This window comes from Streptomyces aureoversilis, assembly GCF_042657885.1.
GTDB lineage: Bacteria > Actinomycetota > Actinomycetes > Streptomycetales > Streptomycetaceae > Streptomyces > Streptomyces aureoversilis.
Genome location: NZ_JBHSKJ010000008.1, coordinates 112,769 through 169,273, shown reverse-complemented (window position 1 = coordinate 169,273; position 56,505 = coordinate 112,769). Strand labels below are relative to the sequence as shown.

Sequence of the window (56,505 nt, the reverse complement as noted above, 5' to 3'; positions counted from 1 at the left end):
ATGACCTGCTGGGGAGCCGAACGACACTCAGGCAGAAATCGTCACGTCACTTGCCAAGTCGGACCGAAGGTCCGTCCGGTTGCGGCAGTTTCGGCACAGTGGCGCACATCACAGCCAGCGCCATCCCGCCCAGCAGGAAGACGTACGCGCCGATTCCGGCGCCGAAGAAGAAGTCGCCCTCGGGGCGGGACGAGGTCATCAGGAGCACCGCGACGAGCCAGCCGCCGCCGGCCACCGCACCGCCGGCGCGGGTGCCCATGGCGGTCACCGCGCCGTAGCTGAGGCCCGCGACGGCGAGCAGGGCCAGCGACAGGCCGCCGGGGAACCAGCCGCCCTGGGTGAGCGCGCCGGCGAAGCCGGTCGCGGCGCCGAGGACGAACAGGCCGGCGAAGGCGGCGATGCGCCCGGCGCTGAGGGGGGCGGTCATCCCGGTCATGCGTCCACCCCGGCGAACAGGTCGTCCTCGCGGGGGCCCGCGGCCCGGCCGCGGACGAGCTTGTAGTACTCGTCGGCGAGGATCGGCTGGCCCAGGTCGTTGGAGAGCGCGAAGAACGGGCCGTCCACGGCGATCTGGGTGGCGTGGGCACGCATCGCCGCGGCCTTGGCCTCCGCATGACCGGCGGTCGGGATCGCGGCCGTCACCTCGTCGTCGGGGACGACGCCCGGCACGTCGGCCGGGGAGGCGATGCCCGGGAAGGGGATCTCGCGGCCCGCGGCGCGCAGCCGGGCGAAGCCCTCCTCCACGACGGACAGCGGCACGCAGTTCCAGTAGACCTTCGCGATCTCGTGGGGGTCGCCGAGGTCGCGCCGGAAGGCCGGCTCGCCGGCGAGCTCCGCGGCGCGCATCGCGACGCGGTGCGCCTGGATGTGGTCGGGGTGGCCGTAGCCGCCGTTCGGGTCGTAGGTGACGAGCACCTGCGGACGCACCTCGCGAATCACCTCAACGAGGGACGCGGCGGCCTCGTCCACGTCCGCCCGCCAGAAGCATCCGGGGTGGTCGTTCTGCGGCGCGCCCATCATTCCCGAGTCCCGGTAGCGCCCGGGGCCGCCGAGGAGGCGGTGGTCGGTGACGCCGAGCTCCTTCATGGCGGCGGAGAGCTCGCCGGCGCGGAACGGCCCGAGGGCGTCCTCCCGGTCGGCGGCGAGGTGGGCCAGATCGGCCGGGATCACCTCGCCCTCTTCGCCGAGCGTGCAGGTCACGAGGGTGACGTGGGCTCCTTCGGCCGCGTACTTGGCCATGGTCGCGCCGTTGTTGATGGATTCGTCGTCCGGGTGCGCGTGCACCAGGAGGAGCCGGCGACCCGGCAGGAAGGAGCTGTCGGTCATGGGACCAGCCTACGAGTCCTGCGGGCCCGGCGGACCCCCGCCCGCGGACCCGGGGCGGCCGCCCTCAGAACTTGATGTTGCTGATCACGTCGGTGGCGCTCTTGGTCACCTGGTGGATCGTCGGTCCGAGGGACGAGCTCGCCAGATAGAAGCCCAGCAGGACGCAGACCGCTGCGTGACCGGCCTTCAGCCCGGACTTCCGGCACAGCATGAAGACGACGATCGCCAGCAGCACCACCGCCGAAATCGAGAGTGCCACGGCGGTTCACCTCCAGTAAACGCGCGGTTGGACGGATGACACACGACGGAACAAGCGACGTACAAAAACGACGAAACGCCGAACGGGCAGGCCGAACGGGGTGGAGCGGTTGTCACACGAAACTCATCGGCTATGCGTCCGTGATCATAACTTTCCAGAGCGTGACCCAGCACTGGGTGCATGGGGGCAATTCCGGGGCGCACGGCGGAATCCCGCCGCCTCGCCGTAGGCTCGGCGGCATGACCGGACAAGTCTCGTTCCCGCGACAGTACGCCCGTACGCAGCGCTTCTCGCTCGGCGCGCCGCGCTCGTTCACCGTGTCACCCGACGGCTCGCGTGTCGTCTTCATCCGCTCGCGTTCCGGCACCGATCGTTCGGGCGTGTTGTGGGTCCTCGACCCGGCCACGGGACGGGAGTTCCCCGCCGCCGACCCGGCCGTCCTGCTGGCCGGGGCCGGGGAGGAGCTGTCGGCCGAGGAGAAGGCCCGGCGCGAGCGGCTGCGCGAGGGTTCGGCGGGCGTCGTCGGCTACGCCGTGGACAGCGCGGTGGAGTTGGCCGCGTTCCCGCTGTCTGGCCGGCTGTTCGTGGCGGAGCTGCGCAGCGGCACCGCCCGTGAACTGCCCGTTCCCGGTCCGGTCGCCGACCCGCGCCCCTCCCCCGACGGCCGCCGGGTCGCCTATGTCGCGGGCGGCGCGCTGCGCGTGGTGGACGTGGAGCCGGCGCCTGGCGAGGACCCCGGCGCGAGCGCGGACCGGGCCCTGGCCGAGCCGGACGGGCCCACGGTGACCTGGGGGCTCGCGGAGTTCGTGGCGGCCGAGGAGATGGACCGCCACCGCGGCTTCTGGTGGGCCCCGGACGGGGAGTCCCTGCTGGCCGCGCGGGTGGACGACGCGCCCGTGCAGCGCTGGTGGATCGCCGACCCGGCCAACCCCGGCAGCCGGCCCGCGGAGGTGGGCTACCCGGCGGCGGGCACGCCGAACGCCGAGGTGACGCTCTCGCTGCTGGGCCTGGACGGGACCCGCACGGACGTCCGGTGGGACCGCGCGCGCCACCCGTACCTCGCGCGCGTGCACTGGTCGGCCGACGGGCCCCCGCTGCTGCTGGTGCAGAGCCGCGACCAGCGTCACCAGGCGTATCTCACCGTGGACACCGGGACGGGCGCCACAAGCGTGCTCCACGAAGAGCAGGACGCAAAGTGGCTTGAATTGTTCCCCGGTGTTCCCGCCTGGTCCCCCGACGGGCGCCTGGTGCGCATCTCGGACGAGGACGGCTCCCGGGCCCTGGTGGTCGGCGACCGCACGCTGACCGGAAGCCGGCTGCACCTGCGCGCGGTGCTCGACATCGGCGCCGACGACGTGCTCGTCTCCGCATCGGCCGGGGCCGGCGCGGAGGCGCCCGAGACCGGGGAGACGCACGTCTACCGGGTCAGCGAGCGGGGCGTGGAGCGCGTTTCGCAGGAGCGCGGCTGGCACTCGGCCGTGCGCTCGGGGGCGGTCACCGTCCTGGTGTCCGCGGTACCGGAGCGCGCCGGGGCCACCGTACGGGTCCTGCGCGACGGCGCGGAGGCGACCGGCGTGACCTCGTATGCCGAAGCGCCGGTGCTCACCTCGCGCGCACGGCTCACCGAGGCGGGCGCGCGCCGGATCCCGTGCGCCGTACTCCTCCCGACGGGCTACGCGGAAGGCGACGGGCCGCTTCCGGTCCTCATGGATCCCTACGGCGGTCCGCACGGCCCGCGCGTGGTCGCCGGGCACAACGCCCACCTGACCTCGCAGTGGTTCGCCGACCAGGGCTTCGCCGTGGTGGTCGCCGACGGCCGGGGCACCCCTCACCGCTCCCCCGCCTGGGAGAAGGCGATCCACGAGGACTTCGCCGGCGTCACCCTGGACGACCAGGTCGAGGCCCTGCAGGCGCTGGCCGCGGACTTCCCCCTGGACCTGGGCCGGGTGGGCATCCGCGGCTGGTCCTACGGCGGCTATCTCGCGGCGCTCGCCGTGCTGCGCCGCCCGGACGTCTTCCACGCGGCCGTCGCGGGCGCACCGGTGACCGACTGGCGGCTGTACGACACGCACTACACCGAGCGCTACCTCGGCCTGCCGGACGAGAAGCCGAAGGTGTACGCCCACAACTCGCTGGTCACCGACGACGGGCTGGCGGAGACGGCCGGACCGGTCCGGCCGCTGATGATCGTCCACGGGCTGGCCGACGACAACGTGGTCGCTGCGCACACCCTGCGGCTGTCCTCGGCGCTGCTGGCGGCGGGCCGGCCGCACGAGGTGCTGCCGCTGTCGGGCGTGACGCACATGACCCCGCAGGAGCAGGTCGCGGAGAACCTCCTGCTGCTCCAGGTCGACTTCCTCAAGAAGTCCCTGGGCACGGCCTGACGCTGCGCGCCCCCGCCCGCGGGGGCCGCGTGCGGCGTGCCCGCCACCCCGGCCGGGCACGCCGCGTCAAGCACGCCGCGTCGTCGATACGTCGTCGATCCGCTCAACGTTCGCTCAAGAAGCGCCGCCCGCCCCCTCTCGGTCGGCAGCCCCCTTGACTGCGCTGTGAATCCGTTGCGAAAGTCCGCTCAACCCACTGCGCGCGCCGTGCGTCCGCGGTGGGTTCGACGACGACAGTGCGGGGGATTACGCGATGACGAGTTCCTCCCCGGCCCCGGTGGCGCATCCGGAACCGGTCGGCAGATCACCCGGACAGCTGATGCGGCTGCGCTTCAAACGCGACCGTCCGGGTGTCGTCTCCGCCTACGTGGTGACGTTCTTCTTCCTGGTCGCGCTGGCGGCACCGCTGATCTCGAAGCTCTACGGCAGGAATCCGACGGAGACCTACGGGCTGAACGAGCCGGGCCTGCTCAACGAGTTCGGCTATCCGGTGAAGCCCAACGGGGGAATTTCGGCGGACTTCTGGTTCGGCATCGAGCCCACCCTCGGCCGGGACGTCCTGACCCAGCTGGTCTACGGAATCCGTACGTCCTTGCTCATCGCCGCGGCCGCCACGGTCCTGTGCGTCCTGACCGGCGTGCTCATCGGCGTGACGGCCGGCTATCTGGGCGGCCGGACCGACTATCTGCTCGGCCGCTTCATCGACTTGCTGCTGGCCTTCCCGAGCCAGCTGTCCTTCATCGCCTTCACCCCGGTCGTCTACGCGCTCTTCGTGAGCCCGGAGAAGGAGACCCCGACCTACCTGCGGGTGCTGACGCTGATTCTGGTGCTGTGGGTGCTGGGCTGGATGGGGCTGGCGCGGCTGCTGCGCGGGCAGGTGCTGAGCCTGCGGGAACGGGAGTTCGTCGAGGCGGCGCGGGTCACCGGCGCGTCGCCCTGGCGGATCATCACCAAGGAGCTGCTGCCCAACCTCTGGACGCCCATCCTGGTGCAGTCGACGCTGATGCTGCCCAGCTTCGTGACCATCGAGGCCGGGCTGTCCTTCATCGGCGTCGGCATCGTGGAGCCCACGCCGGACTGGGGCCGGATGTTCGCCAACGGCGCCCACTACTACGAGAGCGACATCACCTACATCTTCTTCCCCGGCCTCGCGATGATCGTTTTCGTGGTCGCCTTCAACCTGCTCGGGGACTCGGTCCGGGACGCCTTCGACCCGCGGACCGGACGCTGAGGACGTGCACACAGGAACCGCCGACGACGGACAGGCAGGTGCATCGACCCATGACGCCCACGACGAAGCCCGCCACGGGACTCCTCCGCTCCAGAGTCCGCCTCGCGGCCGCGGCGGCCGCCCTGGCCTCCGGCGCCCTCGTGCTCTCCGCGTGCAGCAGCGGAGGCGGCGGGGGCGGCGGTGACAGGAGCCAGGGGCCCGGCGCGGACAAGAACGCCTCCGCCAACTACTCGATCGGCACCAAGGAGGACTCCGCCGGGCCGGCGCCCGAGGTGCCCGGCGCGAAGAAGGGCGGGACGGTCGGCGTCCTGCAGCGCGACGCCTTCGTCCACCTCGACCCCGGGCAGATCTACTACAACGACATGCTCGCCAACCAGATGCTCTACAACCGCACGCTCACCTCGTACAAGGTGGACGACAAGGGCAAGGTGAAGATCGTCGGCGATCTGGCGACCGACGCGGGCACGTCGTCCGACGGCGGCAGGACCTGGAAGTTCACCCTCAAGGACGGGCTGAAGTTCGAGGACGGCTCGCCGATCACCGCCAAGGACGTGCGCTGGAGCATCGAACGGCTCTACGCCGACTTCGAGACCGACGGCCCGCAGTACATCCCCCAGTGGCTCTCCGGCGACGGCACGGCCTTCCGCAAGGCGCTGCCCGACGGCCCGTACAAGGGCGCGCACCTGCCCGCGTCGGTGCTGGACACCCCGGACGACAAGACGATCGTCTTCCACTTCCGTCAGCCGCACGCCGACACCCCCTTCGCCACCGCCATGCCGAACATCGGCGCCGTCAAGGCGGAGAAGGACACCAAGCGCAAGTACGACAACGCCCCCTTCGCCTCCGGCCCCTACAAGGTCGGCGAGTACAAGGTCGGCAAGTCGCTGACGCTCGTGCGCAACGAGCACTGGGACGCGAGGACCGACCCGATCCGCCACCAGTACGCCGACCGGTTCCAGATCAGCTTCGGCCACCAGTACGCGGACTCCACGCGGCGCTACCTCGCCGACCAGGGCGCCGACAAGAACACCCTGTCGTTCTCCAACGCCGTCGCCCCGGAGATGACCGAGAAGGTCCTCGGCCAGGCCGACACCAAGGCGCGCCGGCACGTGGAGATCCAGCCGTACGTGGACTACATCAGCTTCAACATGGACCGGCTCAAGGACGTAGGCGTCCGCAAGGCGCTCGCGTACGCGATGCCCAACGGGCAGATCCTCCAGCAGATGGGCGGCGCGACCGCCGGGGTGGTCGCCACCAACTTCCTCTCCCCCGCCATGGACGGCTACCGGCCGACCGACCCGTTCCGGAAGAAGGACAAGCCGGCCGGCGACCCGGACAAGGCCCGCGAGCTGCTCAAGGCGGCCGGCAAGGAGGGCCAGGAGATCGTCTACGCCTACGCCAACACCGACATCCAGCAGAAGGTCTCCGTGGTCGTCACCCAGGCCCTGGAACGCGCGGGCTTCAAGGTGCAGAAGAAGGAGATCGACTCCAACACCTGGCGGACCGCGATCGCCGAGGTGAAGAACAAGTTCGACATCTACCGCACCTCCTGGGGCGCGGACTGGCCCGTCGCCTCGACCGTCGTACCGCCCCTCTTCGACGGCCGGCAGATCGCCGACGGCTCCCAGAACTACGGCCACCTCGACAACCCCGCCGTCAACAAGGAGATCGACCGGATCAACGCGATCCCCGACGTGAAGCAGGCCGCGCCCGAGTGGCAGAAGCTCGCCGACAAGATCCTCACCGAGGACGTGCCGGGCGTGCCGACCTTCTACAACACCCAGTTCTCCCTGTGGGGCTCGAACCTGGGCGGAGTCCGCTACCAGCCGGTCTACGGAACCGTCGACCCGACCGGCGTCTACGTCAAGTAACGCTCCCCGGACGGCGGACCATGCTGCGCTTCCTCGCGCGCCGCTCGCTCGGCGCCCTCGTCATCATCGTGCTGATCAGCGCGATCACCTTCGCCCTGTTCTTCGCGCTGCCCTCCCAGCCGGCCCTGATGTCCTGCGGCAAGAACTGCACCCCGGACGCCATCGCCCTGATCAACAAGAACCTCGGTCTGGACGAGCCGGTGCCCGTGCAGTACTGGCACTACATGACGGGCATCTTCACCGGCCGCGACTTCACCGTCGGCCAATGCCCGGCGCCCTGCTTCGGCTACTCGTTCTCCAACCAGCAGCCGGTGTGGGGCACCATCGTGGACCGCTTCCCCACGACCCTGTCCATCACGCTCGGCGGAGCCGCCGTCTTCCTCGTCGTCGGCGTCGGCATCGGCATGATCGCCGCCGCCTTCCGGGGGACCTGGATCGACAAGTTCTTCAGCTCCCTGTCCCTCGTCGGCAACGCCCTGCAGATCTACTTCGTCGGCGTCATCGCCCTGGCCGTGCTCGTCAGCGGGCTGCACTGGATGGACAACCCGGCCTACCACCCGATCACCGAGGACCCGGTGAAGTGGTTCACCGGCATGATCATCCCCTGGCTGGTGCTGTCCATCATCTTCATCGCCAACTACAGCCGGATGACGCGCTCCCAGATGATCGAGCAGCTCGGCGAGGACCACGTGCGCGCGGCCCGCGCCAAGGGCCTGGGCCGGCGCGCCGTCTTCTTCCGCTACGCCTGGCGGGGCGCGCTCGCGCCCATCGTCACCATCTTCGGCATCGACCTCGGGTCGCTCTTCGGCGGCGCGATCATCACCGAGTTCACCTTCAGCCTGCACGGCCTGGGCCGGCTCGCGGTGTCCTCGGTGAGCGAGACCGACCTGCCGACCCTGATGGCGGTGATGCTCGTCGGCTGCACGGCAATCGTCGTCGCCAACATCGTGGTGGACGCCGCCTACGCCGTCATCGACCCGCGCGTGCGGCTCGCCTAGCCGTCAGGAGACCGCAGTTGACCCCCTTCCTCTCCGTGCGCGACCTGTACGTGCGCTTCGCCACCGAGGACGGCACCGTACGGGCCGTCGACGGCCTGTCCTTCACCCTGGAGCGCGGCCGCACGCTCGGCATCGTCGGCGAGTCCGGCTCCGGGAAGTCCGTCACCAACCTCGCCGTGCTCGGGCTGCACGACCCGCGCACCACCGAGATCCGCGGCGAGGTCCGGCTCGACGGGCAGGAGCTGACCGGGGCGCCGGAGTCCGTCCTGGAGAAGCTGCGCGGGAACAAGGTGGCGATGGTCTTCCAGGACTCGCTCACCGCCCTCTCCCCGTACTACACCGTCGGCCGGCAGATCGCCGAGCCGTACCGCAAGCACACCGGCGCCTCCCGGCGGGAGGCCCGGCTGCGGGCGGTCGAGATGCTGCGCCGGGTCGGCATCACCGACCCGGCGCTGCGCGTGGACGACTACCCCCACCAGTTCTCCGGCGGGATGCGGCAGCGCGCGATGATCGCGATGGCGCTGGTCTGCGACCCCGAGCTGCTCATCGCCGACGAGCCGACGACCGCGCTCGACGTCACCGTGCAGGCCCAGATCCTCGACCTGCTCAAGGAGCTCCAGCAGCAGACCGGCGCGGCCATCGTCCTCGTCACCCACGACCTGGGCGTCGTCGCCGGCACCGTGGACGACCTGCTGGTGATGTACGCCGGGCGGGCCGTCGAACAGGGGCCCGTGCGCGAGGTGCTGCGGGCGCCCCGGCACCCGTACACCTGGGGTCTGCTGGGCTCCATGCCCCGGCTCTCCTCCGACGTCGGGCAGCCGCTCGTCCCCATCCCCGGCACCCCGCCCAGCCTGCTGGCCCCGCCGCCCGGCTGTCCCTTCCACCCGCGCTGCGCGTACGCCGCCGACGTGGCGGAGGACCGCTGCCGCACCGAGCGGCCGTCCCTGCCGCCCGGCCGGGGAGCGGCCTGCCACCTCGGGGAGGAGCGGCAGCGCAGGGTGTTCGCGGAGCAGATCCGACCCCGGCTCGGCTGAGGAGTACCGACCATGGACGAGAAGAGCCCCCGGGTCGGCGAGCCGCTGCTCGTCGCCGAGAACCTCACCAAGCACTTCCCGGTGCGCGGCGGATTCCCCGTCCGGCGGACCGTCGGCGCCGTGCGAGCCGTCGACGGCATCGACCTGACCGTGCGCGCCGGGGAGAGCTTCGGCCTGGTCGGCGAGTCCGGCTGCGGCAAGTCGACCACCGGGCGGCTGCTCACCCGGCTGCTGGAGCCGACGGCCGGGCGGATCCGCTACCGGGGCCGCGACATCACCCACGCCGGGCGCAAGCAGCTCGCCCCCGTCCGCTCCGAGATCCAGATGATCTTCCAGGACCCGTACGCGTCGCTGAACCCGCGGCAGACGGTCGGCCGGATCGTCTCCGGGCCGATGGAGATCCACGGCATCGAGCCGCCGGGCGGGCGCGAGGCGCGCGTGCGCGAGCTGCTGGAGACCGTGGGGCTCAGCCCCGAGCACTACAACCGCTTCCCGCACGAGTTCTCCGGCGGGCAGCGGCAGCGGATCGGAGTGGCCCGGGCGCTCGCCCTGGACCCGAAGATCGTCGTCGCCGACGAGCCCGTCTCGGCGCTGGACGTCTCCATCCAGGCGCAGGTCGTCAACCTGCTGCAGTCGCTGCAGCGGGAGCTGGGGATCGCCTTCCTGTTCATCGCCCACGACCTGGCCGTGGTGCGGCACTTCTCGCAGCGCGTCGCCGTGATGTACCTCGGCAGGATCGTGGAGACCGGCTCCCGCGACGACATCTACATGCGGCCGCGCCACCCGTACACGCACGCGCTGCTGTCGGCGGTGCCGGAGGCGGCGGACGCGGAGGGCACGGAGGGCACGGCGCGGCGCGAAAGGATCCGCCTCACCGGGGACGTCCCTTCCCCGGTCGCCCCGCCGTCGGGGTGCCGATTCCGCACGCGGTGCTGGAAGGCGCGGGAGCGCTGCGCGGCGGAGGACCCGGAGCTCGCCCGCGCGGACGGCTCCGGGGAAGGGCACCTGTCGGCGTGCCACTTCCCGGAGCCGCCGACGACGGTGGCGCCGCCGGGCACCTGACGGGGCGCGGGCGCCCCCTCACCTTGCCGCAGACAGGAACTCCCGCCGCGGCGGCGACCGGCCACGACGGCGCGCACCGGCGGTGCCGAACCCGCCCGAGCCCGCCGGGCACCGCCGGACACCCCGGTGGGGGCTGAACGCCGCTGCGGCGGAGGGGTGTCACCGGTGCCTCGGCGGGAGCCGGTGATCGCGGCGGAAGGCTGTCGCCGGTGCCCCGGCGCGAGCCGGTGATCGCGGCGGAAGGTTGTCGCCGGTGCCCCGGCGCGAGCCGGTCACCGTGGTGGGAGGAGGTCGTCACCCGGTGGCACGCGTTCCTCCGCGTAGTGGCAGGCCGACGCGTGCGCCTCCGGGCCGGCGCCCTCCAGGAACCAGTCCGGGATCTCCAGCGGCGGCACGACCCGCGCGCACTTCTCCTGGGCCTTCCAGCACCGCGTGCGGAACCGGCACCCGGACGGCGGGTGGGCCGGCGAGGGCACGTCCCCGGTGAGGATGATGCGCTCGCGCCCTTCCCGCGCCCGCGGGTCCGGGACCGGCACGGCCGACAGCAGCGCCTGCGTGTACGGGTGCGTGGCGTGCTCGTAGATCTGGGTGTCCGTGCCCGCTTCGGCGAACCGCCCGAGGTACATCACCGCGACCCGGTCCGAGATGTGCCGGACCACCGACAGGTCGTGGGCGATGAAGACGTACGCCAGGTCGAACTCGGCCTGGAGCCGTTCCAGGAGGTTGACGACCTGGGCCTGGACGGAGACGTCCAGCGCCGAGACGGGCTCGTCGGCGACGATCACCTCGGGCCGCAGGGCGAGCCCCCGCGCGATGCCGATGCGCTGGCGCTGGCCGCCGGAGAACTGGTGCGGGTAGCGGTTGATGTACTCGGGGTTGAGGCCGACGACGTCGAGCAGCTCGCGGACCTTGGCGCGCCGGTCGCCCTTCGGCGCCACCTCGGGGTGGATCTCGTAGGGCTCGCCGATGATGTCGCCGACGGTCATCCGCGGGTTGAGGGAGGTGTACGGATCCTGGAAGACCATCTGGATGTTGCGCCGGACCGCCTTCAGCGCGCGCCCGGACAGCTTGGTGATGTCCTCGCCCTTGTAGAGGATCCGCCCGGACGTGGGGCGCTCCAGGTGCACGAGGAGCTTGGCGACCGTGGACTTTCCGCAGCCGGACTCGCCCACGATTCCCAGCGTCTCGCCGCGCCGCAGGTCGAAGGAGACGCCGTCGACGGCGTGCACGGCCCCGATCTGCTTCCTGAAGAGGATGCCCTGGGTGAGCGGGTAGTGCTTGACCAGGTCCCGCACCTCCAGAATGGCCTCGCCGTTACCCGGCATCTTCGAGGGTCTCCTTCCAGAAGTGACAGGCGCTGGCGCGCCCGGGGGCGACGTCGAAGAGCGGCGGCCGGTCGGTGCGGCAGACGGCCTGGGCGCGCGGGCAGCGCGGGTTGAAGGGGCAGCCGGCGGGGATGTCGGTGAGGCTGGGCGGCAGGCCCTTGATGGCGTAGAGCTCCTTGCCCTTGTGGTCGAGGCGCGGGATGGAGCCGAGCAGGCCGACGGTGTACGGGTGGGCGGGCGTGGCGTACAGCTGGTGGACGGGTGCGGTCTCGACGATCCGCCCGGCGTACATCACGGCGATCCTGTCGGCGACGTCGGCGACCACGCCCAGGTCGTGGGTGATGAGGATCAGGCCCATGTTGTACTCGCGCTGCAGCTCCGCGAGCAGGTCCATGACCTGCGCCTGGACCGTCACGTCGAGGGCCGTGGTCGGCTCGTCGGCGATGACGAGGTCCGGCTCCAGCGCCAGCGCCATGGCGATCATGATGCGCTGGCGCATGCCGCCGGAGAACTGGTGGGGGTAGTCGCCGGCGCGCTCGGCCGCGGCGGGGATGCGCACGCGCTCCATGAGCTGGACGGCCTTGTCCCGGGAGTCCTTGCGGGTCATGCCGTCGTGGACGGAGAACATCTCGCCGAGCTGGGCGCCCACGCTCATCACGGGGTTGAGGGCGGAGAGCGCGTCCTGGAAGATCATCGACAGCTTGGCGCCGCGGATCCGGCGCCGGGCCTCCCCGCCCATGGTGAGCAGGTCCCGGCCGCGGAAGAGGACCTCGCCGCCGGTGACGTGACCGGGCGGGGAGTCGAGGATGCCCATGACGGCCTGCGCGGTCACCGACTTGCCCGAGCCGGACTCCCCCAGCACGGCGAGGGTCTCCCCGGCGCGGACGCTGTAGCTGACGCCGTTGACGGCCTTGGCGACGCCGTCGCGGGTGCGGAACTCCACGTGCAGGTCGCGTACGTCCAGCAGGGGTACGGCGGCGGCCGCCTTTCCGGTGGGCTGTGTCATCCGCCCGCTCCTCAGCGCAGTTTGGGGTCGAGGGCGTCGCGGACCGCGTCGCCGAGCATGATGAACGCCAGCACCGTGATGCTCAGGGCGCCCGCGGGCCACAGCAGCATGTGGGGGGCGTTGCGGATCTGGGTGGAGGCGTTGGAGATGTCGATGCCCCAGGACACGGTGGGCGGTTTAAGGCCGACGCCCAGGAAGGACAGCGTGGCCTCCAGGGCGATGTACGTGCCGAGGGCGATGGTCGCGACGACGATGACGGGGGCGACGGCGTTCGGCGCGATGTGCCGCAGCAGCAGGCGCGAGCTGCCCGCGCCGAGGGCCCGCGCCGCCTGGACGTAGTCGTGCTGCTTGGCGGTGACGACGGAGCCGCGGGCGATGCGGGAGATCTGCGGCCAGCCGAGCAGCACGATGAAGCCGACGACGGGCCACAGCGAGCCGCTGGTGACCACGGAGAGGAAGACCAGGCCGCCCAGGATGATGGGGATGCCGAAGAAGACGTCGGCGATCCGGGAGAGCAGGGCGTCCCACCAGCCCCCGAAGAAGCCGGCGAGCCCGCCGAGCACGCTGCCGAGCAGGGCGGCGCCCGCGGTGGCGCAGATGCCGACGGTGATGGAGGCGCGGGCGCCGTGGACGGTGCGGGTGTAGACGTCGCAGCCCTGGGTGTCGAAGCCGAAGGGGTGGCCGGGCTGGGAGCCCTCCTGGGCCTTGGCGAGGTCGCACTGCAGGGGGTTCCCGCTCGCGATCAGCCCGGGCCACAGGGCGATGAGGACGAGAAAGACGATGATCAGCGCGGAGACCAGGAAGACGGGGTTGCGCCGCAGGTCGTGCCAGGCGTCCGACCACAGGCTGCGGGCCTTGCCGCTCGCGGGGGCGCCGGGGAGCGGGCCGTCCTCGAGGGTCTCCGCCTCGGTCGTGGCCAGGGACATCGCTCCTCCGCCCGCGGGGGTGACGGCCTCGTCCGGGGTGAGGCTCCCGGGCTCCTTCGGCTCGGGTTCAGGCATAGCGGATCCTCGGGTCGAGCACGGCGTAGAGGAGGTCGACGAACAGGTTCGCCAGCAGGAAGACGATGACGAGGATGGTCACGAAGCCCACGACGGTGGGCGAGTTCTGCCGCAGGATGCCCTGGTAGAGCTGGAAGCCGACGCCGTGGATGTTGAAGATCCGCTCGGTGACGATGGCGCCGCCCATCAGCGCGCCGATGTCGGTGCCGATGAAGGTGACGACGGGGATGAGGGAGTTGCGCAGCAGGTGCCGGGTGACGACGCGGCGGCGCGGCAGGCCCTTGGCGACGGCCGTGCGGACGTAGTCGGCGCGGGAGTTCTCGGCGATGGAGGTGCGCGAGAGGCGGGTGACGTAGGCGAGGGAGGTCAGGGCGAGGACGATGCCGGGCAGCAGCAGCTCGTCGAAGGGCGCCTCGGGGGACACGGACGGCGGGACGATCCCCCATTTGACCCCGAAGAGGTACTGCAGCACGTAGCCGCTGACGAAGGTCGGGATGGAGACGACGATCAGGGTCAGCAGCAGCACGGTGGTGTCGGCGGAGCGGCCGCGCCGCAGGCCGCTGAGGACGCCGAGGGTGATGCCGATGACGATCTCGAAGAGGATCGCCACGAGCGTGAGCCGGAGGGTGACGGGGAAGGCGTCGCCCATCAGTTCGGTGACCGGCTGGCCGTTGAAGGCCGTCCCGAAGTCGCCCGAGAGGATCTGGCCCATGTAGTGCCCGTACTGCTTCCACAGGGGCTCGTCGAGGTAGAGCTCCCGGCGGATGCGGGCGGCGGTCGCGGGGTCGGGCGCCTTGTCGCCGAAGAGGGCGGCCACGGGGTCGCCCAGGGCGTAGACCATGAAGAAGATCAGGAACGTGCTGCCGATGAACACCGGGACCATCTGGAGCAGCCGCCGGACCACGTACCGTCCCATGGACGCGTCAGCCCACCTTGATCTGTTCGTAGACCGGCACGCTGAACGGGTTGAGCGTGACGTCGGAGATCCGCTCGGAGTAGCCGGCGCTGCCGTTCTGGTACCAGAGCGGGATGGCGGGCATCACCCGGGCGAGGATCCGCTCCGCGTCGTGGAATTTGGTGTTGGCCGCTTCCTGGGTGCTCTCGGCGTTGGCCTCGTCGACGAGCCGGTCGAACTCCGGGTCGCTGAACTTCCCGTAGTTGGAGGAGGCGTCCGTGTAGTAGAGCGGCTGGAGGAAGTTCTGGATCAGCGGGTAGTCCATCTGCCAGCCGGAGCGGAAGGGGTTGCTGAGGCGGTGCCCGGAGATCTGGTTGCGGAAGTCCGCGAACGTGCCGACCGGGTTGACGACGCAGGCGCTGTCGTTGCCGAGGGCGTTGTTGATGCTGTTGCAGACGGCGTCCAGCCACACCCGGTGCGAGCCGGTGTCGACGTTCGAGGTGAGGGTGATCCGGCCGCCGGGCAGGCCCCCGCCGTCCCGGATGAGCCTCTTCGCCTCGGCGGCGTCGAACGTGCAGGCGTCCCCGCACAGCCCGGCCTTGTAGCCGCCCTGGCCGCCGAGGGCCGGTGAGGTCCAGTCCGTCGCCGGGGTGCGGGTCTTGTGGTAGATCTGGTCGGTGATCTGCTCGCGGTTGATCGCCATGGACAGCCCGCGGCGGACCTTCTCCATGCCGCTCTTCGACCAGTTCGCGTCGTACATGGGGAAGACGAGGGTCTGGATGATGCCGGCGGGCTGGTTGATGTAGCGGTCGCCCAGGTCGTTCTTCACGTTCTTGAGCTGGGCGCTGGGGATGTCGTCGACCAGGTCGAGGTTGCCGGCCTGCAGGTCGGTGTACGCGGTGTTGTTGTCGGTGTAGACGCGCAGCTCCACGCCGCTGTTGCGCGCCTTGTCGTCGCCCGGGTAGCCCTCCCACTTGGTGAGCCTCATCGCCGAGCCCTTGGCGTAGGAGTCGACGGTGTACGGGCCGTTGCCGACGGGCTTCTTCAGCCAGGCCGCGTGGTCGTCGAAGAAGGCCCGGGGCAGCGGGGCGTAGGCGGCGTAGCCGAGGGTGTCGGGCCACGTGGAGAACTTGGTGCTGAGCTTGACCGTGAAGGTCCGGTCGTCCTTGACGACGAGCCCGGAGAGGGTCTTGGCGGTGGCGGGCCCGCTCGGCGGGTGGACCTTGTCGTAGCCGTCGACGTACTCGAAGAAGGAGGCGTTCTTCTGCTTGTTGTCGACGAGGGCCGCGTAGTTCCAGGCGTCCACGAAGGACTTCGAGGTGACCTTCTCTCCGTTGGAGAAGGTCCAGCCGTCCTTGAGGGTGATGGTGAAATTCTGCTGGTCGGCGGTCTCGATCTGCTCGGCCAGCATGTTCTCGGCGGCGCCGCTGCGGGGGTCGTAGCGCTTGAGACCGCGGAAGATCATGGCGAGCACCTTGCCGCCCTGGACCTCGTTGGTGTTGGCCGGCTCCAGCTGGTTCTGCGGATCGCCCCAGGAGGAGCGGACGAACCCGGCCCCGCTGCCGCTGCCGCCGCACCCGGCCGCGGCGGCGACCAGCGCCGCCGAGAGTGCACAGACGGCCCACCGGGCGCGCGTGGCTCCACGCATCGAGTGCCTCCTCCAGATCCCAAGTGTCGCTTAGGCCCAGATAACACCCCATTCGGTGGTGCGATGCGCCTCTCGGCGGCTTTCCCCGGCCGAACCACACGAAAGGGCTCCCCCGGCGCGACCAGCGCGCCCCGGGAGAGCCCTTTCCGTCGTACGACCGGCACCTACGCGGCGCCGACCACCTGCTTCACCTCGGCGAAGTGGCACGCCGACTCGTGTGCCGCCGGGGTGTCCTTGCCCTCGTAGAGCTTGGGCACGGCGAGGAGCGGCAGCTCCTCGGCGCACTTGTCCTCCGCCTTCCAGCAGCGGGTGCGGAAGCGGCAGCCGGACGGCGGGTTGGCCGGGGAGGGCACGTCACCGGTGAGGATGATGCGCTCGCGGCCCTCGCGGGCCTCGGGGTCCGGCACGGGGACGGCCGACAGCAGCGCCTGGGTGTAGGGGTGCGTCGGGTGCTCGTAGATCTCGGCGTCCGTGCCGATCTCCGCCATCTTGCCCAGGTACATCACGCCGACGCGGTCGGAGATGTGCCGGACGATGGACAGGTCGTGCGCGATGAAGAGGTAGGAGAGGTTGAACTCGTCCTGGAGCCGCTCCATCAGGTTGATGACCTGCGCCTGCACCGAGACGTCCAGCGCCGAGACGGGCTCGTCGCAGATGATGATCTCGGGGTTGAGGGCCAGGCCGCGGGCGATGCCGATGCGCTGGCGCTGACCGCCGGAGAACTGGTGCGGGTAGCGGTTGATGTACTCGGGGTTGAGGCCGACGACGTCGAGCAGCTCCTGGACCCGCTTGCGCCGGTCGCCCTTGGGCGCCACCTCGGGGTGGATCTCGAAGGGCTCGCCGATGATGTCGCCGACCGTCATCCGCGGGTTGAGCGAGGTGTACGGGTCCTGGAACACCATCTGGATGTTGCGCCGGACCGCCTTCAGCGCACGCCCGGACAGCTTGGTGATGTCCTGGCCCTTGTAGAAGACCTCGCCGGAGGTGGCCGTCTCCAGCGTCATCAGCAGCTTGGCGACCGTGGACTTGCCGCAGCCGGACTCGCCGACGATGCCCAGCGTCTCGCCCTCGTAGAGGTCGAAGGAGATCCCGTCGACGGCCTTGACCGCACCGACCTGCTTCTTGAACAGCAGCCCCTGCGTCAGCGGGAAGTGCTTGACGAGGTTGCGGACCTGGAGGATCGGCTCCCGCTGACCGGCCTTCCCGGCCTCCTTGGTCATGTCAGCCATGGATCGTCTCCTTCCAGAAGTGGCACGCGCTGCCGCGGCCGTCGAGCTCGGTGCCGTCCTGCTCCGTCACCGGAAGCAGGGCGGGGATGTCCTCCCTGCAGACGTCCTGGGCCTTGGGGCAGCGCGGGTTGAAGGCGCAGCCGGTGGGGATCCGCAGGAGGTTGGGCGGCAGGCCCTTGATCGCGTACAGCTCCTGGCCCTTGTGGTCCAGGCGCGGGATCGAGTCCAGCAGGCCGCGGGTGTACGGGTGCGCGGTGCGCTTGTAGAGCTCGTGCACGGGCGCGGTCTCCACGATGCGGCCCGCGTACATCACGGCGATCTTGTCGGCGACGTCCGCCACCACGCCCAGGTCGTGGGTGATCAGGATCAGGCCCATGTTGTACTCGCGCTGCAGCTCCGCGAGCAGGTCCATGACCTGCGCCTGGACCGTCACGTCGAGGGCCGTGGTCGGCTCGTCGGCGATGATCAGGTCCGGCTCCAGGGCCATCGCCATCGCGATCATGATGCGCTGGCGCATGCCGCCCGAGAACTGGTGCGGGTAGTCGCCCACGCGCTGCTTGGCGGCCGGGATGCGCACCCGGTCCATCAGCTCGATCGCCTTGGCCTTGGCGTCCTTCTTCGACATGCCCTGGTGCACCCGGAACATCTCGCCGAGCTGGTTGCCGACGGAGAAGACGGGGTTGAGGGCGGACAGCGCGTCCTGGAAGATCATCGCCATCTTCGGGCCGCGCAGCTTGCGCCGCTCGCTCTCCGGCAGCTTCAGGATGTCCTGGCCGTGGAAGAGGATCTCACCGCCGGCCACGCGGCCGGGGGGCGAGTCCAGGATGCCCATGATGGCCTGGGCGGTGACGGACTTGCCGGAGCCCGACTCGCCGAGGACGGCGAGGGTCTCGCCGGCGTCGACGCTGTAGCTGACACCGTTGACGGCCTTGGCGACGCCGTCGCGGGTCTTGAACTCGACGTGCAGGTCGCGCACTTCGAGCAGGGGCGCGGACTTCTTGGCGTCCTTGGCGTCCTTGCCGCCCTGCGGCGCGGCGCCGGGTGCCCCGGAGTTCTTTTCGGTCGTGGTCATCGGGACGTTCTCCTCAACGCAGCTTCGGGTCGAGGGCGTCGCGCAGCCCGTCACCGACAAAGACAAATCCGAGCACCGTCAGCACGATCGCGGAGCTGGGGTACACCCACAGGAAGTCGCTGACGCCGAGGGAGTCCTTGCCGGCGGAGATCATGTTGCCCCACTCCGGCACCTCGGGGCTCACGCCGATGCCGAGGAAGGACAGCGAGGCCTCGGCCACGACGGCGGTGCCGACGCTGAAGGACACGTACGACATCACGGCCGCGATGGAGTTGGGCATGATGTGCCGCAGGATGATGCGGGTGGTGCTCGCGCCCAGCGCCTTGGCCGCCGTCACGTAGTCCATCTCGCGCACGGACAGGATGCTGGAGCGCAGCAGGCGGGCGACCGTGGCCCAGCTGAAGACGGCCAGCGAGATGATGACGGGCAGCACGCCCCGGCCCATCACCAGGATGATCACGATCGCGCCGATGAGCAGCGGGAACGCGAAGAAGACGTCGGCGGTGCGCATGATGACGCTGTCGACGGCCTTGCCGAAGTAGCCGGACAGGGCGCCGAGGATGCAGCCGATCACACAGGCCAGGAAGATCGAGGCCAGACCGACGATGACGGCGATGCGGCTGCCGTAGATGATGCGGGAGAACTGGTCGCGGCCCAGGGCGTCCGTGCCGAACCAGTGGTCCCCGCTGGGCTCGGCCAGCGTGTTGGTGAGGTTCTGCGCGTACGGGTCGTGGGTCGCGATGAGGGGCGCCGCGGCGGCGACGATGAAGAGCAGCGCGACCAGGACGAGGCCGACCACGGCGAGCTTGTTGGCCATGAAGCGGTGGCGGATCTCGCCCCACTGGGTGATGCGGGCCGGTGCGGGCTCGGCGGTGTTGTTCGCGGCGGCGGTCTGTGCGGTCGCGGCGCCCGGCCCCTGGTCGCTCTTGGTGAGCTCAGTCATGGGTGACTCCTAGAACGGGGTATGACCTGGCGGTCAGCTGAGGCGGATCCGCGGGTCGAGCACCGCGTACAGCAGATCGACCAGCAGGTTGAGCAGGACGAAGACGGCGACGCCGTAGGTGACCACACCGACGATGATCGGGTTGTTCCCCTGCTGGATCGCGGTGACCAGCGCATAGCCCATGCCGTCCCAGTTGAAGATCGCCTCGGTGATCAGCGCACCGCCGAGCAGACCGCCGAAGGAGATGCCGATGTAGGTCACCACGGGGATGATCGAGTTGCGCATGACGTGCTTGAGGAGCACCGTGCGGCGCGGAAGGCCCTTGGCGATGGCCGTCTTGACGTAGTCCGCGCGCAGCACCTCGAGCATGGTGCCGCGCATCAGCCGGGCCACGAGCGCCGCGTCGATGATGGCCAGCGTGAACGCCGGCATGATCATCGAGTTGAACGACCCGTCCGAAATCAGCGGGAACCAGCCGAGGTTCACGGCGAACTGGCTCTGCAGGATCATGCCGATGACGAAGCTGGGGAAGCCGATGGCCAAGGTCGTGAGAAGTGTGACCAGTACATCCCAGAACGAATATCTGAACAGGGCCGCAATCAGGCCCGCGAGGACGCCGAGCACCACGTCGATGATGATCGCCGCCACGGCCAGCTTGGCCGTGTTGCCCAGCTTGGGGCCGAGCACATCGGTCACCTGGCGCCGCTGGGTGTAGTCCTCGCCGAGGTCACCCTTGACCAGATTGGTCACGTAGTTGCCGTACTGCACGGCAAGGGGCTTGTCCAGACCGTAGCGCTCGCGCAGTTGCTCGACGACGGCGGGGTCACGCGCCTTGTCGCCACCGAGCGAGCCGACCGGGTCTCCGGGAAGGACGAACAGGCAGGCGAAGAGGATGAGGGTCGCACCGAAGAGGACGATCACCATCTGCCCGATCCGCCGGATCACATATTTGCCCACGATGTCTCCTTGACTTACTGCCGCCGTGGGGCGTTCGCCGTCGCCTCCCGGTACGGGAAGGGTGGGGAGGCGGCCGCGCACGGCCCGGCCGCGCGGGCCGGGACATGCGGAGGCGAAGGCCGTGGAGCCTCAAGTCGTTGCTCGGGGCTCCACGGTCTTCACGGGACTGGCTGGAGGGTGACGGTTACTTGACGCCGATCTCGGCGAGGTTCGGGTCCTCGAAGAAGTCCAGCTTGATGTTGGAGAACTTCTTGCTGTTCACCAGGCGGTACTGGGTGCGCTTCCAGGTCGGGATGACGCCCTGGTCCTCGTCGATGGCCAGCTTCTCGGCCTCGTTGTAGATCTTGGCGCGCTCGGCCGCGTCCTTGGTCTGACGGGCCTTCACCAGCAGCTCGTCGAACTTCGGGTTGCTGTAGCGGCCGCGGTTGTCGCCCAGCGCCTTGCCGTTGGCGTCCGGGTTGATGCCGCTGGTGGACAGCAGGGGCGAGAAGAAGTTGTCGGCGGTCGGGTAGTCGGCGGTCCACGCCTGGCGCCAGATGCCGATGGTGCCCTTGTCCTGCTGCCGCGCCAGGGCCTCCTTGAAGGGCAGACCGTTGAGCTTGACCTTCAGGCCGAGCACGTCCTCGATCTGCTTGGCGACGGCCTGGACCCACTCCTCGTGCCCGGCACCGGTGTTGTAGCCGAAGTCCAGGGTGTCGCCCGGCTTGAGGCCGGCCTTCTCCGCGTACTCCTTGGCCTTGCCCTTGTCCTGCTTGACGCAGGAGGTGCACACGTCGGCCTTGTAGACGTCCTTGAAGGACGGGGGCAGCAGGGCGGTGGCCGGCTCCTGGAGACCCTGGAAGACACCCTTGGCGATCTCCGCGCGGTCGATCGCGTAGGAGACGGCCTTACGGGCGTCGGCCGACTTCATCGGACCCGACTCGTTGAACGGGGAGATGTAGTTGACGCCGCTGACGTCAGCCTTGAGCCACTGGCCCTGGGGGTCGTACTTGGCCTTGGCGCCCGGCATCTGCGGCACCGGCATGCGGGCCCAGTCGAACTGGCCCGACTCGAAGCCCTTGTACTCCAGGGTCACGCCGTTGGCCGGGTTGAGGATCGACAGCTCGACCTTGTCCAGCTTGGCCTTGGTCAGACCGTAGTCGTCGTTGCGGACGAGGGTGATCTTCTTGTTGTGCTCCCACGAACCGGACATCTTGAAGGGGCCGTTGCCGATGGGGGCGTCGTTGAACGACTTGTTGTCACCGGCGCCGGCGACCTTCGGGACCGGGCTGAAGGCCGGGTGGGCGGTCTTCTTGTCGAACTCGAAGTCCGGTGCGGAAAGCTTGACCTTGAGGGTGTAGTCGCCCTCGGCGCTCAGGCCGGAGAACTTGTCGCTCGAACCGCCGTTGAGCTCCTTGTAGCCGGCGATGCCGTTCATGTGGTAGGCCACGTCGGAGGCGGACGCCTTGGCGGTGACACGGGTCCAGCCGCGGATGAACGCCTCGGCGTTCACGGCCTCGCCGTTGGAGAACTTGGTGTCCTTCTTGATCTGGAAGGTCCACTCGTCACCGGCGTCGTTCGGCTTCGCGGACTCCGCCAGCTTCGCGTTGAGGGTGCCGTCGACGTTCACGTCGTAGAGACCCACGAACAGCTGACGGGCCACCAGCGTGCCCTCGGACTCCTGGGCGTTGACCGGGTCGATCGACTTCGGCTCGGTGATACCGAGACGGAAGACCGCTCCCTTTCCGCCGCTGTCCTTGCTGTCACTGCCACCACAAGCAGTCGCCGCCATGGCCACGACTATCGCGCCGACGACCCACTTGGCGCTCTTGGCACCGCGCATGGGTATGCCTCCTCAAGAGTCCACTTTTCACTACGAGAGAGGCGCCGGCCCCACGCTGACACCCCTGACAGCGGAGACGGAACCGGCACCTCGAGTGTGCTCGTGAGTCGGCGCTCCCCACAGCGCGTGACCCATTGACCCGAGCTCAATGAACCCAACTATTAAGTACGTCCGCCTTGTAAACCACACTTAAAGGGTCTCGCTTTGGTCACATCGAGCACCCCCAGAGGTTCGAAAAGCGGACAAAGCCAGCACAGACAGACACCCGCGAAACGGACTGTTAACACAACTTCCGGCGCCTGCTGGCCGGTATTCGGACAACTTTTCCATCCGGGCATCAACACGGACTGTCCGATTCCGCGTACCCGGACATGCCGGAGGCCCGGCTCCACCGCAGTGAACTGCGGGTGGAACCGGGCCTCTCGGAAATCCGGTCTCCTGGCGGAGCGTCAGGAGTGCGGGACCACTAGCGCTTGGCGCGGGAAGCCGTGCGGCCGCGCTCCTTCTGGTCCAGGACGACCTTGCGGATGCGGACCGCCTCCGGGGTGACCTCGACGCACTCGTCGTCGCGGCAGAACTCCAGGGACTGCTCCAGCGACAGCTTGCGCGGCGGGACGATCGCCTCGAAGGAGTCGGCGGAGGAGGAGCGCATGTTGGTGAGCTTCTTCTCCTTGGTGATGTTGACGTCCATGTCGTCGGCGCGCGAGTTCTCGCCGACGATCATGCCCTCGTACACCTCGGTGCCCGGGTCGGTGAAGAGCACGCCGCGCTCCTGGAGGTTCGTCATCGCGAAGGCGGTGACGGCACCGGCGCGGTCGGCGACCAGGGAGCCGTTGTTACGGGTCTTCAGCTCGCCGAACCACGGCTCGTGGCCCTCGTGGATCGAGTGGGCGATACCGGTGCCGCGGGTGTTCGTCAGGAACTCCGTGCGGAAGCCGATCAGACCGCGGGACGGGACGACGAACTCCATGCGGACCCAGCCGGAGCCGTGGTTCGACATGTTGTCCATGCGGCCCTTGCGGGTGCCCATGAGCTGGGTGACGGCGCCCATGTGCTCCTCGGGCACGTCGACCGTGAGGCGCTCGACGGGCTCGTGGACCTTGCCGTCGACCTCCTTGGTGACGACCTGGGGCTTGCCGATGGTCATCTCGAAGCCCTCGCGGCGCATCTGCTCGACCAGGATGGCCAGCGCCAGCTCACCGCGGCCCTGCACCTCCCAGGCGTCGGGGCGCTCGGTGTCCAGGACGCGCAGCGAGACGTTACCGACCAGCTCGCGGTCCAGACGGTCCTTGACCTGGCGGGCGGTGACCTTGCGGTCCTTGACGGCGGACTTGGCGTCCGCGCCCTTGCCCGTGCCGCCGCGGCCGACCAGCGGCGAGGTGTTGGTGCCGATGGTCATGGAGATCGCGGGCTCGTCGACCGTGATCAGGGGCAGCGCGACCGGGTTCTCCGGGTCGGCCAGGGTCTCGCCGATCATGATGTCCGGGATACCGGCGACCGCGCAGATGTCACCGGGGCCGGCGACCTCGGCGGGCTTGCGGGTGAGCGCCTCGGTCATCATCAGCTCGGTGATGCGGACGTTGGAGATCGAGCCGTCGCGCTTGATCCACGCGACCGACTGACCCTTGCGCAGCTCGCCCTGCTCGACGCGGAGCAGCGCGATGCGGCCGAGGAAGTTGTCGGCGTCGAGGTTGGTGACGTGGGCCTGGAGCGGCGCGTCCTCCTCGTACGCCGGGGCCGGGACGTGCTCCAGGATCGTGGAGAAGAACGGCTCCAGGTTGGTGCTGTCCGCGGGGACGGTGCCGTCCTCCGGCTTGGTCAGCGAGGCGATGCCGTCACGGCCGCAGGCGTAGACGATCGGGAACTCGATCTGGTCCTCGTCCGCGTCCAGGTCGAGGAAGAGGTCGTAGGTCTCGTTGACGACCTCGTCGATGCGGGAGTCCGGGCGGTCCGTCTTGTTGATGCAGAGGATGACCGGCTTCCGCTGCTGGAGCGCCTTGCGGAGCACGAAGCGGGTCTGCGGCAGCGGGCCCTCGGAGGCGTCCACCAGCAGCACGACAGCGTCCACCATCGACAGGCCGCGCTCGACCTCGCCACCGAAGTCGGCGTGGCCGGGGGTGTCGATGATGTTGATGGTGATCGGCTCGCCGCCGTCCTTGGGGTGGTACTTCACCGCCGTGTTCTTGGCGAGGATCGTGATGCCCTTCTCACGCTCCAGGTCGTTCGAGTCCATGACTCGGTCGTCGACGGAGTCGAGCTGGTGCGCGGCGAAGGCGCCGGCCTGCTTGAGCATGGCGTCGACGATGGTCGTCTTGCCGTGGTCGACGTGGGCGACGATGGCGACGTTACGGATGTCGTGGCGGGTGGGCATACTTGCGGCGCTTCTCCCGGAATCGTGGATGGCGGCGCGTACGGTCCGGCACGCGCGCCCGCCGGGCAAATCACGCCGCGGCCACTTCCATGGTACGGGCCCGCGCCGACTTCGGCCGCCCCAGGCTTCCGGCGGGGCCTCTGACCTGGGGTTTTGCCCCCTTATTCACAGCGCAGGGGGCTGCAACCGGCCCGGGCGAGGAGGTCCCGCCGCGACGGCGCGCAGCCCCCGACGGGGAATCCGGCGGTGCCGGACAGCCCTCGGCAGGCTCGGCACCGCCGGATTCCACCGCGGAAGCCGGTCGCCGTTGCGGCGGAGAAGAGCACCGGCGCTCGCCGGAAGGAAGACCGCCGCCACGGCGGGAACCCCGGCGGCGAGGGTCGGGCGCAGATACCCGGGCATGCTCAGCCTGCGGCCAGGCGGCCGCGGGTCGCTCCGCCGCCGAACGTCGCCGGAAGGAGGCCCGCCAGGACGATGCCGCCCAGGAGCGCGCCGCCCAGGGCCCGGGCCGGGGGCGGGGTGCCGGGGTCGTAGCGGGTGCCGTAGGTGCCCACGTCGTGTTCGGCCAGGGCGCGGGCCTGGCGGGCGAGGGAGTCCGCGTGGCCCGTCTCCGAGCGGACGGTGCGCAGGTCGCCGGCGGTGCGGGCGAGGGCAAGGTGGCGTTCGGCCTCGGCGAGGCGGGTGCGGGCCCGGCAGCCGATCGCACCCCGGTGGGTGGTGACGAAGTCGCGGGCGGCGGCCACCTCGCCCCGTACCCGGCGCAGGGCCCGCTCGGCCCGGGCCCGCGCCCGGTCCTCGTGCCCGGCGTCCAGGGCGGCCGCCGTCTCCTCCACGTGCCGCAGCAGGGCCCGCGGGTCGTACCGCCCGCTCTCGACCTCGCGGCGGGCGCAGGCGAGGGCGCGGGCCTGGGGGCTGCCGCGCGGGGCGCGCGCCTCGGCTTCCGCGAGGGCGGCGGGGAGCCGCCCGGTGGCGCCGGCCAGCTCGTGGGCGCGGCGCAGGGCGGCGAGGGTCAGGACGCGGGCCTGGGACAGGGCGGCCTCGCCTGCGCGCAGGGAGATCGCCGCGCCGTCGGTGTCGTCGGCCGCGAGGGCGCGCCGGGCCTCGGTGAGGGCGGCCGCGGCGAAGGACAGCCGGTCCCGGGCCTCTCCGGGGTGGCGGGCCACGGCGGCCAGGGCGGCCGGGGTGCAGTGCCCGGCGAGGGCGGCGAGGGCCGCCTCGGCGGTGGCGACGCGGGGGGCGAGGGACTGCGCGTCGGCCTCGGCGCGGGCCAGGATGCCGGCCGCGTTGGCCCTGAGGCCGCGCAGCCGGTCGAAGGACTCGGACTCGGCGTCCAGGCGCCGGTTCGCGCTGGTGCAGTGCGAGCAGATCTCGTCCAGGGTCCGGCGGCGGATGTCCTCGTCCTCGTAGGGCGCGTCGTCGAGGGCCTGCCGCAGCCGGAAGGCGTCGGCGAGCTCCTCCTTGGCGTAGGCCACGGCCTCGGCGAACGGCCGGGTGGCCTCCTCGCCCAACTGGGCGGCGGCGAAGCGGAGTTCCTCGGCGCTGGTACGGACCGCGTCGTCGGTCCCGACGAGGGCGCGGGCGGCCTCCGCGTCGAGCTCGGGCAGCGGTGTCAGCGGCTGGGCGAGGCGGGCGAGGCCGGGCGGGGTGGCGGTCGCGGGGGCGTACGGCCGCCCCTGCTCCGCGCGGCGTCTTCGGGAGGTGCGCCGGGCGCACAGGTACAGCCCCAGGAGGCACAGCCCGGCGCCCATGGCGACGGGGAGCCAGACCCTGCGGTGCCCGGGGACGAGGCCTTCGCCGCCGGGGTCCTTGCTGCCGGGGGAGATGGCGGGCGGCCGCACCGGTTCGCCCCGGAGGACGGCCCGGTAGCCGTCGGCGGCGCCGATGGCCGCCCCGGCCCAGTCGTGCTGGGCGACGGCGGGCGCGATGGCGGTGTCGGCGACGGCCTTGAGCTGGTCGGCGCGGAAGCCGGAGCGCTTGTCGGCGGAGACGGCGTACTGCTGGCCGTGGGTGGCGACGGCGAGCAGCACCTCGTGCTCGCCGAGGCCGTTGCGGTCGGCGGTGGCGTCCGCCCAGGCGCGCGCCGAGCGGCCGGAGAAGTCGCGGACGTAGGTGACGTAGAGCTGGACGCGATGGGTGGTGCGCAGCCGTTCGATCGCGGTGGTCACCTGTGCGCGGCGCCGGCCGAGCGCGCCGACGGTGTCGGTGATGCGGCCGCCGGCGTCCAGGTCGAGGGGGGTGTCGGCGCGGGTGGCGGGGGCCGCGAGCAGCAGGGCGCACAGCACGAGGAGGGCGCCGGCGACGGCCCGTCCCGGCGCCCCCTTCCCGTACCGCCTCGAAAGCCCCGTCACACTTGGGAGCGTATGGCGGCAATGCCCGTTCCGCTACTGGGAGCAAGGAGCTGAATACGGAGCGTGTGCACGCTCCCGCGTGCGCCCGGCTCACGCCCGGCGGGCGGGCCGCACCGGGCGAGCGGGGGTCACACCCGGCGGCGGATCTTGCTCCCGAGCCAGACCAGCGGGTCGTACTTCCGGTCGACGGCGCGCTCCTTCAGCGGGATCAGCGCATTGTCGGTGATCTTGATGTGCTCGGGGCAGACCTCCGTGCAGCACTTGGTGATGTTGCAGTAGCCGAGCCCGTGCTCCTCCTGCGCGGAGCGCTTGCGGTCCAGGCCCGCATCGGCGGCCCCGTCCAGCGGGTGCATGTCCAGCTCGGCGACGCGCATCAGGAAGCGGGGGCCGGCGAAGACCGGCTTGTTCTCCTCGTGATCACGCACCACGTGGCAGGTGTTCTGGCACAGGAAGCACTCGATGCACTTGCGGAACTCCTGGGAGCGCTCCACGTCCTCCTGCTGCATCCGGTACTCCCCGGGCCCGAGCCCGGCCGGCGGGACGAAGGAGGGGACCTCGCGCGCCTTGGTGTAGTTGAAGGACACGTCCGTCACCAGGTCCCGCACCACGGGGAACGCCCGCATCGGGGTGATCACGACGGGCTCGTCCGGGTCGAGCAGCGACATCCGCGTCATGCACATCAGCCGCGGCCGCCCGTTGATCTCCGCGCTGCACGAACCGCACTTGCCCGCCTTGCAGTTCCAGCGCACGGCGAGATCGGCGGCCTCGGTGGCCTGGAGCCGGTGGATGATGTCGAGGACGACCTCGCCCTCGTTGACGGTCACGGTGTAGTCGACGAGGGAACCGCCGTCCGCGTCGCCCCGCCACACCTTGAAGTGGGCCTCGTAACTCAAGAGGTCAGCTCCTCGTCCGTCAGGTACTTCACCAGCTCCTCCTTGTCGAAGAGCGCGAGCAGGTCGTCACGGATGGGCGGCATGGCGCGCCGCTCCAGGCGCACCCGGCCCAGCAGCGGATCCGCGCCCGGCTCCGTGCTGTCCCCGTTCAGCCGGCACACGAGGTTCAGCCGGCGCCAGCGCCGGTCCATCGCCGGGTGGTCGTCGCGGGTGTGGCCGCCGCGGCTCTCGGTGCGCTCCAGCGCCGCCCGGGCCACGCACTCGCTGACCAGCAGCATGTTCCGCAGGTCGAGCGCGAGGTGCCAGCCGGGGTTGAACTGGCGGTGGCCCTCGACGCCGGCCCGCCGGGAGCGGGCCCGCAGCTCGGTCAGCCGGCGCAGCGCCTCCTCCATCTCCGGGCCCTTGCGGATGATGCCGACCAGGTCGTTCATGGCCTGCTGGAGCTCCTGGTGCAGGGCGTAGGGGTTCTCGGCCGGCCCCGGGGGGGCCGCCGGGTCCTCGCCCTCCGCGCTGAACGGGCGCAGGGCCTCCGCCTCCGCCGCCTCGATGTCGGCGTCGGAGACCACGGGCCGCCCGGCGCCGGGGAAGGAGGCGGCGTGCTCGGCCGCGTACAGGCCCGCCCGCCGGCCGAAGACCAGCAGGTCGGACAGGGAGTTGCCGCCCAGCCGGTTGGAGCCGTGCATGCCGCCGGCGACCTCGCCCGCGGCGAACAGGCCGGGCACGCCCACCGCCGCCGCCGTGTCGGGGTCGACGTCCACCCCGCCCATCACGTAGTGGCAGGTGGGGCCGACCTCCATCGGCTCGGCCGTGATGTCGACGTCCGCCAGCTCCTTGAACTGGTGGTGCATGGAGGGCAGTTTGCGCTTGATGTCCTCGGCGGGCAGCCGGGTGGAGACGTCGAGGAACACTCCGCCGTGCGGGGAGCCGCGCCCCGCCTTGACCTCGGAGTTGATGGCGCGCGCCACCTCGTCGCGCGGGAGCAGCTCGGGCGGGCGGCGGTTGTTGTCGGGATCCTGGTACCAGCGGTCGCCCTCGGCCTCGGACTCGGCGTACTTCTCCTTGAAGACGTCCGGGACGTAGTCGAACATGAACCGCTTGCCGTCGCTGTTGCGCAGCACCCCGCCGTCGCCGCGGACCGACTCGGTGACGAGGATGCCCTTGACGGACGGCGGCCAGACCATGCCGGTCGGGTGGAACTGCACGAACTCCATGTTGATCAGGGACGCCCCGGCGAGCAGCGCGAGCGCGTGCCCGTCCCCGGTGTACTCCCAGGAGTTGGACGTCACCTTGAAGGACTTGCCGATCCCGCCGGTCGCCAGCACGACGGCCGGGGACTCCATGGCGAAGAACCGGCCGGACTCGCGGTCGTAGCCGAACACGCCCGCGATGCGGTCGCCGTCCTTGAGCAGGCGGGTGACCGTGCACTCCTGGAAGACCTTCAGCCGGGCCTCGTAGTCGCCGAACTCGCGGTGGTCCTCCTGCTGCAGCGAGACGACCTTCTGCTGGAGGGTGCGGATCAGCTCCAGGCCCGTGCGGTCGCCGACGTGCGCCAGCCGCGGGTACTCGTGGCCGCCGAAGTTCCGCTGCGAGATCCTCCCGTCCCGGGTGCGGTCGAAGACGGCGCCCCAGGTCTCCAGCTCCCAGACCCGGTCGGGGGCCTCGCGGGCGTGCAGCTCGGCCATCCGCCAGTGGTTGAGGAACTTGCCGCCGCGCAGGGTGTCGCGGAAGTGGACCTGCCAGTTGTCGCCCTCGTTGACGTTGCCCATGCTGGCGGCGATGCCGCCCTCCGCCATCACGGTGTGGGCCTTGCCGAAGAGCGACTTGCAGATCACGGCACAGCGCATGCCCCGCTCGCGGGCCTCGATGGCGGCGCGCAGCCCGGCGCCCCCGGCACCGACCACGACCACGTCCCAGGCTTGTCGGGCCGTACGCGACATCAGAAAGCACCTCTCCCTTGTGCTGTGAACGTGAACGTGTGCCGTCGGGGTCCGGATCGTCCGCCGGGCCGCCTAGAAGAAGCGCGGGTCGTCGAAGACGCCACTGGCCACCAGGTAGACGTAGAAGTCGGCGACCGCCACGCTGACCAGCGAGGCCCAGGCGAGCTGCATGTGGCGGGCGTTGAGCGCGCTGACCCAGCCCCACATGCGATAGCGCACGGGGTGCTTGGAGAAGGTGCGGATCCGGCCGCCGACGATGTGCCGGCACGAGTGGCAGGAGAGGGTGTACGCCCAGATCAGAACGATGTTGGCGAGAAGGACGAGGGTGCCGAGGCCCATGTGGCCCCACTCGCCCCGCGCATTGCGGAAGCCGAGCGCCGCGTCGTAGGTGAGGATGCCCGCGACGATCACCGCGAAGTAGAAGAAGTAGCGGTGGATGTTCTGCAGGACCAGCGGGAAGCGCGTCTCGCCGGTGTACTTGCGGTGCGGCTCGGCGACGGCGCAGGCCGGCGGCGAGGCCCAGAAGCCGCGGTAGTACGCCTTGCGGTAGTAGTAGCAGGTCAGCCGGAAGCCGAGCGGGAAGATCAGGATCAGCAGGGCCGGCGACAGGCTCCACCAGGAGCCGAAGACCTCCCAGTCCGCGCCGTCCTTCATCGGGACGCAGTTCTCCGCGATGCAGGGCGAGTAGAACGGGGAGACGTAGGGCGCCGCGTAGTAGTCGTCGCCCGCGAAGGCCCGCCAGGTCGAGTAGACGACGAAGGCGAACAGCCCGGCCGCGGTGGCGGCGGGCTGCAGCCACCAGCGGTCGGCGCGCAGGTGGCGGGCGGGGATCGTGGCGCGCGAGGGGTGATGGACCCCGCCTTGGGCGGGCACCCCGGCGGAGGTCGCGGATCGGGGGTCGGTACCAGTGGCCAAGAGGGACTCCGGGGAGGAGCGGAAGGGGGTGGGTCGGTTGCTGCCGCGCTGCCCGGCCCCGTCAGGGGGCGTGCCGGTCCCGGGCGCCGAGCCCCTCCTCGTCCGCGTCCTTCCACAAGGACGCGTCGTACGGGGCGTCGGGGACCGGCACCGGCTCGGGGCGCGGCCGCTCCGCGGGGTGGACGTCGCGCAGAAGGGTGACGCTCTCGCGCAGGTGGGCGGCGTCCGTGCGCACCCGGCGCAGTTCGAGGTCCTGGCTGCCCAGGTGCTTCTCCAGCCGCGCGAGCGCCCGGCCGAGATCGTCCAGGCAGCGCTGGACCGCGGTCACTTCGTCTTGCAGGGACATGTCTGACCCTCACTTCCGCTGTCGGCGGTTGCGGGTGGCGACGGTGATGCGACTGAGAGTGTCGCGCGTCACACCCCTCCGGGGGAAGATAGCGATCGCGCCTTCGCCGGAACGGGTGCGGCGCGCGCCGGAGGACAGCAGAAACGTTCGTTCATGGTGCGTCCACCCGTGGGCGGGGGCTGCGGAATCGTTCGTCCACGCGGGTGGCGTACACCCGGGCGGCGCCGTGTCGGCGCGCAGCCGGACCGACTGTCGCATTCAGTGGTGAGCAGTAGATGCGATCAACGGCGCATTACGCCGAAGGAGCCCGGCGACCGAGTCCGGCGGAGGTGGCACCACCCATGGCCTTTAACCGATCTCTGCGGTCCCGTGCGCGCCGCTGTGCCACCCTGCTCACCGCCGGGATCCTGCTCGCCGGCTGCGGCCTCGACCACGACGGCGACGGCGTCGTCACCCCGCAGGACATCGCGACCGCGCCGCGGGCCAAGGTCGCCGACGGCGGCACCCTCACCTGGGCGGTCGACACCCTGCCCAGCACCCTCAACACCTTCCAGACGGACGCCGACGCCACCACGCAGCGGGTCGCCGCGGCCGTCCTGCCCGCCCTGTTCACCACCGACGGGCGCGGCCGCCCCCAGCGCAACGCCGACTACCTCCGCTCGGCCGAGGTCGTCCAGCGCGAGCCCCACCAGGTCGTCGTCTACAAGCTCAACCCGAAGGCCGTCTGGAGCGACGGCAAGGCCCTCACCGCCGCCGACTTCGAGGCCCAGTGGAAGGCCCTGCGCGGCAAGGACAGCGCCTACTGGACGGCCCGCAACGCCGGCTACGACCGCATCGACCGGGTCGAGCGGGGCGCCGACGCGCAGGAGGTCAAGGTCACCTTCGCCCGCAGCTGCGCCGACTGGCCCGCCCTGTTCACCCCGCTCTACCCGAAGGCCGTCATGAGCAGCGCGGACGGCTTCAACGACGGCGCCCGCAAGGAACTCGAGCTCTCCTCCGGGCCCTTCCGGGTCGCCGGGCGCGACGACAAGCAGGGCACCCTCACCCTCGCCCGCGACCCCAAGTGGTGGGGCGACGCGGCCAAGTTGGACCGGCTCGTGCTGCGGGCGGTGCCGCGCGCCGAGCGGGCCGAGGCGCTGGCGGCCGGCAAGCTCGACCTCGCCGACGTGAGCGCCGCGGACGCCCGCCGCATCACGGACGCGAACAAGCCGGCGAAGCAGGACAAGGGTGACAAGCCGCCGGCCGCCGCGGCCCCGCGCTCGCCCGCCCTGCGCGGCGTCGTCGTCCGCAAGTCCCTGGAGCCCGGGTACACCCAGCTCGCCCTCAACGGCGCGAGCGGCCCGCTCGCCGACGAGCGCGTCCGCCGGGCCGTGGCCCGCGCCATCGACCGCCGGGCCCTCGCCAAATCCGTCCTGGGCCCGCTGGGCCTGCCCGCCGAGCCGCTCGGCAGCCACCTCTTCCTCGCCGGCCAGGAGGGCTACGAGGACAACAGCGACGCCATCGGCGGCCCCGACCCCAAGGCCGCCCAGGCCCTGCTCGCGGACGCCGGCTGGGAGCAGGGCCGCGCCGACGGCCGCAGGACGGCGGCGGGGGCGGACGGAGCCGACGACCGCTCCCGTACGCCCGGCAGGACCGTCGAACTGCGGCCCGGCCCGCAGGCCGGGCCCGACCCCGCCGACGAGGACGACCCGGAGGGCACCGTCGACGACCCCGCGGACACGGCCGACCTCGAGGACGGCGGCGACGAGGGCACCTGGCCCGACGACAAGCGCACCGCCCGCGACGGCGGGGGCAAGGCGGCCGCCGCCCCGGTCCGTATGAAGAACGGCAAGAAGCTCACCCTCCGCTTCGTCGTGCCGGTGAGCGCCGGGACCGAGTCCCTGCGGTCCGTCGCCGACCACATCGCCCGGCGGCTCGACGCGGTCGGCATCGCCACCGAGATGACCAAGGTCGGGGACGTCGGCTTCTTCAAGGACCACATCGCCGCCGGCAGCTACGACCTCGCCCTCTACTCCTGGCCCGCCACCGCCTTCCCCGCGACCGACGCCCGCCCGCTCTACGCCAAGCCGCAGCCCGGCGCGGACGGCTCCCTGGTGGTGGAGCAGAACTACACCCGGGTCGGCACCGACCGCATCGACCAGCTCTTCGACCAGGCCTCCACCGAACTCGACGCGGAAGCCTCCCGGGACCTCGCCGGCCGCGCGGACGCCCGCATCTGGGCCCTGGCGGGCTCGATCCCCCTCTACCAGCGCCCCCAGCTGGTGGGCGCCCGCAAGACGGTCGTCAACGCGGGCGCGTTCGGACTGGGGACGCCGCGGTACCAGGACATCGGCTTCCGGAAGTGAGGGTTCGGGTGGACGGCCCCTGGGTGGGGCCACGTCAGAGCAGGTGATCGGCCTTCCCGGCCTTGATGTCACGGATGAGCGTGCGCAGGGCGTCGCGGGTGTCGGTGATGGGGTGGTCCTCGGCGCCGCTGACGGCGATGTAGGCGTTGCCGTCGGCGTCGGTGCCTATGCGGAAACATGCGTTCCCGTCGCCGCAGAACGGGTCTTCCCAGTTGACGTGGCGCATGGGTGCCTCCCTTTGAATAGGAGCCGCGCCGTCGGGGCGCGGGTCAGAACAGGCTGGCAGCAGGGGGAGGAGTTGGGCACTCGGCTCAGCGCGGGACGGTGGGTGGTTGCTCATCCGGCTGCGGGTTGGGGGGGCGGGGCCCGTTGGAGCCCAGAAATCAACCGGCCTGGCCCGTAGGACGGTGGATGAATGCCCCAGGCTGGCACCTGCAGGTATCTGTAGCCCCAGCAGTGCCCCCGAGCCTCACAGGCCCCCGACCTGGCCCGGAACGACGGCGGGTGGTGGCCCTGGCGGCGGATAACTGGCCGCTGCCAGCCTGTCTTGACGCCCGCCCCCACCACCCGCAACCCGACCCGAGAGCCGAGCCCGTCAGAGCAGGTGGTCGGCCTTGCCCGCCTTGATGTCGCGGATCAGTGCGCTGAGCGCCGCGCGGGTGTCGGTGACGTAGCGGTACTCGGCTCTGTTGACAGCGATGTAGGCGTTGCCCGCGGAGTCGGTGCCTATTCGGAAGCAGTTGTTGCCAGTGCCGCAGAACGGCTCTTCCCAGTTGATGTGCGTCACGCTCGGCTCCCCTAGAGATCGGACATGATGCCGCTAATGAAGTCGCGCGACTCACCTGCGTCAAGGGCGGCCTGTTCCATCCACGCCAGATACCCCCGATACCGGGCAAGTTGGGACTCCGCCGAGACGAAGGCCGGACCGCTGGCCGAGTCGAGCTGGACGGTGTCGAGCCGGGAAACGGGCCCCTCTGCATACAGCGTTGCGTGACCCGCGCCAGGGAATGCTCCTGTCTCCACAGGCACCACTCGCAGCAGGAGGTTCTTGCGCTCGGACATGAGGAGTAGGTGCTTGAGTTGCTGCCGCATCACTTCTCTGCCGCCGAAGTGCATGCGGAGCGCTGCCTCGTGGATATACCCCGCATAGTCGAGCGGCTTGTCCCGTTCGAAGACCTGCTGACGTTGCATCCGATGCGCCACGTGGAGCTCGACCTCCAGCCGGGGAAGACGTGGAAGCACTCCCTCAAAGATCGTGCGCGCGTAGTCCTCGGTCTGCAGGAGCCCGGGGATGTGCATCATCTGCGAGGTTCGCACCCGGGTCGCATGCCACTCCAACTCCGCGATGTCCAGCAGCCCTGCCGGGATGGATCCTCGGAAGCGTTCCCACCAGCCACGCCCCCTGTCGGTGGCCATGGCAATGAGCGCCTCGATATAGCCCTCATCATCGCAAGCGTAGTTGCAGGCCAGGGTCCTCAGGCGTTCCGGTGAGATGGTGCGCACACCGGATTCGATGTTGGAGATCTTCCCGCGATCGAGCCCGAGCAGCCCGGCAGCGTAGTCGGTCGAAATACCTGCAGCTGTACGCATCTTGCGCAGCTCGAAACCCAGCCGCTTCTGTCGCTCTGTCGGCGTAGTCCTCGGTGGCATAGCCCCTTCCTACCGCCTTGCTGTGCGGAACCTCCGCGTCAGTGGCCACATCCACCCTTCCGGGTTAATGACCACATGAAAAGTGGCGCGGCGCCACCTCTGTGTCTACGTTCAGTGTCGCCGCCAGCACACGGCGCAGCCGGAAGAGCATCGAAACGGGCCTATGTACGTCTGCCCTGAGACAGGCCACCGGCTCAGCGCACGCATCCGCCCCACCCCACCCGGGAGTCGCCTCATGCTGCCCACCGCCGACACCCTCTGCCCCCTCATCACCCCCACCCCGCCCATTCCCTCCACCCTCGCCTCAACCCACCGCCCCGCCTACATCCCCCGCTCCGCCGACCCCTCCGCCCTCGCGTACAGCTTCACCGTTCCCGGTGATCCCCGGTCCGCCGCCGTCGTCCGGGCGACCATCCGCAGCGTCCTGCGTACCCACGGGCTCACGGCCATGGAAGAAGCCGTCCTCTCCGTGGCCGGAGAGCTCGTCGCCTGCGCGACACGGTTCGCGCCCGGGCAGGACCTCTACCACTCCCTGCGCTGGCAGGAGGGCGCGCTCAGGATCGTCAACTGGGACGCCCACCACGCCCACTCCGACACCCGCCAGGCCGCCCACTGCACCGCATGCCGCAAGCGCACCCTGCTGCTGCTCGCCGCTGTCGTGCACGAGTGCCGGGGGACGTGGGGCATCAGCAAGCCCGGGTCCACCACCGAGGGGACCCGGGTCTGGGCCAGCCTGCCGCTCGGCGGCGGGGCTTGACCCCCGGACCCCGGCCCCGCCTCAGTACAGACTCATCAACGCCTCCACCGCATCCGGCGCCGGGAACTCCCCGTCCGGCAGGGCGAGCTCGAACCAGACCGTCTTGCCGTGGGGGGTGCGGCGGCTGCCCCAGGCCGCGCTGAGCAGGCCGACGAGCTGCAGGCCCCGGCCGCCCTCGTCGGTGTCGCGGGCGCGCCGGCGGCGGGGCTGGACCAGGCCGCCGTCCCAGACCTCGCACACCAGGGTGCGGTCCAGGAGGAGCCGGAGCCGGATCTCGCCCTCGCCGTAGCGGAGGGCGTTGGTGACGAGCTCGCTGACGAGGAGCTCGGTCGTGTCGACGAGGCTCTCCAGGCCCCACAGGGGGAGCTGCTCGCGGGCGAGCTCGCGGGCGCGGGCGACCGAGCGCGGTTCGGCGGGCAGTGTCCAGTCGCCGACGTGCTCGGCCGGCAGGCCGCGCAGGCGGGCCATGAGGAGGGCGATGTCGTCCTCGCCGTGGTGGGTGTCGAGCGCGCCGAGGACGTGCTCGCAGACCTCTTCGAGGGGGCGGGCGGGGCCGGTGAGGGCCTCCTGGAAGGCCTCCAGGCCCTCGTCCAGGGCGTGCTCGCGGGATTCGACGAGGCCGTCGGTGTAGAGGGCGAGCAGCGCGCCGTCCGGCAGGTCGACGACGGTTTCCTCGAAGAGCTCGCCGCCGACGCCGAGCGGCATGCCGGGCGGGACGTCGAGCAGCTCGGCGTGGCGTCCGGCCTGGACGAGGACGGGCGGCAGGTGGCCGGCGTTGGCGATGGTGCAGCGCCGGGTGACGGGGTCGTAGACGGCGTAGACGCAGGTGGCGAGGTAGACCTCGGAGAGGTCGGCGGCGCGCACCCCGCCCCGTACGCCGCGGGTGGAGGACTGCTTGCCGCCGGGGCGGCCGAGCCCGTGGGCGATCTCGTCGAGGGCGGAGAGCACCTCGGCGGGTTCGAGGTCGAGCATGGCCAGGGTGCGGACGGCGGTGCGCAGCTCGCCCATGGCGACGGCGGCGCGCAGGCCGCGGCCCATGACGTCGCCGACGACGAGGGCGGTGCGGTGCCCGGGCAGCTCGATGACGTCGAACCAGTCGCCGCCGACCTCGGTGGCCGCGTTGGCGGGCAGGTAGCGGCAGGCGATCTCCAGGCCGGCGGCCTCGGGGTCGCCGGGGGGCAGGAGGCTGCGCTGGAGGATGACGGCGCGCTCGTGTTCGCGCCGGTAGAGGCGGGCGTTGTCGATGCAGACGGCGGCGCGGGCGGCCAGCTCGACGGCGAGGGCGGTGTCGCGTTCGCCGAAGGGTTCGCTGCCCTTCGTGCGGGAGAACTGCGCGAGCCCGACCACGGTGTCGCGGGCGACCATCGGCACGGCGAGCGTGGACTGCACGACGGCGCCGAGCTCGGGGCCGTCCTCGCCCTCCCGGCGCGGGATGAACTGCACCTGCGCGGTGCGCAGCGCGGCGGCGCACGGCGAGTGGAAGGGGTAGCGGTGCACCTCGCCGACCTGGACGGGCTTCTCGCCGCCGGCCAGGGGCGCGCCGGAGACCGCGCTGGCGTAGGCGACGCGGCGCAGCTCGGCGCTGCCGTCGGCGAGCCCGGGCGGGGCCTCGTCGCCGGCGAGCAGGCCCTGGTAGAGGTCGACGGAGGCGAGGTCGCAGAACTGGGGGACGGCGACGTCCAGCAGTTCGCGGGCGGTGGTCTCCAGGTCCAGGGAGTTGCCGATGCGGGCGCCGGCCTCGTTGAGCAGGGCCAGGTTGCGGCGGACGCCGGCGGCTTCGCGCTCGGCGCGGCGGCGCCGGGTGACGTCGGTGGCGAGCGCGGCGACGCCGATGGGCCGCCCGCTGCCGCTGTGCAGCCGGTAGAGCGAGACCGACCAGCGGCGGCGCTCGCTGTGCCCGGGAACGGGCCCGACGAGCTGGATGTCCGACACCGGCTTTCCGGTGTCGAGGACTTGGCGCAGGGCGGCGGTGAGCCGCTCGGCCTCGCCGCGGGGCAGGAAGTCGTGCGGGGTGCGCCCGCGGTGCCAGTCGGCGGGCCGGCCGAAGGCCTGCGCGAAGCTCTCGTTGACGCGCAGCAGCGTCAGATCGGTGCCGAAGAAGAAGAATCCCAGCGGAGATTGGCCGAAAACGGCTTCGGAGGCCGCGATGTCGGTCTCTATTCCGCGCAGGGCCCGGACGTCGACGGCGACGCAGAGCGCGGCGCGCTCCCCGCGCTCGTTCTGCGTGGGCATCACGTAGATCTCGGCGAGGCCGGACTGCCCGTCGGCGGTCCTGCCGGTGGCGGACGCTCCGTCACCGGCCCCCGGCCCGCCGCCCGCTCCGGGCTGCCGGCCGCCGCGCTGATACGGGATCAGGCCCGTCCACTCGCGCCCGTCGAGGCCGCCCTCGCCGAGGAAGGGGGCGGACGGGTGCGGGCGGCCGTGCCCGTCGGCCGGGGTCAGCACCTCCAGCGGGTCCTTGCCGACGGCGTGCCGTGCCGCTATTCCGAAGAGCTCGGCCGCGCGCTCGCTCCACTGCTCGATCCGCCCGTCGGGCCCGAGGGAGAAGGAGGCGACGCGGATGTAGTCGTAGAGGGATCCGGGCGGGTTGTTCTGCCACATCTCCGTGGCGCGCGATCCCTGCGCCGTGGCGCGCGATCCCTGCGCCGTACCACCCGCCGCACCCGCTGGCTTTTCGCTCACGTGCCCGTCCCCTCCGGCTCATGTGCTCGCACCGGCATCAGAAGCCCGAGTATCCAGCACAGGGGCCTCTCGGAGCACGGACTTCACGATCACAGCACGGTCTCAACCCGCTACGAGTCCTTTCCCCGGTCAGTGGCCGGGCAGGCCCAGTTCGAACCACACTGTCTTGCCCGTGTTCCCCCGTCGCGTTCCCCAGCGGCGGGAGGCGCATGCCACGAGCTGCAGCCCGCGTCCTCCCTCGTCGTCGGGGTCGGCCACGCGCTCGCGGGGCGGGTCGGGGAGGGGGTCGGAGACCTCCACCAGAAGGGTGGGACCCGCGTGGGAGTACATCCGTACTCCGATCGGTCCGCTCGCGTACCGCAGGGAGTTGGTGACGAGCTCGCTGACCAGCAGCACCGTCACGTCGGTGACGCCTTCCATGCCCCAGTCCTGCAGGGTGTCGCGGACGAGGGTGCGTGCCTTCCGGACGGCGCCGGGCTCGGCAGGGAAGCTCCATTCGGCGAAGCCGGGTGTCGACGCCAAGGTCCCCGCGCTGTCGTTCACGCCGACCACTTCCCAGACCGCTGCGGCCCCGCCGGGTTTACCCGGTTCGGGGTGAATAATCAGCACATACCCGGTATGAGGGGCCGACTATCTTCTTCTGCGGTCCGAGGTCGCCGCACGTGCGGCAGATGGCGTAGCCGGCTGCGCGCGGCTCGTCCGTGTGCGCGGGGGCGGGCGCGAAAAGGCCCGCTCAGGGCGCCGTGCGCCGCAGCAGCCCCGCGACGAGCGCCACGGCGGGGCGGTCCTGGTCGAGCCAGTCGACCTCGTCCAGCTCGTCGGGGGCGAGCCAGCGCAGCTCGTCGTGGTCCTGGAGGGGGCGGGCCTCGCCCGCGAGCAGCCTGGCCGTCCAGACGTGCAGCACGTACGGCGGGCGCAGCGGCCACTCCCCCGCGACGCGCTCCAGCGGCTCGGCCTCCACGCCGAGCTCCTCGCGCAGCTCCCGGACGAGCGCCTGCTCGGCGCTCTCGCCGGGCTCCAGCTTGCCGCCGGGCAGCTCCCAGCGGCCGGCGAGCTCGGGCGGAGCGCTCCGCCTCGCGGCGAGCAGGCGCCCTCCGTCGAACAGGGCTGCGCCCACCACCACGCGTACGGTCGTCATGGGCCCCCAGCGTACGGACCGTGCGGCCGGCCATGGCCTGCGGGCCCGGTGCGTACGGATCCCGCCGGGCCCTCCGTCGCAGCCGCGTGCCGTTGCGGCGGGCGGCATGTCCACGGACGGGAACGGACGGCCCCCGGGCCCGCTACGACGCGGCCCGTCCCACCCGCTCGACTATGTAGAGCCGGCGGCGGCCGCCGTCGCCGTCCAGCCGGCCGACGACCTTCTCGGCCTCGGTCCGCGTGGCGTACCGCCCGACGCGGTAGCGGTTGCCGTTCTCGTCCTGGCGGATGACCAGCCATGGCAGGACCGGTCCGCTGTCCGTCATCGCCCCTGCCCTTCCGCCGCGGTGAGCGCCCGCGCACGCCCCTTGGCCATTCCCGGAGAAACCGCAGTACGCATATGCCCGAGCGTACGCCCGACCTTTACGCAGCGGATACGGTTTTTTACGAAGAGGCACGCATTCGGCCACCGGCGCCCGGGGCACGGATGCGAGAAGGGGCGGCCGACGACCCTCGCGGGCCCTCGGCCGCCCCTGCGCGGCACTGGAGATCTACCGGACTACGACTTCGCCATGGAGGGCTCGGAGCGCTCCTCCGGGTCGCCGGAGGCCTCGGCGGCCTCGGCGGCGGCCATCTCCTTCTCGGTCTCGACGAGCGTCGGGTTGCGCCAGGCGCTGCGGACGCCCCAGAAGTAGAACGCGAGGGCGATCAGGGCGACGACCACGATGTCCCAGCCCTGGGCCAGGTAGCCCTTGCCGCCGAACTCGGTGCCGCCGGCCCACGAGACGAAGGCCATGACGAGCAGGTAGGCGACCATCCAGGCGCCGGCCTTCAGGTGCGGCTTGAGCTCGGCCCACGGCTTGCGCAGCTCGTACCAGGCCCAGATCGGCAGACCGATGGCCATGATGAAGATGACCTTGCCGGTCAGCGGCCAGCGGGCCCAGTACATGACCAGGGAGCCGAAGATCATCGCGATGGGCGCGATGACCGGCATGGCCTTGAGCTTGACCGGGCGCTTCATGCCGGGCGCGATGCGGCGCAGCGACATCACGGCGACGGGGCCGGTGATGTACGAGATGACGGTGGCGACACCGACGATCTCGGCGATCGAGCCCCAGCCGCGGAAGACGGCGAGGAAGACGAAGGAGATCGCCAGGTTGAGCAGCAGGGCCGGCTTGGGCACACCGGTCTTGGGGTCGACCTTGCCGAAGATCTTCGGCAGGTGGCCGTTCTCCTGGACGCCGTTGATCATGCGGGAGGTGGTGGCCGCGTAGATCATGCCGGTGCCGGAGGGCGAGACGAAGGCGTCCGCGTAGAGCAGCAGCGCGAGCCAGTTCAGGCCCCAGGCCACGGACAGGTCCGCGAGCGGGGACTTGTAGGCCAGGGAGTTCCAGCCGCCGGAGAGGTCCGCCGCGGGGACGGCCATCAGGAAGGCGACCTGCAGGGCCAGGTAGATCACCAGGGCGATCAGGATGGAGCCGATGACGGCCTTCGGCAGCGACTTGCCGGGGTTACGGGCCTCGGCGGCCATGTTGAGCGGCGACTGGAAGCCGTTGAAGGCCCAGACGATGCCCGCGACGGCGACGGCGCTGAAGACGGCGCTCCAGCCGTTCGGGGCGAAGCCGCCGTGGTCGGTGACGTTGCTGGTGTCGAAGTGCGCGAAGATCAGCGCGCCGGCGGTGAGCGCGGGCACGACGACCTTGAACACGGTGATCGCGTTGTTCGTCTTGGCGAACAGGGTGATCGCGAACCAGTTCAGGAAGAAGTAGAAGACCAGCAGCACGCTCGCGAGCGCGATGCCGGTGCCCGTGAGCTCCTTGCCGTCGTAGAGGTTCTTGGCCCAGCCGAAGTCCCACGAGCTCATGTACTGGATCGAGGCGGTCGCCTCGCCCGGGATCACCGAGACGATGGCGATCCAGTTCGCCCACGCGGCCATGTACCCGGCCAGCGAGCCGTGCGAGTACTGGCCGTAGCGCACCATGCCGCCGGCCTTGGGGAACATCGAGCCGAGCTCGGTGTAGGTGAGGGCGATGGTCAGCGCCACGATGGCGCCGATGACCCAGGCGAAGATGGCAGCCGGGCCGGCCAGTACGGCGGCACGCTCGGCGCCGAAAAGCCAGCCGGAGCCGATGATCGACCCGAGACCGACGGCCGTCAGGGCCGTCGTGCCCAGGGTCCGGCGGTAATTCGAGTGGGAACCCTGTTCGGTACTCAAGCTCCGGATCTCCTTTTCTCTCTACTCCCCCACGCAGGACACAAACCGCGCCATCGTACGAGCGTTTTGGACGACCGGATTCCGCGAAACGCCCCTGACCTGGGCGTATGTGAGTTTTGCAACAGAAAAAATGACCCGATTACATCGGGTCGAAGCCGGACAAACCGTGCACTACTTACCCGCGAGTAAAGAGCGCTCGGCGGGGCCCGGGCATGCCGAAGACGGCGCCGGTACAGGGAGTTCACCCCGGCGCCGCCTTCAGGTCACCGCTACTTCACCGGAAGGTGGTAGGCGACGCGGTAGCGGTCGGCCAGGGTGACGATCTCGGCCGTCTCCACCGGGCAGCCGCCCGCGAAGTACGTGCGCGTGACGACCACGACGCAGTGGCCGGGGACGCCGCCGAGCGCCAGGACCTCCTCCGCGAGCCCGGGCCGGGCGCCGACCTCCTCCGCGACGTTGTCCACGACGAGGTCGATGGCGGCCATCCGCTCGACCACGCCGCGGCCCGCCAGCGGGCCCTCCTCGGGGAGCATCACCGGCGTCCGCCCGGTGACGGACAGGGGCTCCCAGGAGGTGGAGAGCATGACGGGCTCGCCCTGCGCCCGGAAGACGTAGTCGGTGCGCATGGTGCGGTCGCCCGTGGCGATGCGCAGGCGGCGGGCCACGGCGGCGTCGGCCGGGACCTGCTCGCTGCGCGACTCCCAGGTGCCCTTGACCCGGCTGTCCGCCTGCTCCTGGCGGAAGGGCGTCGACTCGCCGGCCGGGCGGTACCCCGTGCGGACGAGGGTGCGCGGAACGGGCTGCTCGCGCACATAGGTGCCGGAACCGGAGCGGCCCTCCACCAGGCCCTCCGCCATCAGGACCTTGCGGGCCTCCAGGGCCACGGTGTCCGAGACGCCGTACTGCTCCCGGATGCGCGCCTGGGACGGCAGCCGGGTATGCGGCGGCAACTCACCGGCGACGATCTTCTGACGCAGATCGCCGGCCACTCGAAGGTACGCGGGCTGGTCACCGAAGGCCACGGCCACTCCCAACAGGTTGACAGTCCGCAACAGCTTGGCAACCCTCGGTTGCTGTCCGCAACTCAAGGCCATTGATTCACTAGATGTAGTGAATTGCAGCTCAGGGACGCTTAGTTGGCGACAGCACCCACGCATGCGGTGAGAGCCACCCCCGGCACATCCGCAAATATGCACCGGCCGATGCATACCCAGTCCCCGCGCCGCAAACACGCTCCGTTACGGAAGAGGGTGACGGCGAGTCCGCCGCGGCCCTGGCCGGGGGTCGTCGGCCCCTCCGGCCCGAGACGCGGGCCGCTACCGTGAAGCCATGACCGCACTGCCCGACTGGATGCGCCCACCGCGCTTGGAAGGCTGGTTCGCGGAGGATCTGGACCGCCTCCCCGAGGCACCGCGCCACACCGAGCTGATCGATGGAGCACTTGTCTTCATGATGTCGCCGCAGAGGTGGTGGCACGGCCACCTCGTCACCATGCTCACCGTCGCCCTCATGGAGCAGGCCCCCGCGGGCACCGGAGTCGGCCGCGAGATGACCATCAAGCTCGATCAGCGCAACCGGCCTGAGCCTGACCTGCTGGTCACGACGGCCGACTTCAACGGTGACCGGACCTGGTTCGTCCCCGACGAGGTTCCACTCGTCATCGAGGTCGTCTCCCCCGAGTCCGCCCACCGCGACCGCACGGTGAAGCTCCGCAAGTACGCCGAGGCGGGCATCCCCCACTACTGGTGCATCGAGGACGAGGACGGCGCACCCGTCGTCCACGTCTACGAGCTCGACGAGCCGACCCGCGCCTACGCGCCCGCCGGCATCTTCCGGGGCTCGCTCAGGCGCCCGGTGCCCTTCGAGATCAGCCTCGACCTGGACAAGCTGACACCACCCCGAAGCGGCTGAACGCGGAAGGGCCGGGCTCGACGGAGCCCGGCCCTTCCTGCATTGGTCGTCAGACGTTGAAGCGGAACTCCACCACGTCGCCGTCGGCCATCACGTACTCCTTGCCCTCCATGCGGGCCTTGCCGGCCGCGCGGGCGTCGGCCACGGAGCCGGCCGCGACCAGGTCCTCGAAGGAGATGACCTCGGCCTTGATGAAGCCCTTCTGGAAGTCGGTGTGGATGACACCGGCCGCCTCGGGGGCCGTGGCGCCCTTCTTGATCGTCCAGGCGCGGGTCTCCTTGGGACCGGCGGTCAGGTAGGTCTGCAGGCCCAGGGTGTCGAAGCCGACGCGGCCCAGGGTGGCGAGACCGGGCTCGTCCTGGCCCATGGACTGCAGCAGCTCCAGCGCCTCCTCGTCGTCCAGCTCGATGAGCTCGGACTCGATCTTGGCGTTGAGGAAGATGGCCTCGGCCGGGGCGACCAGCGCGCGCTGCTCGTTCTTGAAGTCCTCGTCGACCAGCTCGTCCTCGTCCACGTTGAAGACGTAGAGGAAGGGCTTGGTGGTGAGCAGGTGCAGCTCGTGCAGCAGGTCACCGCGCTCGGTGCCCTTGGTGATGCCCGCGGAGAACAGGGTCTGGCCCGACTCCAGGATCGTCTTCGCCTCCTCGACGGCGGCGAGGACGGCGACCTTCTCCTTCTGGAGGCGCGACTCCTTGGTCAGGCGCGGGACCGCCTTCTCGACCGACTGCAGGTCGGCGAGGATCAGCTCGGTGTTGATCGTCTCGATGTCGTCCTTGGGCGAGACCTTGCCGTCGACGTGGACGACGTTCTCGTCCTTGAAGGCGCGGATGACCTGGCAGATCGCGTCGGACTCACGGATGTTCGCGAGGAACTTGTTGCCCAGGCCCTCGCCCTCGGAGGCGCCGCGGACGATGCCCGCGATGTCGACGAAGTCGACCGTGGCGGGGAGGATCTTCTGCGAGCCGAAGATCTCGGCCAGCTTCTGCAGCCGGGCGTCGGGGACGCCGACGACGCCCACGTTGGGCTCGATGGTGGCGAACGGGTAGTTGGCCGCCAGCACGTCGTTCTTGGTCAGGGCGTTGAACAGGGTCGACTTGCCGACATTGGGCAGACCGACGATTCCGATCGTGAGCGACACGTGGCGACTTCCCGTAGGTTCCAAAGGGTCCGCGGCCCACTGGCGGGCCGGTCATGGCCCACTGCCGGGCCGGTCATCCAGTCTACGGGTCCACTCGTCCGGCGGGCCCGTACGGACTATCAGTCGAACGTATGGCCAAGGTGGCTCAAACCGCGTGTCCAACGCCGGATTCCTCCCGCTTGTCGACCTAGTTTGGTCGGGTGGAGCAACCCAGCACGCGCACGCCCCAGGGCAAGGCCCGCCGCGTCCCACCCGTGCCGCGGCCCGCGGCGCCCGTGGGGCAGGGCCGGGCCGCCACCGTCCGCCGGCCCCGCAGCGGGCCGTCCACGCAGCAGCTGCGGGCCCTGGGGCGGCTGCCGGCGCCCCGGCTGACCGGCCTCGGCAGCGGCGTGCTCACCACCGCGTGGATGCTCGGCATCGGCTGGCTGGACTCCCTGGCGGGCGGCTCCTCCGCCTTCTACGGGCTCTTCTTCCTGCTGGCGGGCACCGTGTGCGCCCTGTGGGTGCGGCCGGCCGACCTGGTCACCGCGCCCGTCACCGCCCCCATCGCCTTCGCCGTGGGCGCCGTGCCCCTGGCCGGCGGGGGCGACGGGGCGGGCGCCAAGGTCATGGGCCTGGTCACGCTGCTGTCGCTGAACGCGGGCTGGCTCTACGCGGGCACCCTGCTGACCGCCCTGATCACGCTGGTGCGCCGGATCGTGCTGATCAGGCGGCGGAGGCGGGCACGGCTGCGCCGGTCGCAGCGGCAGCAGCCATCGCGGCCCCCACGATCCCCGCGTTGTTCTCCAGCTCAGCAGGCACGATCTCGGCGCTGACGCCCTCGATCAGCGGCAGGAACTTGGCCGCCTTGCGGCTCACGCCGCCGCCGATGACGAACAGCTCGGGCGAGAACAGCATCTCCACGTGGGCCAGGTAGCGCTCCACGCGCCGGGCCCAGTGGTTCCACTTCAGGCCCTCTTCCTCCTTGGCCCGGGTCGAGGCGCGCGTCTCCGCGTCGTGGCCCTGCAGCTCCAGGTGGCCCAGCTCGGTGTTGGCGACGAGCTTGCCGTCGGTGAAGACGGCGCTGCCGATGCCCGTGCCGAAGGTGAGCACGATGACGGTGCCGCGGCGGCCGCGGCCCGCCCCGAAGTGCATTTCGGCCAGGCCCGCGGCGTCGGCGTCGTTCAGCACGGTCACCGGCGTGCCGAGCCGCTCGCCGAGCAGGCCCGCGGCGTCCCGGCCGATCCAGTCCTTGGCGACGTTGGCGGCCGTGCGCGTGGTGCCGCCGACGACCACGCCAGGGAACGTGGCCCCCACCGGCCCGGCGGGCGTGCCGAAGTGCTCCATGACCTGCCGGACGCAGTCCGCGACGGCGTCCGGGGTCGCGGGGTGCGGAGTGAGCACCTTGAAGCGCTCCTGGGTGAGCTCGCCCCGCAGCACGTCGACCGGAGCGCCCTTGATGCCCGATCCGCCGATGTCCACGCCGAATACGTTCATGGCCACCACGCTACGGCGTGGCGGCCATGAGTGCAGGGTCCCTGCGCGGTCCGGGGGTCCTCAGGCCTGGTCGCCGCCGGCCAGCCCCGCCGCCTCCGAGCGCAGGTCGCGGCGGAGCTCCTTCGGCAGGGAGAAGGTGATGCTCTCCTGGGCGGCGGTGATCGTCTCGACGTCGCCGTAGCCGCGCTCGGCCAGCCAGTCCAGGACGCCCTCGACGAGGATCTCCGGGACGGAGGCGCCCGAGGTCACGCCGACCGTGGAGACGCCTTCCAGCCAGGCCTCGTCGATCTCGTCGGCGTAGTCCACCAGGTGGGCGTCCTTGGCTCCGGCGCCAAGGGCGACCTCGACCAGGCGGACGGAGTTGGAGGAGTTCTTCGAGCCGACGACGATCACGAGGTCGGCGTCGGCGCCCATCTGCTTGACCGCGGTCTGCCGGTTCTGCGTGGCGTAGCAGATGTCGTCGCTCGGCGGGGAGAGGAGGTTGGGGAAGCGGCCCTTGAGGGCGTCGACCGTCTCCATGGTCTCGTCGACCGAGAGGGTGGTCTGGGAGAGCCAGACGACCCGGTCCGGGTCGCGGACCTCGACGTTCGCCACGTCGCCGGGGCCGTCGACCAGGGTGATGTGGTCGGGCGCCTCGCCGCTGGTGCCGATGACCTCCTCGTGGCCCTCGTGGCCGATGAGGAGGATGTCGTAGTCGTCGTTGGCGAAGCGGACGGCTTCCTTGTGGACCTTGGTGACCAGCGGGCAGGTGGCGTCGATCGTGGCGAGCTTGCCGCGCCGTGCCTCCTCGTGGACGACCGGGGCGACGCCGTGCGCGGAGAAGATGACGATGTTGCCCTCGGGCACCTCCTCCGTCTCGTCGACGAAGATCGCGCCCTTCTTCTCCAGGGTCTTCACCACGTACTTGTTGTGGACGATCTCATGACGCACGTAGACGGGGGCGCCGTACTGCTCCAGGGCCTTCTCGACGGCGATCACGGCGCGGTCCACGCCCGCGCAGTAGCCACGGGGGGCGGCGAGGAGGACCTTGCGGGCGGTGGGTGCAGTCATGCCGTCCATCGTAAGGGCCCGCGGTGCCGACCGGCGGCGGGCCGCCCGGTGGGGCACGATGACGGAAGCCGCGATTCCGTCCGCTCTAGGGGCAGCCCATGACCGCACCCGTGACCGCACCCCCCGGCGGCACCGACGGAAAGCTTCACCGCACCCTCACCTTCCGGGACCTGATCGTCTACGGGTTGCTGTTCATCGCCCCCATGGCGCCGGTGGGCATCTTCGGCACGCTGGACGCGAAGTCGCGCGGGGCGGTGGCGCTCGTCTACGCCGTCGCGACCGTCGCGATGGCCTTCACCGCCTTCTCGTACGCCCAGATGGTCCGCGTCGCCCCGCAGGCCGGCTCGGTCTACACGTACGCGCGCGTGGGGCTCGGCGAGGGCCCGGGGTTCGTCGCCGGCTGGATGGCGCTGCTGGACTACCTCCTGATCCCCGCGGTGGCCTACCTCTTCTCGGGGATCGCCCTGCACGCTCTGGTGCCGTCGGTGTCGCAGTGGGTGTGGACGGCCGTCGCGGTCGTGGTGACGACCGCCCTGAACCTGGCGGGCGTGCGGACGGCCGCCGTCGTCGGCTTCCTGGTGCTCGCCATGGAGATCGCGGTCCTGCTGGTCTTCGTGGCGTGCGCGGTGTTCGCCCTCGCGGAGCACGGGGCCCGGCGCGGCTGGCTGTCGCCGCTGACCGGGGAGGGCAACTTCGCCATGGGCGCGGTGGTCGCCGCGGTGTCCGTGGCGGTGCTGTCGTACCTGGGCTTCGACGCGATCGCGGCGTTCGCGGAGGAGGCCGCGGGGGGCTCGGAGCGCGTCGCCCGGGCGGTGATGACGTGCCTGGCGGTGGCGGGCGTGCTGTTCATGGTCCAGACGTACCTGGCGGCGCTGCTCGCCCCGATGTCGGCGGCGGAGCTGGCGGCGGACCCGGCCGCGCAGGGCTCGGCGTTCTACGACACGGTGGACTCGGCGACCGGCACGTGGCTGCACGACCTGGTGGCGGTCAGCAAGGCCGTCGGGGCGGCGTTCGCGGCGCTGGCGGGGCAGGCCGCGGCGGGGCGGCTGCTGTTCGCGATGGCACGGGACAGGAGGCTGCCGGGCCTGCTGTCGAAGGTGGACCCGGCCTCGGGCGTGCCCCGGATCGCGTTGCTGGGCACGGCGGTGGTCAACCTCGTGGCGGCGGTGTGGGCGGCGCGGCGCGACGACGGCCTGGACCGCCTGGTGTCGGTGGTGAACGTGGGTGCGCTGGTGGCCTTCGCGCTGCTGCACCTGTCGGTGATCGGCTGGTTCGCGGTCCGCAGGCGGGGCCGCGAGCTGCGGCCCGTACGGCACGTGGTGATGCCCCTGCTGGGGCTGGCCGTGGTGATCGCGGTGATCGTCGAGGCGTCGGCCACGGCGCAGGTCGTGGGCGGGCTGTGGCTGGTGGCGGGGCTGGGGGTGCTGGGGGCGCAAGCGCTCCGCGGGGGTCCGGCGTAGGGACGGTGCGGCGAGGCGCGGTACAGCCACCCTGCGGCGCGGTACGGCACCGCCGGGTAGCGCCGCGGTGGTCACTCGCCGCGGCGGCGGCCTTGAGGGGCGAGGCCCCCAAGGAAATGCCCGCCGCCGCGGCGAGCGACCACGACGGCGAGGGTCCGGCGGAATGCCCGTAGGGCGTGACCGTACGTGCCTGGCCCCCGGCCGGTGAGAGGCCACTACGCTCACCCCATGGCCCTCAACACGTCCCCCGACGCCCCGATCCCGGTGGGGCAGGTGTCCCGGCTCATCGGCGGCTGGATCGACCGTCTCGGCGCGGTGTGGGTCGAGGGGCAGATCACCCAGCTCTCCCGCCGCCCGGGCGCCGGCGTCGTCTTCCTGACGCTGCGCGACCCGGCGCACGACATCTCGCTGTCCGTCACCTGCTACCGCGCGGTCTTCGACAAGGTCGCCGACATCGTCTCGGAGGGCGCGCGCGTCGTCGTGCACGCCAAGCCCGAGTGGTACGCCCCGCGCGGTCAGCTCTCGCTGCGGGCGGCGGAGATCCGGCCGGTGGGCGTCGGGGAGCTGCTGGCGCGGCTGGAGCAGCTGAAGAAGTCGCTGGCGGCCGAGGGGCTGTTCGCGGCGGAGCGCAAGCGGCCGCTGCCGTTCCTGCCGCAGCTGATCGGCCTGGTCTGCGGCCGTGCCTCGGCCGCAGAGCGGGACGTCCTGGAGAACGCCCGGCACCGCTGGCCCGCCGTCCGCTTCGAGATCCGCAACGTGCCCGTCCAGGGCGTGCACGCGGTGCCGCGCGTCATCGAGGCCGTCGAGGAGCTCGACAAGGCCCCGGATGTGGACGTGATCATCGTGGCGCGCGGCGGCGGCAGCGTGGAGGACCTGCTGCCGTTCTCCGACGAGCGCCTGGTGCGCACGGTGGCCGCCTGCCGCACGCCGGTGGTCTCCGCGATCGGCCACGAGCCCGACTCCCCCCTGCTGGACCTGGTCGCGGACCTGCGCGCGTCCACGCCGACGGACGCGGCGAAACGCGTGGTGCCCGACGTCGGCGAGGAGCTGGTGCGGGTCCGGCAGCTGCGCGAGCGCGCCCTGCGCTGCGTCACCGCGCACCTGGACCGCGAGGAGCGCGGCCTGGCGTCGGTGCGGGCCCGCCCGTGCATGCAGCACCCGCAGCGGATGGTGGAGGAGCGCGAGGACCGGGTCGACGCCCTGACCGCCCGGGCGCGCCGGACGCTCGGCCACCTGCTGGACCGCGCGGACTCGGAGCTGTCGCACACGCACGCGCGCGTGGTCGCGCTGTCCCCGGCGGCGACGCTGCGCCGGGGCTACGCCGTGCTGCAGCACGCGGACGGCTCGGTGGTGCGGGACGCAGCGGAGGTGACGGCGGAGGAGGAGCTGCGGGCCCGGGTCGCGGAGGGCGAGTTCACGGTGCGGCCCGTTGCGGGGTCCGCTGTCGTACCTCCCGCATAGGCTGGTGGCCATGGCGACGACAACGGATGCGCTGGGGTACGAGCAGGCTCGCGACGAGCTGATCGAGGTCGTGCGCCGCCTGGAGGCGGGCGGCACGACGCTGGAGGAGTCGCTGGCCCTGTGGGAGCGCGGCGAGGAGCTGTCGAAGGTGTGCCGACGCTGGCTGGAGGGCGCGCGGGCGCGGCTGGACGCGGCGCTGGCCTCCGAGGAGGAGGCCGGGGCGGCGGAGGGTGCCGCGGAGGGTGCCGAAGAGGCGTCCTGACGCCCGGCTACCCCCTCTGACCAGCCAATACATCAGCAAGGGCGGGTGAACCCCGCCACATCCCCACCCCTTTAGTTGAAGTTTCATCTACTTGTCGTACAGTGGATCCCGTAAGCCCTCCCCCCGGGATCTTCCGTACGCAAGAAGGTGCACCCCCATGTCCCTCGCCCTCGACGCCGCCGCCCAGGACCTGCTCTTCCGTGAGGCGCACACCGCCAACACCTTCTCCGGCGAGCCGGTGACCGACGAGCAGATCCAGGCCGTCTACGACCTGGTCAAGTACGCCCCGACGGCGTTCAACCAGTCGCCCCTGCGCATCGTGCTGATCCGCTCCGAGGAGGCCCGCGAGCGCCTCGCGCCCCTGATGGCCGAGGGCAACCGCGAGAAGACCCGCAACGCCCCGCTCGTCGCGATTCTCGCCACGGACAACGAGTTCCACGAGGAGCTGCCGGAGCTGTTCCCGCACTTCCCGCAGGCCAAGGACGTCTTCTTCGCCGAGCGCCCGGTGCGCGAGCAGTCCGCCGCGCTCAACGGCTCGCTGCAGGCCGGCTACTTCATCCTCGGCATCCGCGCGGCGGGCCTGGCCGCCGGCCCGATGACGGGCTTCGACTTCGCGGGCGTCCAGAAGGAGTTCCTGGACGGCGACCACACCCCGCTGATGATCGTCAACATCGGCAAGCCGGGCGAGGGCGCCTCGTACCCCCGCTCGCCGCGCCTGCCCTACGAGCAGGTCGTCACGACGGTCTGATCCGTCCGGACAACCTTGACAATCCGAACAGCCTGAACAGCCTGAACAGCCTGAACAGCGGGGACGGTCCCGGACCGTCCCCGCTGCGGCACCCGGCCGTCGCGCTCCCTCAGCCCTTCTTGGACTTGAGCGCGGCGGCCATTTCCGCGAGCCGCTCCGCGGACGCGGTACCGGTGACCACCGTGGTCACCCCGCGCTCCTCGCGCACGAGCGCGTTGTACTTCTCGCCCTCGTAGTGCCGCCACGTGGCATCGCCCACGCGCTGCGTCCTGTCCGTCTTCACCGCGCGCTGGCTCGCACCGTCGATGAAGGCACGGGCCGGGCCGTCGCTCTGCTCGACGGCCACGTACTGCGTGTCCGGGTCGAGGAAGCCCAGGTGCCAGACCGAGCCCTCCTTGCCGCCCGTCCCGCCCGCCCGGTACGAGACGGAGGTGGCGCGCCAGTCCTTGTCCAGCCCGGCCGGGGCCGCGACGGGGTACGGCGCGGCGCGCCGCGCCGTGTCGAGCTCGACGCGGTAGTCGACGGTCGGCACCGCGTCGCTCGCCTTGCCTTCGTCGTGCGGGATGAACACGTAGCTGACAAAAGCGACGGGAATGATCACCGCCATCGCGAGCACCATGTTGCGCACGGTCTGCGCCTTGGGATTCCTACCTGCCACGCCCCCCATCGTCCCCTATGCCCCGGGAGATCTTGACGGCGGCCCCGGGGGCGCGCCGGAGCCCGGTCCGCGCCTCCTCCGGAAGACCTTGACGCCGCTCATGCGTGGGGCCCTCTGCTCACTCTCGCAGTAAACAGATAAAGTCATCAGCACCCTCACCTTCTGCCCCTTTCGGGGGAGAGGGGTCCCTGCGGCCGTCGCCGTAAAGAAAGGTTGCGCTCCGATGACCGAGCATCATCTGCCGTCCCCGCTCGAGGTCAGCCCCGAGGCCCCCGACCGCAACCTCGCCCTGGAGCTCGTCCGGGTCACCGAGGCCGGTGCCATGGCATCGGGCCGCTGGGTCGGCCGGGGTGACAAGAACGGCGCGGACGGCGCCGCGGTCAAGGCCATGCGTGCCCTGATCGGCACCGTGTCCATGAACGGTGTCGTCGTCATCGGCGAGGGGGAGAAGGACAACGCCCCCATGCTCTACAACGGCGAGCGCGTCGGCGACGGAACCGGCGCCGAGTGCGACGTGGCCGTCGACCCGGTGGACGGCACGACCCTCACCGCCAAGGGCATGGCCAACGCCGTCTCCGTGATGGCCGTCGCCGACCGCGGCACCATGTTCGACCCGTCCGCGGTGTTCTACATGGACAAGCTGGTCACCGGCCCGGAGGCCGCCGACTTCGTCGACATCGACGCCCCCGTCGCCGTCAACATCCGCCGCATCGCCAAGGCCAAGCACTCCTCCCCCGAGGACGTCACGGTCGTCGTCCTGGACCGCCCCCGTCACGACGGGCTCGTCAAGGAGATCCGCGAGGCCGGCGCCCGGATCAAGTTCATCTCCGACGGCGACGTGGCCGGCGCCATCATGGCCGCCCGCGAGGGCACCGGCGTGGACCTGCTGCTGGGCATCGGCGGCACGCCGGAGGGCATCATCGCGGCCTGCGCGATGAAGTGCCTCGGCGGCACCATCCAGGCCAAGCTGTGGCCCAAGGACGCCGAGGAGCGACAGCGCGCCCTCGACGCGGGCCACGACCTCGACCGCGTCCTGCACACGAACGACCTGGTCAGCGGCGAGAACGTGTTCTTCGTGGCCACCGGCATCACCGACGGCGAGCTGCTGCGCGGCGTCCGCTACCGCGCGGAGACGGCGACCACGCAGTCGCTGGTCATGCGCTCCAAGTCGGGCACGATCCGGCAGATCGACTCCACGCACCGGCTCTCGAAGCTGCGCGCGTACAGCACGGTGGACTTCGAGCGCCCCAGCTGATCGCCCTGCGGGCACACCTGCCCCCAAACGCCGGACGGGCTGCGATTTCGGCCGAGCCCAGCCGAAATCAAGCCCGTCCGGCGCTTCTGCCGTCCCGTGCGCTCAGCCCGCGGCGGCGACCCGCGTCGTGCGCGCCAGCTCGGCCTCGCGCCGCCGCCGGCGCGCCAGCACCACCCGGCGCTCGGCCGCGGTGAGACCGCCCCACACCCCGTAGGGCTCCGGCTGCAGCAAGGCGTGCTCGCGGCACTCGACCATCACCGGGCAACGGGCGCAGACGCGCTTGGCGGCCTCTTCGCGCGACAGACGGGCAGCCGTCGGTTCCTTGGATGGTGCGAAGAAGAGCCCGGCTTCATCCCGGCGGCACACCGCCTCCGAATGCCAGGGGCCGGCCTGATCCCGCGCGGACGGAATCCGCGGGGACGGTACGGCGGCTTCCTGCAGGGGCTGATGCGGTAGCAGCACGGTCTACTCCTGACGACGGCTTTTACTTGGCCGGTTGAGTCACCCTTGCCCGCCTCCACTGCGCACGGCCATTCGCACCGGCAGCCGTACGAGAGACGATGCACCAAGCTTTACCCGCTGTGCGCGTGCTTATTCACACCGTTGCCATGAGCGGAACGCGGTAACCCGCAGTAAGTTCGCGGTGATAGGGCGCGCGGGGCGCCATCAGCGGCCCGCGCGAAGGTTCTTGAGCCGCTTGCCGCGCTTCGGCCGGGCGTCCACACCACCGAAGACCGCGCAGCCGGTGACGGAGACGACCGGCGCGTCGGGGTCGGCCGCTTCCACGGTCCTGATGTCGAAACCGCCGAAGATGCCGGTGCCGGTGGAGCGCAGGGTGACGTTCTCCGGGACCGTGATGTCGACGCTGCCGAAGAACGAGGTCGCGTTGATGACGATCTCCCGCTGCTCGAAGAACGCCTCGGTCAGATCGATCTCCACGGCGCCGAACAGCGCGAACGCGTTCGTCCGCGGGCTCGCCCGCCGGCGCCCCTTGCGGCTCGCGGCGCCGAAGACGGCGACGAGGTTCTCGGCGGGGCCCGCGCCGGGGGTGTGCGCCGGGGCCGGGTGCGGGCGCGCGGGGGCCTGCGGCCGGGCCCGGCCGTCCACCGGCAGGTCACGGACCAGCGGTTCCAGCTCGCCCAGGGTCCTGGCCCGGTAGGCGGCGCCGACCCGCTCGGCGTGCTCCTCCGCGGTGATCCGGCCGTCGCCCAGGGCGTCGCGCAGGACGCCGGCGGTCCGGTCGCGGTCGGCGTCGGAGGCGCGCAGGCCGGGCTCCGGCACGGCGGGCAGGGGCTGCCGGGGGCTCTTCTCGAACGAGGGCGACGATGGCTCTTCCACGGCAAGCAGGGTAGCCACAACGCGATAGATCGCGATAGAGGGCGGGCCCGACCCGGGGATTCCCGCTGGTCGGAGCGGGTGAGCCTTACCTCACAAGACCGCTCCCCCGCGCGCGCCCTAGGCTGGTACGCGCTGTCGAGGACGCCAGCCACCACTGCCTGCCGAGTGAGGAATCCGCCGCAATGCCTGCCTCTGAGTTCGCCTATACGGACCTCCTGCCCCTGGGCGAGGACAACACTCCGTACCGCCTGGTCACCTCCGAGGGCGTGTCGACCTTCGAGGCCGACGGCCGCACCTTCCTCAAGGTCGAGCCGGAGGCGCTGCGCAAGCTGGCCGCCGAGGCGATGCACGACATCTCGCACTACCTGCGCCCGGCCCACCTCGCGCAGCTGCGGAAGATCCTCGACGACCCCGAGGCCTCCCCGAACGACCGCTTCGTCGCCCTGGACCTGCTGAAGAACGCCAACATCGCGGCCGCCGGCGTGCTCCCGATGTGCCAGGACACCGGCACGGCGATCGTCATGGGCAAGCGCGGCCAGAACGTGCTGACCGAGGGCGGCGACGAGAAGGCCCTCTCGCACGGCATCTTCGACGCCTACACCGAGCTCAACCTGCGCTACTCGCAGATGGCCCCGCTGACCATGTGGGACGAGAAGAACACCGGCTCCAACCTGCCCGCGCAGATCGAGCTGTACGCGACCGACGGCGGCGCCTACAAGTTCCTCTTCATGGCCAAGGGCGGCGGCTCGGCCAACAAGTCCTTCCTCTTCCAGGAGACGAAGGCCGTGCTCAACGAGGCGAGCATGATGAAGTTCCTGGAGGAGAAGATCCGCTCGCTCGGCACGGCCGCCTGCCCGCCGTACCACCTGGCGATCGTCGTCGGCGGCACCTCCGCCGAGTACGCGCTCAAGACCGCCAAGTACGCCTCCGCGCACTACCTCGACGAGCTGCCGGAGGAGGGCTCCCCGCTCGGCCACGGCTTCCGCGACAAGGATCTGGAGGACAAGGTCTTCGAGCTCACGCAGAAGATCGGCATCGGCGCCCAGTTCGGCGGCAAGTACTTCTGCCACGACGTGCGCGTCGTCCGCCTCCCGCGCCACGGCGCGTCCTGCCCGGTGGCCATCGCCGTCTCCTGCTCCGCCGACCGCCAGGCGCTCGCGAAGATCACGCCCGAGGGCGTCTTCCTGGAGCAGCTGGAGACCGACCCGGCGCGCTTCCTCCCGGAGACCACGGACGAGCATCTGGAGTCGGAGGGCGATGTCGTCCGCATCGACCTCAACCGGCCCATGGACGAGATCCTCGCCGAGCTGACCAAGTACCCCGTCAAGACCCGCCTCTCGCTGACCGGACCGCTCGTCGTGGCCCGCGACATCGCACATGCGAAGATCAAGGAGCGGCTGGACGCGGGCGAGGAGATGCCCCAGTACCTCAAGGACCACCCGGTCTACTACGCCGGCCCGGCCAAGACCCCCGAGGGCTACGCCTCCGGCTCCTTCGGCCCGACGACGGCCGGCCGCATGGACTCCTACGTCGAGCAGTTCCAGGCCGCGGGCGGCTCCAAGGTGATGCTCGCCAAGGGCAACCGCAGCAAGCAGGTCACCGACGCGTGCGGCAGCCACGGCGGCTTCTACCTCGGCTCGATCGGCGGCCCGGCGGCCCGCCTCGCACAGGACTGCATCAAGAAGGTGGAGGTCCTGGAGTACGAGGAGCTGGGCATGGAGGCCGTCTGGAAGATCGAGGTCGAGGACTTCCCGGCGTTCATCGTCGTGGACGACAAGGGCAACGACTTCTTCGTCGACCCGGCCCCGGCGCCGACGTTCACGAGCATCCCGATGCGTACGAAGTAGTCCCGCAAGCCGGCTTGTGGGCAGTCGTTCCGCTGGGGCGGAACGGGTGGGCACAAGCCGGCCCACGGCGGGTCGGCCGCTACGCGAACCGCTGTGACCTCGACCCGTCACACGCCTGCAGCCGGACCGGCTCCTTGGCCCCGGCCAGGGCGAGGCAGAGCCCGCCGGCCGCAGCCGGCCGCACGGTCGAACCGTCCCGCACGAACTGCTGGTTCGCCCCGCCATGGCAGTTCCACAGCACC

Annotated in this window: 51 protein-coding genes (1 of these 51 running past the window's edge); 16 read left to right on the top strand and 35 right to left on the bottom strand. The window is 71.1% G+C overall.

Annotation, left to right across the window (positions count from 1 at the left end; all coding sequences use genetic code 11):
- Positions 1-46: 46 nt before the first annotated feature.
- From ACFPP6_RS16155 to ACFPP6_RS16145, 3 genes are all read right to left on the bottom strand, one after another.
- Positions 47-436 carry a DUF6113 family protein gene (locus ACFPP6_RS16155; RefSeq protein ID WP_382042194.1) on the bottom strand — a complete coding sequence of 130 codons (390 nt, stop codon included), beginning with the start codon at positions 434-436 and terminating at the stop codon, positions 47-49.
- On the bottom strand, positions 433-1,326 hold the full coding sequence (gene mshB, locus ACFPP6_RS16150) for an N-acetyl-1-D-myo-inositol-2-amino-2-deoxy-alpha-D-glucopyranoside deacetylase (RefSeq protein ID WP_382042191.1): 894 nt from the start codon (positions 1,324-1,326) through the stop codon (positions 433-435). The genes ACFPP6_RS16155 and mshB overlap by 4 nt, the downstream gene beginning before the upstream one ends.
- A gap of 64 nt (positions 1,327-1,390) precedes the next feature.
- Positions 1,391-1,585, bottom strand: coding sequence for a hypothetical protein (locus ACFPP6_RS16145; protein ID WP_030366139.1), 195 nt, complete (start codon positions 1,583-1,585; stop codon positions 1,391-1,393).
- 239 nt (positions 1,586-1,824) lie between these two features.
- Here ACFPP6_RS16145 and ACFPP6_RS16140 point away from each other — a divergent pair, with 239 nt between their 5' ends.
- From ACFPP6_RS16140 to ACFPP6_RS16115, 6 genes are all read left to right on the top strand, one after another.
- Positions 1,825-3,969, top strand: coding sequence for a S9 family peptidase (locus ACFPP6_RS16140; protein WP_382042188.1), 2,145 nt, complete (start codon positions 1,825-1,827; stop codon positions 3,967-3,969).
- A gap of 253 nt (positions 3,970-4,222) precedes the next feature.
- The gene (locus ACFPP6_RS16135; protein WP_382042185.1) at positions 4,223-5,200 is read left to right on the top strand and encodes an ABC transporter permease; all 978 of its coding nucleotides are present in this window, start codon (positions 4,223-4,225) and stop codon (positions 5,198-5,200) included.
- Between the two features lie 50 nt (positions 5,201-5,250).
- Positions 5,251-7,071: an ABC transporter substrate-binding protein gene (locus ACFPP6_RS16130; RefSeq protein ID WP_382042182.1), complete on the top strand. Its 1,821-nt coding sequence runs from the start codon at positions 5,251-5,253 to the stop codon at positions 7,069-7,071.
- Positions 7,072-7,091: 20 nt separating this feature from the next.
- Complete coding sequence (locus ACFPP6_RS16125) at positions 7,092-8,069, top strand: ABC transporter permease (protein WP_382042179.1); 978 nt, start codon at positions 7,092-7,094, stop codon at positions 8,067-8,069.
- A gap of 17 nt (positions 8,070-8,086) precedes the next feature.
- Positions 8,087-9,103 (top strand): ABC transporter ATP-binding protein, encoded by a 1,017-nt coding sequence (locus ACFPP6_RS16120; RefSeq protein WP_382042176.1) that lies wholly within the window; start codon positions 8,087-8,089, stop codon positions 9,101-9,103.
- Between the two features lie 12 nt (positions 9,104-9,115).
- A complete protein-coding gene (locus tag ACFPP6_RS16115) occupies positions 9,116-10,165 on the top strand; it encodes an ABC transporter ATP-binding protein (protein ID WP_382042173.1) in 1,050 nt (349 codons plus the stop codon).
- A 272-nt stretch (positions 10,166-10,437) separates the two neighbouring features.
- Here ACFPP6_RS16115 and ACFPP6_RS16110 read toward each other — a convergent pair whose 3' ends face one another.
- The 16 genes from ACFPP6_RS16110 to ACFPP6_RS16035 all read right to left on the bottom strand — a co-directional run bounded on the left by ACFPP6_RS16110 (position 10,438) and on the right by ACFPP6_RS16035 (position 30,873).
- The gene (locus tag ACFPP6_RS16110; protein ID WP_382042170.1) at positions 10,438-11,490 is read right to left on the bottom strand and encodes an ABC transporter ATP-binding protein; all 1,053 of its coding nucleotides are present in this window, start codon (positions 11,488-11,490) and stop codon (positions 10,438-10,440) included.
- Positions 11,480-12,496, bottom strand: coding sequence for an ABC transporter ATP-binding protein (locus ACFPP6_RS16105; RefSeq protein ID WP_382042167.1), 1,017 nt, complete (start codon positions 12,494-12,496; stop codon positions 11,480-11,482). The genes ACFPP6_RS16110 and ACFPP6_RS16105 overlap by 11 nt, the downstream gene beginning before the upstream one ends.
- Positions 12,497-12,507: 11 nt before the next feature.
- Positions 12,508-13,497, bottom strand: a complete 990-nt coding sequence (locus tag ACFPP6_RS16100; RefSeq protein ID WP_382042164.1) for an ABC transporter permease — start codon at positions 13,495-13,497, stop codon at positions 12,508-12,510.
- Positions 13,490-14,413 carry an ABC transporter permease gene (locus ACFPP6_RS16095; protein ID WP_382042161.1) on the bottom strand — a complete coding sequence of 308 codons (924 nt, stop codon included), beginning with the start codon at positions 14,411-14,413 and terminating at the stop codon, positions 13,490-13,492. The genes ACFPP6_RS16100 and ACFPP6_RS16095 overlap by 8 nt, the downstream gene beginning before the upstream one ends.
- 7 nt (positions 14,414-14,420) lie before the next feature.
- Positions 14,421-16,040 carry a peptide ABC transporter substrate-binding protein gene (locus ACFPP6_RS16090; RefSeq protein WP_382042158.1) on the bottom strand — a complete coding sequence of 540 codons (1,620 nt, stop codon included), beginning with the start codon at positions 16,038-16,040 and terminating at the stop codon, positions 14,421-14,423.
- Positions 16,041-16,204: 164 nt separating this feature from the next.
- Positions 16,205-17,269: an ABC transporter ATP-binding protein gene (locus ACFPP6_RS16085; RefSeq protein ID WP_382042155.1), complete on the bottom strand. Its 1,065-nt coding sequence runs from the start codon at positions 17,267-17,269 to the stop codon at positions 16,205-16,207.
- The gene (locus tag ACFPP6_RS16080) at positions 17,262-18,341 is read right to left on the bottom strand and encodes an ABC transporter ATP-binding protein (RefSeq protein WP_382042152.1); all 1,080 of its coding nucleotides are present in this window, start codon (positions 18,339-18,341) and stop codon (positions 17,262-17,264) included. Before ACFPP6_RS16080 ends, ACFPP6_RS16085 begins: the two co-directional genes overlap by 8 nt.
- Positions 18,342-18,354: 13 nt before the next feature.
- Positions 18,355-19,284 carry an ABC transporter permease gene (locus tag ACFPP6_RS16075; protein ID WP_382042149.1) on the bottom strand — a complete coding sequence of 310 codons (930 nt, stop codon included), beginning with the start codon at positions 19,282-19,284 and terminating at the stop codon, positions 18,355-18,357.
- Positions 19,285-19,317: 33 nt separating this feature from the next.
- A complete protein-coding gene (locus tag ACFPP6_RS16070; protein ID WP_382042146.1) occupies positions 19,318-20,241 on the bottom strand; it encodes an ABC transporter permease in 924 nt (307 codons plus the stop codon).
- A gap of 184 nt (positions 20,242-20,425) precedes the next feature.
- Positions 20,426-22,063, bottom strand: a complete 1,638-nt coding sequence (locus tag ACFPP6_RS16065) for a peptide ABC transporter substrate-binding protein (protein ID WP_382042143.1) — start codon at positions 22,061-22,063, stop codon at positions 20,426-20,428.
- Positions 22,064-22,529: 466 nt separating this feature from the next.
- The gene (gene typA / locus ACFPP6_RS16060) at positions 22,530-24,434 is read right to left on the bottom strand and encodes a translational GTPase TypA (RefSeq protein WP_168095184.1); all 1,905 of its coding nucleotides are present in this window, start codon (positions 24,432-24,434) and stop codon (positions 22,530-22,532) included.
- A gap of 404 nt (positions 24,435-24,838) precedes the next feature.
- Positions 24,839-26,782 carry a TPM domain-containing protein gene (locus ACFPP6_RS16055; RefSeq protein ID WP_382042140.1) on the bottom strand — a complete coding sequence of 648 codons (1,944 nt, stop codon included), beginning with the start codon at positions 26,780-26,782 and terminating at the stop codon, positions 24,839-24,841.
- A 128-nt stretch (positions 26,783-26,910) separates the two neighbouring features.
- Positions 26,911-27,675 (bottom strand): succinate dehydrogenase/fumarate reductase iron-sulfur subunit, encoded by a 765-nt coding sequence (locus ACFPP6_RS16050; RefSeq protein ID WP_382042137.1) that lies wholly within the window; start codon positions 27,673-27,675, stop codon positions 26,911-26,913.
- Positions 27,672-29,612 (bottom strand): fumarate reductase/succinate dehydrogenase flavoprotein subunit, encoded by a 1,941-nt coding sequence (locus tag ACFPP6_RS16045; RefSeq protein WP_382042134.1) that lies wholly within the window; start codon positions 29,610-29,612, stop codon positions 27,672-27,674. The genes ACFPP6_RS16050 and ACFPP6_RS16045 overlap by 4 nt, the downstream gene beginning before the upstream one ends.
- A 72-nt stretch (positions 29,613-29,684) precedes the next feature.
- Positions 29,685-30,527, bottom strand: a complete 843-nt coding sequence (locus tag ACFPP6_RS16040) for a hypothetical protein (RefSeq protein ID WP_382042131.1) — start codon at positions 30,525-30,527, stop codon at positions 29,685-29,687.
- Positions 30,528-30,588: 61 nt separating this feature from the next.
- Positions 30,589-30,873, bottom strand: coding sequence for a hypothetical protein (locus ACFPP6_RS16035; protein WP_168093499.1), 285 nt, complete (start codon positions 30,871-30,873; stop codon positions 30,589-30,591).
- Positions 30,874-31,214: 341 nt separating this feature from the next.
- Between ACFPP6_RS16035 and ACFPP6_RS16030 the strand changes: the two genes are divergently transcribed.
- Entirely contained in the window at positions 31,215-33,218 is a 2,004-nt protein-coding gene (locus ACFPP6_RS16030) for an ABC transporter family substrate-binding protein (protein WP_382042128.1), read from the top strand.
- Between the two features lie 34 nt (positions 33,219-33,252).
- Here ACFPP6_RS16030 and ACFPP6_RS16025 read toward each other — a convergent pair whose 3' ends face one another.
- From ACFPP6_RS16025 to ACFPP6_RS16015, 3 genes are all read right to left on the bottom strand, one after another.
- Positions 33,253-33,444, bottom strand: a complete 192-nt coding sequence (locus ACFPP6_RS16025) for a hypothetical protein (protein ID WP_382042125.1) — start codon at positions 33,442-33,444, stop codon at positions 33,253-33,255.
- 369 nt (positions 33,445-33,813) lie between these two features.
- Positions 33,814-34,005 (bottom strand): hypothetical protein, encoded by a 192-nt coding sequence (locus ACFPP6_RS16020; protein ID WP_382042122.1) that lies wholly within the window; start codon positions 34,003-34,005, stop codon positions 33,814-33,816.
- Positions 34,006-34,016: 11 nt separating this feature from the next.
- On the bottom strand, positions 34,017-34,868 hold the full coding sequence (locus ACFPP6_RS16015) for a helix-turn-helix domain-containing protein (protein WP_382042119.1): 852 nt from the start codon (positions 34,866-34,868) through the stop codon (positions 34,017-34,019).
- A gap of 235 nt (positions 34,869-35,103) precedes the next feature.
- On the opposite strand from ACFPP6_RS16015, the gene ACFPP6_RS16010 reads away from it, so the two are divergent.
- Complete coding sequence (locus tag ACFPP6_RS16010; RefSeq protein WP_382042116.1) at positions 35,104-35,625, top strand: ATP-binding protein; 522 nt, start codon at positions 35,104-35,106, stop codon at positions 35,623-35,625.
- Positions 35,626-35,646: 21 nt separating this feature from the next.
- On the opposite strand, the gene ACFPP6_RS16005 is transcribed toward ACFPP6_RS16010, so the two are convergent.
- From ACFPP6_RS16005 to ACFPP6_RS15980, 6 genes are all read right to left on the bottom strand, one after another.
- Entirely contained in the window at positions 35,647-38,226 is a 2,580-nt protein-coding gene (locus ACFPP6_RS16005; RefSeq protein WP_382042593.1) for a SpoIIE family protein phosphatase, read from the bottom strand.
- Positions 38,227-38,436: 210 nt separating this feature from the next.
- Positions 38,437-38,859 carry an ATP-binding protein gene (locus tag ACFPP6_RS16000; RefSeq protein ID WP_382042590.1) on the bottom strand — a complete coding sequence of 141 codons (423 nt, stop codon included), beginning with the start codon at positions 38,857-38,859 and terminating at the stop codon, positions 38,437-38,439.
- 181 nt (positions 38,860-39,040) lie between these two features.
- Complete coding sequence (locus ACFPP6_RS15995; RefSeq protein WP_382042113.1) at positions 39,041-39,445, bottom strand: (deoxy)nucleoside triphosphate pyrophosphohydrolase; 405 nt, start codon at positions 39,443-39,445, stop codon at positions 39,041-39,043.
- 142 nt (positions 39,446-39,587) lie between these two features.
- Complete coding sequence (locus ACFPP6_RS15990; RefSeq protein ID WP_058046052.1) at positions 39,588-39,770, bottom strand: hypothetical protein; 183 nt, start codon at positions 39,768-39,770, stop codon at positions 39,588-39,590.
- Between the two features lie 233 nt (positions 39,771-40,003).
- A complete protein-coding gene (locus ACFPP6_RS15985; protein WP_382042110.1) occupies positions 40,004-41,659 on the bottom strand; it encodes an APC family permease in 1,656 nt (551 codons plus the stop codon).
- 269 nt (positions 41,660-41,928) lie between these two features.
- Positions 41,929-42,681, bottom strand: a complete 753-nt coding sequence (locus ACFPP6_RS15980; RefSeq protein ID WP_382042107.1) for a GntR family transcriptional regulator — start codon at positions 42,679-42,681, stop codon at positions 41,929-41,931.
- 307 nt (positions 42,682-42,988) lie between these two features.
- Between ACFPP6_RS15980 and ACFPP6_RS15975 the strand changes: the two genes are divergently transcribed.
- Complete coding sequence (locus tag ACFPP6_RS15975) at positions 42,989-43,570, top strand: Uma2 family endonuclease (protein WP_382042103.1); 582 nt, start codon at positions 42,989-42,991, stop codon at positions 43,568-43,570.
- 49 nt (positions 43,571-43,619) lie between these two features.
- Here the strand turns inward: ACFPP6_RS15975 and ychF are convergent, their stop codons facing one another.
- Positions 43,620-44,708: a redox-regulated ATPase YchF gene (gene ychF / locus ACFPP6_RS15970; protein WP_382042100.1), complete on the bottom strand. Its 1,089-nt coding sequence runs from the start codon at positions 44,706-44,708 to the stop codon at positions 43,620-43,622.
- 200 nt (positions 44,709-44,908) lie between these two features.
- Here ychF and ACFPP6_RS15965 point away from each other — a divergent pair, with 200 nt between their 5' ends.
- Complete coding sequence (locus tag ACFPP6_RS15965; RefSeq protein ID WP_382042096.1) at positions 44,909-45,523, top strand: DUF6542 domain-containing protein; 615 nt, start codon at positions 44,909-44,911, stop codon at positions 45,521-45,523.
- Here the strand turns inward: ACFPP6_RS15965 and ppgK are convergent.
- Positions 45,414-46,184 (bottom strand): polyphosphate--glucose phosphotransferase, encoded by a 771-nt coding sequence (gene ppgK, locus ACFPP6_RS15960; protein WP_382042093.1) that lies wholly within the window; start codon positions 46,182-46,184, stop codon positions 45,414-45,416. The genes ACFPP6_RS15965 and ppgK overlap by 110 nt on opposite strands.
- A 60-nt stretch (positions 46,185-46,244) precedes the next feature.
- Positions 46,245-47,243 (bottom strand): 4-hydroxy-3-methylbut-2-enyl diphosphate reductase, encoded by a 999-nt coding sequence (locus tag ACFPP6_RS15955; protein ID WP_382042090.1) that lies wholly within the window; start codon positions 47,241-47,243, stop codon positions 46,245-46,247.
- Positions 47,244-47,332: 89 nt separating this feature from the next.
- Between ACFPP6_RS15955 and ACFPP6_RS15950 the strand changes: the two genes are divergently transcribed.
- The 4 genes from ACFPP6_RS15950 to ACFPP6_RS15935 all read left to right on the top strand — a co-directional run bounded on the left by ACFPP6_RS15950 (position 47,333) and on the right by ACFPP6_RS15935 (position 51,165).
- Positions 47,333-48,694, top strand: a complete 1,362-nt coding sequence (locus tag ACFPP6_RS15950; protein WP_382042087.1) for an APC family permease — start codon at positions 47,333-47,335, stop codon at positions 48,692-48,694.
- 228 nt (positions 48,695-48,922) lie between these two features.
- Positions 48,923-50,155 carry an exodeoxyribonuclease VII large subunit gene (gene xseA, locus ACFPP6_RS15945; protein WP_382042084.1) on the top strand — a complete coding sequence of 411 codons (1,233 nt, stop codon included), beginning with the start codon at positions 48,923-48,925 and terminating at the stop codon, positions 50,153-50,155.
- 10 nt (positions 50,156-50,165) lie between these two features.
- The gene (locus ACFPP6_RS15940; protein ID WP_382042081.1) at positions 50,166-50,417 is read left to right on the top strand and encodes an exodeoxyribonuclease VII small subunit; all 252 of its coding nucleotides are present in this window, start codon (positions 50,166-50,168) and stop codon (positions 50,415-50,417) included.
- 157 nt (positions 50,418-50,574) lie between these two features.
- The gene (locus ACFPP6_RS15935) at positions 50,575-51,165 is read left to right on the top strand and encodes a malonic semialdehyde reductase (RefSeq protein WP_382042078.1); all 591 of its coding nucleotides are present in this window, start codon (positions 50,575-50,577) and stop codon (positions 51,163-51,165) included.
- Between the two features lie 109 nt (positions 51,166-51,274).
- Here ACFPP6_RS15935 and ACFPP6_RS15930 read toward each other — a convergent pair whose 3' ends face one another.
- Positions 51,275-51,823 (bottom strand): DUF4245 domain-containing protein, encoded by a 549-nt coding sequence (locus ACFPP6_RS15930; protein ID WP_382042075.1) that lies wholly within the window; start codon positions 51,821-51,823, stop codon positions 51,275-51,277.
- Positions 51,824-52,046: 223 nt separating this feature from the next.
- Between ACFPP6_RS15930 and glpX the strand changes: the two genes are divergently transcribed.
- Entirely contained in the window at positions 52,047-53,078 is a 1,032-nt protein-coding gene (glpX, locus tag ACFPP6_RS15925; RefSeq protein ID WP_382042072.1) for a class II fructose-bisphosphatase, read from the top strand.
- A gap of 102 nt (positions 53,079-53,180) precedes the next feature.
- Here the strand turns inward: glpX and ACFPP6_RS15920 are convergent, their stop codons facing one another.
- Complete coding sequence (locus ACFPP6_RS15920) at positions 53,181-53,540, bottom strand: WhiB family transcriptional regulator (RefSeq protein WP_058046041.1); 360 nt, start codon at positions 53,538-53,540, stop codon at positions 53,181-53,183.
- 204 nt (positions 53,541-53,744) lie between these two features.
- Entirely contained in the window at positions 53,745-54,425 is a 681-nt protein-coding gene (locus tag ACFPP6_RS15915; protein WP_382042587.1) for a DUF1707 SHOCT-like domain-containing protein, read from the bottom strand.
- 173 nt (positions 54,426-54,598) lie between these two features.
- Here ACFPP6_RS15915 and ACFPP6_RS15910 point away from each other — a divergent pair, with 173 nt between their 5' ends.
- A complete protein-coding gene (locus ACFPP6_RS15910) occupies positions 54,599-56,263 on the top strand; it encodes a fumarate hydratase (protein ID WP_382042067.1) in 1,665 nt (554 codons plus the stop codon).
- A 79-nt stretch (positions 56,264-56,342) separates the two neighbouring features.
- Here the strand turns inward: ACFPP6_RS15910 and ACFPP6_RS15905 are convergent, their stop codons facing one another.
- Positions 56,343-56,505, bottom strand: the 3' end of a protein-coding gene (locus ACFPP6_RS15905) for a ricin-type beta-trefoil lectin domain protein (RefSeq protein ID WP_382042064.1). Its footprint extends 1,364 nt past the window's final position; the window shows 163 of its 1,527 coding nt (coding positions 1,365-1,527); its start codon lies off the right edge, out of view; the stop codon is at positions 56,343-56,345.

Excerpts from the sequence above, each read along its gene's own strand:
- ACFPP6_RS16155 (WP_382042194.1), bottom strand. The coding sequence starts at position 436 with ATGACCGGGATGACCGCCCCCCTCAGCGCCGGGCGCATCGCCGCCTTC.
- mshB (WP_382042191.1), bottom strand. The coding sequence starts at position 1,326 with ATGACCGACAGCTCCTTCCTGCCGGGTCGCCGGCTCCTCCTGGTGCAC.
- ACFPP6_RS16140 (WP_382042188.1), top strand. The coding sequence starts at position 1,825 with ATGACCGGACAAGTCTCGTTCCCGCGACAGTACGCCCGTACGCAGCGC.
- ACFPP6_RS16135 (WP_382042185.1), top strand. The coding sequence starts at position 4,223 with ATGACGAGTTCCTCCCCGGCCCCGGTGGCGCATCCGGAACCGGTCGGC.
- ACFPP6_RS16130 (WP_382042182.1), top strand. The coding sequence starts at position 5,251 with ATGACGCCCACGACGAAGCCCGCCACGGGACTCCTCCGCTCCAGAGTC.
- ACFPP6_RS16125 (WP_382042179.1), top strand. The coding sequence starts at position 7,092 with ATGCTGCGCTTCCTCGCGCGCCGCTCGCTCGGCGCCCTCGTCATCATC.
- ACFPP6_RS16115 (WP_382042173.1), top strand. The coding sequence starts at position 9,116 with ATGGACGAGAAGAGCCCCCGGGTCGGCGAGCCGCTGCTCGTCGCCGAG.
- ACFPP6_RS16110 (WP_382042170.1), bottom strand. The coding sequence starts at position 11,490 with ATGCCGGGTAACGGCGAGGCCATTCTGGAGGTGCGGGACCTGGTCAAG.
- ACFPP6_RS16105 (WP_382042167.1), bottom strand. The coding sequence starts at position 12,496 with ATGACACAGCCCACCGGAAAGGCGGCCGCCGCCGTACCCCTGCTGGAC.
- ACFPP6_RS16100 (WP_382042164.1), bottom strand. The coding sequence starts at position 13,497 with ATGCCTGAACCCGAGCCGAAGGAGCCCGGGAGCCTCACCCCGGACGAG.
- ACFPP6_RS16095 (WP_382042161.1), bottom strand. The coding sequence starts at position 14,413 with ATGGGACGGTACGTGGTCCGGCGGCTGCTCCAGATGGTCCCGGTGTTC.
- ACFPP6_RS16090 (WP_382042158.1), bottom strand. The coding sequence starts at position 16,040 with ATGCGTGGAGCCACGCGCGCCCGGTGGGCCGTCTGTGCACTCTCGGCG.
- ACFPP6_RS16085 (WP_382042155.1), bottom strand. The coding sequence starts at position 17,269 with ATGGCTGACATGACCAAGGAGGCCGGGAAGGCCGGTCAGCGGGAGCCG.
- ACFPP6_RS16080 (WP_382042152.1), bottom strand. The coding sequence starts at position 18,341 with ATGACCACGACCGAAAAGAACTCCGGGGCACCCGGCGCCGCGCCGCAG.
- ACFPP6_RS16075 (WP_382042149.1), bottom strand. The coding sequence starts at position 19,284 with ATGACTGAGCTCACCAAGAGCGACCAGGGGCCGGGCGCCGCGACCGCA.
- ACFPP6_RS16065 (WP_382042143.1), bottom strand. The coding sequence starts at position 22,063 with ATGCGCGGTGCCAAGAGCGCCAAGTGGGTCGTCGGCGCGATAGTCGTG.
- typA (WP_168095184.1), bottom strand. The coding sequence starts at position 24,434 with ATGCCCACCCGCCACGACATCCGTAACGTCGCCATCGTCGCCCACGTC.
- ACFPP6_RS16045 (WP_382042134.1), bottom strand. The coding sequence starts at position 29,612 with ATGTCGCGTACGGCCCGACAAGCCTGGGACGTGGTCGTGGTCGGTGCC.
- ACFPP6_RS16035 (WP_168093499.1), bottom strand. The coding sequence starts at position 30,873 with ATGTCCCTGCAAGACGAAGTGACCGCGGTCCAGCGCTGCCTGGACGAT.
- ACFPP6_RS16030 (WP_382042128.1), top strand. The coding sequence starts at position 31,215 with ATGGCCTTTAACCGATCTCTGCGGTCCCGTGCGCGCCGCTGTGCCACC.
- ACFPP6_RS16025 (WP_382042125.1), bottom strand. The coding sequence starts at position 33,444 with ATGCGCCACGTCAACTGGGAAGACCCGTTCTGCGGCGACGGGAACGCA.
- ACFPP6_RS16015 (WP_382042119.1), bottom strand. The coding sequence starts at position 34,868 with ATGCCACCGAGGACTACGCCGACAGAGCGACAGAAGCGGCTGGGTTTC.
- ACFPP6_RS16010 (WP_382042116.1), top strand. The coding sequence starts at position 35,104 with ATGCTGCCCACCGCCGACACCCTCTGCCCCCTCATCACCCCCACCCCG.
- ACFPP6_RS16005 (WP_382042593.1), bottom strand. The coding sequence starts at position 38,226 with ATGTGGCAGAACAACCCGCCCGGATCCCTCTACGACTACATCCGCGTC.
- ACFPP6_RS15995 (WP_382042113.1), bottom strand. The coding sequence starts at position 39,445 with ATGACGACCGTACGCGTGGTGGTGGGCGCAGCCCTGTTCGACGGAGGG.
- ACFPP6_RS15990 (WP_058046052.1), bottom strand. The coding sequence starts at position 39,770 with ATGACGGACAGCGGACCGGTCCTGCCATGGCTGGTCATCCGCCAGGAC.
- ACFPP6_RS15975 (WP_382042103.1), top strand. The coding sequence starts at position 42,989 with ATGACCGCACTGCCCGACTGGATGCGCCCACCGCGCTTGGAAGGCTGG.
- ppgK (WP_382042093.1), bottom strand. The coding sequence starts at position 46,184 with ATGAACGTATTCGGCGTGGACATCGGCGGATCGGGCATCAAGGGCGCT.
- ACFPP6_RS15955 (WP_382042090.1), bottom strand. The coding sequence starts at position 47,243 with ATGGACGGCATGACTGCACCCACCGCCCGCAAGGTCCTCCTCGCCGCC.
- ACFPP6_RS15950 (WP_382042087.1), top strand. The coding sequence starts at position 47,333 with ATGACCGCACCCGTGACCGCACCCCCCGGCGGCACCGACGGAAAGCTT.
- xseA (WP_382042084.1), top strand. The coding sequence starts at position 48,923 with ATGGCCCTCAACACGTCCCCCGACGCCCCGATCCCGGTGGGGCAGGTG.
- ACFPP6_RS15940 (WP_382042081.1), top strand. The coding sequence starts at position 50,166 with ATGGCGACGACAACGGATGCGCTGGGGTACGAGCAGGCTCGCGACGAG.
- ACFPP6_RS15935 (WP_382042078.1), top strand. The coding sequence starts at position 50,575 with ATGTCCCTCGCCCTCGACGCCGCCGCCCAGGACCTGCTCTTCCGTGAG.
- glpX (WP_382042072.1), top strand. The coding sequence starts at position 52,047 with ATGACCGAGCATCATCTGCCGTCCCCGCTCGAGGTCAGCCCCGAGGCC.
- ACFPP6_RS15910 (WP_382042067.1), top strand. The coding sequence starts at position 54,599 with ATGCCTGCCTCTGAGTTCGCCTATACGGACCTCCTGCCCCTGGGCGAG.